Origin of the sequence: Massilia sp. LjRoot122, assembly GCF_964252725.1 — a bacterium.
Classification (GTDB): Bacteria; Pseudomonadota; Gammaproteobacteria; order Burkholderiales; family Burkholderiaceae_D; genus Telluria.
The window spans coordinates 1-55,279 of the sequence record NZ_CAXUPB020000001.1 but is presented as its reverse complement, the minus strand read 5'-3'; the positions used below and the strand labels follow the sequence as shown (position 1 = coordinate 55,279).

At 65.5% G+C, this 55,279-nt stretch carries 53 protein-coding genes (1 of these 53 cut by a window edge); 21 read left to right on the top strand and 32 right to left on the bottom strand.

Features of this window, described 5'->3' with window-relative positions; all coding sequences use genetic code 11:
- On the bottom strand, positions 1-797 hold the 5' portion of the coding sequence (gene rsmI / locus ACSQ25_RS00265) for a 16S rRNA (cytidine(1402)-2'-O)-methyltransferase (protein ID WP_436103728.1). Its footprint begins 109 nt before the window's first position; 797 of the gene's 906 nt are visible here — the first part of the coding sequence; its start codon is at positions 795-797; its stop codon lies beyond the left edge, outside the window.
- 11 nt (positions 798-808) lie between these two features.
- On the opposite strand from rsmI, the gene ACSQ25_RS00260 reads away from it, so the two are divergent.
- The 5 genes from ACSQ25_RS00260 (at position 809) to ACSQ25_RS00240 (ending at position 4,291) form a co-directional block, all read left to right on the top strand.
- Positions 809-2,068 (top strand): penicillin-binding protein activator, encoded by a 1,260-nt coding sequence (locus tag ACSQ25_RS00260; RefSeq protein ID WP_436103727.1) that lies wholly within the window; start codon positions 809-811, stop codon positions 2,066-2,068.
- Positions 2,069-2,070: 2 nt separating this feature from the next.
- A complete protein-coding gene (locus tag ACSQ25_RS00255; RefSeq protein WP_436103726.1) occupies positions 2,071-2,427 on the top strand; it encodes a YraN family protein in 357 nt (118 codons plus the stop codon).
- 72 nt (positions 2,428-2,499) lie between these two features.
- On the top strand, positions 2,500-3,093 hold the full coding sequence (locus ACSQ25_RS00250; protein WP_436103725.1) for a phosphoheptose isomerase: 594 nt from the start codon (positions 2,500-2,502) through the stop codon (positions 3,091-3,093).
- Positions 3,090-3,722: a BON domain-containing protein gene (locus tag ACSQ25_RS00245; protein ID WP_436103724.1), complete on the top strand. Its 633-nt coding sequence runs from the start codon at positions 3,090-3,092 to the stop codon at positions 3,720-3,722. The genes ACSQ25_RS00250 and ACSQ25_RS00245 overlap by 4 nt, the downstream gene beginning before the upstream one ends.
- Before the next feature lie 50 nt (positions 3,723-3,772).
- Positions 3,773-4,291 carry a peroxiredoxin family protein gene (locus ACSQ25_RS00240; RefSeq protein WP_436103723.1) on the top strand — a complete coding sequence of 173 codons (519 nt, stop codon included), beginning with the start codon at positions 3,773-3,775 and terminating at the stop codon, positions 4,289-4,291.
- Here the strand turns inward: ACSQ25_RS00240 and ACSQ25_RS00235 are convergent.
- The 9 genes from ACSQ25_RS00235 to ACSQ25_RS00195 form a co-directional block, all read right to left on the bottom strand.
- Complete coding sequence (locus tag ACSQ25_RS00235) at positions 4,288-4,710, bottom strand: PaaI family thioesterase (RefSeq protein WP_436103722.1); 423 nt, start codon at positions 4,708-4,710, stop codon at positions 4,288-4,290. The two genes, ACSQ25_RS00240 and ACSQ25_RS00235, sit on opposite strands and share 4 nt — an antisense overlap.
- Before the next feature lie 62 nt (positions 4,711-4,772).
- The gene (locus ACSQ25_RS00230; RefSeq protein ID WP_436103721.1) at positions 4,773-6,752 is read right to left on the bottom strand and encodes a helicase-related protein; all 1,980 of its coding nucleotides are present in this window, start codon (positions 6,750-6,752) and stop codon (positions 4,773-4,775) included.
- Between the two features lie 160 nt (positions 6,753-6,912).
- Positions 6,913-7,899, bottom strand: coding sequence for a lipoyl synthase (gene lipA / locus ACSQ25_RS00225; RefSeq protein ID WP_436103720.1), 987 nt, complete (start codon positions 7,897-7,899; stop codon positions 6,913-6,915).
- A 26-nt stretch (positions 7,900-7,925) separates the two neighbouring features.
- Entirely contained in the window at positions 7,926-8,618 is a 693-nt protein-coding gene (gene lipB / locus ACSQ25_RS00220; RefSeq protein ID WP_436103719.1) for a lipoyl(octanoyl) transferase LipB, read from the bottom strand.
- 91 nt (positions 8,619-8,709) lie between these two features.
- Positions 8,710-8,976, bottom strand: coding sequence for a DUF493 family protein (locus ACSQ25_RS00215; protein ID WP_436103718.1), 267 nt, complete (start codon positions 8,974-8,976; stop codon positions 8,710-8,712).
- Positions 8,977-9,287: 311 nt separating this feature from the next.
- Positions 9,288-11,303, bottom strand: a complete 2,016-nt coding sequence (locus ACSQ25_RS00210) for a DUF6600 domain-containing protein (RefSeq protein WP_436103717.1) — start codon at positions 11,301-11,303, stop codon at positions 9,288-9,290.
- 119 nt (positions 11,304-11,422) lie between these two features.
- Positions 11,423-12,073, bottom strand: coding sequence for a LysE family transporter (locus tag ACSQ25_RS00205; RefSeq protein ID WP_436103716.1), 651 nt, complete (start codon positions 12,071-12,073; stop codon positions 11,423-11,425).
- 97 nt (positions 12,074-12,170) lie between these two features.
- Complete coding sequence (locus tag ACSQ25_RS00200; protein ID WP_027864703.1) at positions 12,171-12,455, bottom strand: HU family DNA-binding protein; 285 nt, start codon at positions 12,453-12,455, stop codon at positions 12,171-12,173.
- An 87-nt stretch (positions 12,456-12,542) separates the two neighbouring features.
- Positions 12,543-12,764 carry a BrnA antitoxin family protein gene (locus ACSQ25_RS00195; RefSeq protein ID WP_436103715.1) on the bottom strand — a complete coding sequence of 74 codons (222 nt, stop codon included), beginning with the start codon at positions 12,762-12,764 and terminating at the stop codon, positions 12,543-12,545.
- Positions 12,765-12,960: 196 nt separating this feature from the next.
- Between ACSQ25_RS00195 and ACSQ25_RS00190 the strand changes: the two genes are divergently transcribed.
- Positions 12,961-13,899, top strand: coding sequence for a DUF808 domain-containing protein (locus ACSQ25_RS00190; protein ID WP_436103714.1), 939 nt, complete (start codon positions 12,961-12,963; stop codon positions 13,897-13,899).
- Between the two features lie 4 nt (positions 13,900-13,903).
- Here ACSQ25_RS00190 and ACSQ25_RS00185 read toward each other — a convergent pair whose 3' ends face one another.
- Positions 13,904-14,389 (bottom strand): hypothetical protein, encoded by a 486-nt coding sequence (locus ACSQ25_RS00185; RefSeq protein WP_436103713.1) that lies wholly within the window; start codon positions 14,387-14,389, stop codon positions 13,904-13,906.
- A 45-nt stretch (positions 14,390-14,434) separates the two neighbouring features.
- Complete coding sequence (locus tag ACSQ25_RS00180; RefSeq protein WP_436103712.1) at positions 14,435-14,905, bottom strand: hypothetical protein; 471 nt, start codon at positions 14,903-14,905, stop codon at positions 14,435-14,437.
- 42 nt (positions 14,906-14,947) lie between these two features.
- Between ACSQ25_RS00180 and ACSQ25_RS00175 the strand changes: the two genes are divergently transcribed.
- Genes ACSQ25_RS00175 through ACSQ25_RS00165 form a run of 3 tightly spaced genes read left to right on the top strand, consistent with a single transcriptional unit; the run spans position 14,948 to position 17,760 of the window.
- The gene (locus ACSQ25_RS00175) at positions 14,948-16,237 is read left to right on the top strand and encodes an SDR family oxidoreductase (RefSeq protein ID WP_436103711.1); all 1,290 of its coding nucleotides are present in this window, start codon (positions 14,948-14,950) and stop codon (positions 16,235-16,237) included.
- The gene (locus tag ACSQ25_RS00170; RefSeq protein ID WP_436103710.1) at positions 16,238-16,702 is read left to right on the top strand and encodes a DUF2269 family protein; all 465 of its coding nucleotides are present in this window, start codon (positions 16,238-16,240) and stop codon (positions 16,700-16,702) included. It begins immediately after the preceding gene.
- A 32-nt stretch (positions 16,703-16,734) separates the two neighbouring features.
- The gene (locus tag ACSQ25_RS00165) at positions 16,735-17,760 is read left to right on the top strand and encodes a zinc-dependent alcohol dehydrogenase family protein (RefSeq protein WP_436103709.1); all 1,026 of its coding nucleotides are present in this window, start codon (positions 16,735-16,737) and stop codon (positions 17,758-17,760) included.
- On the opposite strand, the gene ACSQ25_RS00160 is transcribed toward ACSQ25_RS00165, so the two are convergent.
- The 4 genes from ACSQ25_RS00160 to ACSQ25_RS00145 are packed head-to-tail and all read right to left on the bottom strand — an operon-like array spanning position 17,761 to position 20,095.
- On the bottom strand, positions 17,761-18,534 hold the full coding sequence (locus tag ACSQ25_RS00160; RefSeq protein WP_436103708.1) for a glutaminyl-peptide cyclotransferase: 774 nt from the start codon (positions 18,532-18,534) through the stop codon (positions 17,761-17,763). It abuts the gene before it with no gap.
- A gap of 23 nt (positions 18,535-18,557) precedes the next feature.
- Positions 18,558-19,241: an SOS response-associated peptidase gene (locus ACSQ25_RS00155; protein WP_436103707.1), complete on the bottom strand. Its 684-nt coding sequence runs from the start codon at positions 19,239-19,241 to the stop codon at positions 18,558-18,560.
- A gap of 24 nt (positions 19,242-19,265) precedes the next feature.
- Positions 19,266-19,745, bottom strand: coding sequence for a DUF6644 family protein (locus ACSQ25_RS00150; protein ID WP_436103706.1), 480 nt, complete (start codon positions 19,743-19,745; stop codon positions 19,266-19,268).
- Entirely contained in the window at positions 19,745-20,095 is a 351-nt protein-coding gene (locus ACSQ25_RS00145) for a DUF6152 family protein (RefSeq protein ID WP_436103705.1), read from the bottom strand. Before ACSQ25_RS00145 ends, ACSQ25_RS00150 begins: the two co-directional genes overlap by 1 nt.
- Positions 20,096-20,181: 86 nt before the next feature.
- Here ACSQ25_RS00145 and ACSQ25_RS00140 point away from each other — a divergent pair, with 86 nt between their 5' ends.
- The gene (locus tag ACSQ25_RS00140; RefSeq protein WP_436103704.1) at positions 20,182-20,652 is read left to right on the top strand and encodes a GNAT family N-acetyltransferase; all 471 of its coding nucleotides are present in this window, start codon (positions 20,182-20,184) and stop codon (positions 20,650-20,652) included.
- A gap of 12 nt (positions 20,653-20,664) precedes the next feature.
- Here ACSQ25_RS00140 and nfsB read toward each other — a convergent pair whose 3' ends face one another.
- Both nfsB and ACSQ25_RS00130 read right to left on the bottom strand, forming a co-directional pair.
- Entirely contained in the window at positions 20,665-21,318 is a 654-nt protein-coding gene (gene nfsB / locus ACSQ25_RS00135) for an oxygen-insensitive NAD(P)H nitroreductase (RefSeq protein ID WP_436103703.1), read from the bottom strand.
- A gap of 23 nt (positions 21,319-21,341) precedes the next feature.
- On the bottom strand, positions 21,342-22,349 hold the full coding sequence (locus ACSQ25_RS00130; RefSeq protein WP_436103702.1) for a zinc-binding alcohol dehydrogenase family protein: 1,008 nt from the start codon (positions 22,347-22,349) through the stop codon (positions 21,342-21,344).
- A gap of 100 nt (positions 22,350-22,449) precedes the next feature.
- Between ACSQ25_RS00130 and ACSQ25_RS00125 the strand changes: the two genes are divergently transcribed.
- A complete protein-coding gene (locus tag ACSQ25_RS00125) occupies positions 22,450-23,355 on the top strand; it encodes a LysR family transcriptional regulator (RefSeq protein WP_436103701.1) in 906 nt (301 codons plus the stop codon).
- On the opposite strand, the gene ACSQ25_RS00120 is transcribed toward ACSQ25_RS00125, so the two are convergent.
- Positions 23,352-24,413, bottom strand: coding sequence for an NAD(P)H-dependent flavin oxidoreductase (locus tag ACSQ25_RS00120; RefSeq protein WP_436103700.1), 1,062 nt, complete (start codon positions 24,411-24,413; stop codon positions 23,352-23,354). The two genes, ACSQ25_RS00125 and ACSQ25_RS00120, sit on opposite strands and share 4 nt — an antisense overlap.
- A gap of 53 nt (positions 24,414-24,466) precedes the next feature.
- Positions 24,467-25,084: a LysE/ArgO family amino acid transporter gene (locus ACSQ25_RS00115; RefSeq protein ID WP_436103699.1), complete on the bottom strand. Its 618-nt coding sequence runs from the start codon at positions 25,082-25,084 to the stop codon at positions 24,467-24,469.
- Between the two features lie 95 nt (positions 25,085-25,179).
- On the opposite strand from ACSQ25_RS00115, the gene ACSQ25_RS00110 reads away from it, so the two are divergent.
- Positions 25,180-26,076: a LysR family transcriptional regulator ArgP gene (locus tag ACSQ25_RS00110; protein ID WP_436103698.1), complete on the top strand. Its 897-nt coding sequence runs from the start codon at positions 25,180-25,182 to the stop codon at positions 26,074-26,076.
- Here ACSQ25_RS00110 and ACSQ25_RS00105 read toward each other — a convergent pair.
- Together ACSQ25_RS00105 and ACSQ25_RS00100 are read right to left on the bottom strand one after the other, a co-directional pair.
- On the bottom strand, positions 26,073-26,525 hold the full coding sequence (locus ACSQ25_RS00105) for a hypothetical protein (protein ID WP_436103697.1): 453 nt from the start codon (positions 26,523-26,525) through the stop codon (positions 26,073-26,075). The two genes, ACSQ25_RS00110 and ACSQ25_RS00105, sit on opposite strands and share 4 nt — an antisense overlap.
- A gap of 131 nt (positions 26,526-26,656) precedes the next feature.
- A complete protein-coding gene (locus tag ACSQ25_RS00100) occupies positions 26,657-28,867 on the bottom strand; it encodes a PhoX family protein (RefSeq protein ID WP_436103696.1) in 2,211 nt (736 codons plus the stop codon).
- A 156-nt stretch (positions 28,868-29,023) separates the two neighbouring features.
- Here ACSQ25_RS00100 and ACSQ25_RS00095 point away from each other — a divergent pair, with 156 nt between their 5' ends.
- A complete protein-coding gene (locus ACSQ25_RS00095) occupies positions 29,024-31,348 on the top strand; it encodes a PAS domain-containing protein (RefSeq protein WP_436103695.1) in 2,325 nt (774 codons plus the stop codon).
- A gap of 7 nt (positions 31,349-31,355) precedes the next feature.
- Here the strand turns inward: ACSQ25_RS00095 and ACSQ25_RS00090 are convergent, their stop codons facing one another.
- From ACSQ25_RS00090 to ACSQ25_RS00080, 3 genes are read right to left on the bottom strand one after another with little or no spacing between them, the layout of a single operon-like run.
- Positions 31,356-31,703 (bottom strand): YnfA family protein, encoded by a 348-nt coding sequence (locus tag ACSQ25_RS00090; protein ID WP_436103694.1) that lies wholly within the window; start codon positions 31,701-31,703, stop codon positions 31,356-31,358.
- 43 nt (positions 31,704-31,746) lie between these two features.
- Positions 31,747-32,589 carry a helix-turn-helix domain-containing protein gene (locus tag ACSQ25_RS00085; RefSeq protein ID WP_436103693.1) on the bottom strand — a complete coding sequence of 281 codons (843 nt, stop codon included), beginning with the start codon at positions 32,587-32,589 and terminating at the stop codon, positions 31,747-31,749.
- 51 nt (positions 32,590-32,640) lie between these two features.
- Positions 32,641-32,997, bottom strand: coding sequence for a nuclear transport factor 2 family protein (locus ACSQ25_RS00080; RefSeq protein WP_436103692.1), 357 nt, complete (start codon positions 32,995-32,997; stop codon positions 32,641-32,643).
- 156 nt (positions 32,998-33,153) lie between these two features.
- Between ACSQ25_RS00080 and ACSQ25_RS00075 the strand changes: the two genes are divergently transcribed.
- Positions 33,154-33,561 carry a DUF2750 domain-containing protein gene (locus ACSQ25_RS00075; RefSeq protein ID WP_436103691.1) on the top strand — a complete coding sequence of 136 codons (408 nt, stop codon included), beginning with the start codon at positions 33,154-33,156 and terminating at the stop codon, positions 33,559-33,561.
- 3 nt (positions 33,562-33,564) lie between these two features.
- Here ACSQ25_RS00075 and tssG read toward each other — a convergent pair whose 3' ends face one another.
- The 3 genes from tssG to tssE are packed head-to-tail and all read right to left on the bottom strand — an operon-like array spanning position 33,565 to position 36,940.
- Complete coding sequence (gene tssG / locus ACSQ25_RS00070; protein WP_436103690.1) at positions 33,565-34,653, bottom strand: type VI secretion system baseplate subunit TssG; 1,089 nt, start codon at positions 34,651-34,653, stop codon at positions 33,565-33,567.
- The gene (gene tssF, locus ACSQ25_RS00065; protein WP_436103689.1) at positions 34,617-36,458 is read right to left on the bottom strand and encodes a type VI secretion system baseplate subunit TssF; all 1,842 of its coding nucleotides are present in this window, start codon (positions 36,456-36,458) and stop codon (positions 34,617-34,619) included. The genes tssG and tssF overlap by 37 nt, the downstream gene beginning before the upstream one ends.
- Before the next feature lie 2 nt (positions 36,459-36,460).
- On the bottom strand, positions 36,461-36,940 hold the full coding sequence (gene tssE, locus ACSQ25_RS00060; RefSeq protein WP_436103688.1) for a type VI secretion system baseplate subunit TssE: 480 nt from the start codon (positions 36,938-36,940) through the stop codon (positions 36,461-36,463).
- Between the two features lie 137 nt (positions 36,941-37,077).
- Here tssE and tssK point away from each other — a divergent pair, with 137 nt between their 5' ends.
- From tssK to ACSQ25_RS00030, 6 genes are all read left to right on the top strand, one after another.
- Entirely contained in the window at positions 37,078-38,418 is a 1,341-nt protein-coding gene (tssK, locus tag ACSQ25_RS00055; RefSeq protein WP_436103687.1) for a type VI secretion system baseplate subunit TssK, read from the top strand.
- 8 nt (positions 38,419-38,426) lie between these two features.
- Entirely contained in the window at positions 38,427-41,225 is a 2,799-nt protein-coding gene (locus tag ACSQ25_RS00050; RefSeq protein WP_436103686.1) for a type VI secretion system Vgr family protein, read from the top strand.
- Between the two features lie 35 nt (positions 41,226-41,260).
- Positions 41,261-42,436: a hypothetical protein gene (locus ACSQ25_RS00045; RefSeq protein WP_436103685.1), complete on the top strand. Its 1,176-nt coding sequence runs from the start codon at positions 41,261-41,263 to the stop codon at positions 42,434-42,436.
- Between the two features lie 414 nt (positions 42,437-42,850).
- Complete coding sequence (locus tag ACSQ25_RS00040; protein WP_436103684.1) at positions 42,851-43,951, top strand: hypothetical protein; 1,101 nt, start codon at positions 42,851-42,853, stop codon at positions 43,949-43,951.
- Positions 43,952-43,999: 48 nt separating this feature from the next.
- Positions 44,000-44,263: a PAAR domain-containing protein gene (locus ACSQ25_RS00035; RefSeq protein WP_436103683.1), complete on the top strand. Its 264-nt coding sequence runs from the start codon at positions 44,000-44,002 to the stop codon at positions 44,261-44,263.
- Positions 44,264-44,299: 36 nt separating this feature from the next.
- Entirely contained in the window at positions 44,300-45,673 is a 1,374-nt protein-coding gene (locus ACSQ25_RS00030) for a hypothetical protein (RefSeq protein ID WP_436103682.1), read from the top strand.
- A gap of 22 nt (positions 45,674-45,695) precedes the next feature.
- Here ACSQ25_RS00030 and ACSQ25_RS00025 read toward each other — a convergent pair whose 3' ends face one another.
- Together ACSQ25_RS00025 and ACSQ25_RS00020 are read right to left on the bottom strand one after the other, a co-directional pair.
- Entirely contained in the window at positions 45,696-47,015 is a 1,320-nt protein-coding gene (locus tag ACSQ25_RS00025; RefSeq protein WP_436103681.1) for a hypothetical protein, read from the bottom strand.
- Positions 47,008-48,099 carry an NAD/NADP octopine/nopaline dehydrogenase family protein gene (locus ACSQ25_RS00020; protein WP_436103680.1) on the bottom strand — a complete coding sequence of 364 codons (1,092 nt, stop codon included), beginning with the start codon at positions 48,097-48,099 and terminating at the stop codon, positions 47,008-47,010. Before ACSQ25_RS00020 ends, ACSQ25_RS00025 begins: the two co-directional genes overlap by 8 nt.
- A gap of 594 nt (positions 48,100-48,693) precedes the next feature.
- Here ACSQ25_RS00020 and ACSQ25_RS00015 point away from each other — a divergent pair.
- Positions 48,694-52,308, top strand: a complete 3,615-nt coding sequence (locus ACSQ25_RS00015) for a WD40/YVTN/BNR-like repeat-containing protein (protein ID WP_436103679.1) — start codon at positions 48,694-48,696, stop codon at positions 52,306-52,308.
- Here the strand turns inward: ACSQ25_RS00015 and ACSQ25_RS00010 are convergent.
- Together ACSQ25_RS00010 and ACSQ25_RS00005 are read right to left on the bottom strand one after the other, a co-directional pair.
- A complete protein-coding gene (locus ACSQ25_RS00010) occupies positions 52,305-53,543 on the bottom strand; it encodes a sensor histidine kinase (protein ID WP_436103678.1) in 1,239 nt (412 codons plus the stop codon). The genes ACSQ25_RS00015 and ACSQ25_RS00010 overlap by 4 nt on opposite strands.
- On the bottom strand, positions 53,540-55,093 hold the full coding sequence (locus tag ACSQ25_RS00005) for an ATPase domain-containing protein (RefSeq protein WP_436103677.1): 1,554 nt from the start codon (positions 55,091-55,093) through the stop codon (positions 53,540-53,542). Before ACSQ25_RS00005 ends, ACSQ25_RS00010 begins: the two co-directional genes overlap by 4 nt.
- Positions 55,094-55,279: the final 186 nt, after the last annotated feature.

Below are 55,279 nucleotides of genomic sequence, written 5' to 3'. Positions count from 1 at the left end.
ATCTGCAAGATGCGCTCCGCTTCGGCATCCTGCGCATCGGTCTCCAGCACCGCCCCTTCCACCAGCACGACGAATTCGCCGCGCTCGCGGTGCTGGTCGGCCTTGACCCAGGCCAGTGCCTCGCCCAGCGGGCAACGGTGCACTTCCTCGAACATCTTGCTCAGCTCGCGCGCGAACACCACCTGGCGGGTCGGTTCGAAAGTGCTCATCAAGCCTTCGACGCACTCGACGATCCGGTGCGGCGCTTCGTACAGGACGATCGTCGAGGTCTCGCGCACCAGCTCGGCCAAGGCGGCTTCGCGCTGTTTCGGTTTTGCCGGCAGGAAGCCGACGAAGTGAAAACGGTCGTTCACCAGCCCGCTTGCCGACAAGGCGGCGATGGCCGCCGACGGTCCCGGCAGCGGCACCACGTTCAGCCCCGCCGCGCGTACCGCGTCGACGATGCGCGCGCCCGGGTCCGACACCGCCGGCGTGCCCGCATCCGACACCAGGGCCACGCGCTGGCCGGCGTGCAGGCGTTCGACGATCTTGTCCGCCACCTCGCGCTCGTTGTGCATGTGGGCGGCGATGGTCTGCTTGCTCAATCCAAAGCGCTGCAACAGCGCACCGGTCTTGCGCGTGTCCTCGCAGGCCACGACATCCGCCAGCGCCAGCAGGTGCAGTGCACGCAGCGTGATGTCGGTGACGTTGCCAATCGGTGTAGCCACGACATACAGCGTTGCGGTAGGATAGGACTGCTGGGCCGCTTCGCCCATGACGGGAAGCCGGGCGATGTCGATGGTCTGCTGTTCTGTCATAAGGGGTTCCGATGCTGAAGAAAAAAAATATCAAGGCGCTGCTGGCCACGGCAGCGCTCGGCCTGCTCGCTGCCTGCGGAAGCACACCTTTGCCGCCCGACACTGGTTGCGGCGTACCGGGCGGATTTTGCGCGCCCGCCGCGCCGATAGCAAGCCCGCCGCCTGCCGAGCCCACTTATACACCGCCCGCGCCGGCCGCCCCCGTACAAACCAGTCCGGTCGAGGTGCTGCCGTCCACCAATGGCCGCCCGCTCGCCGCCGACCTCAACCGTCCGGGTGTGCGCATCGCCCTCTTGCTGCCGCTGCAGTCCGGCGCGCTGGCGCAGCCGGCCGAAGCGGTGCGTGCCGGCTTCATGGCAGGTTACGAGCGCGACCGCAATGGCGTGAGCGTCAACGTGATTCCTACCGGCGATTCATCGCAAGCCACGCTCGACGCCTACGCACGTGCGGCCGAGCAGCACGACATCGTGGTCGGCCCCCTGGCCCGCCCCGCCGTGGCCGCACTGGCCGCCAGCGGCGCCGTCACCAAACCGACCATCGCCCTGAACCACCCGCAAACCAATGGCCCGCTGCCGCGCCAGATGCTGGTGGTCGGCCTGTCGCTCGAGGACGAGGCGCGCCAGGTCGCCGACTGGGCCGCGGCGGAACAGCCGGCCGCCCGCGCCCTGGTGCTGACCGGCCCGGCCGCCTGGCAGCAGCGCCTGTCGGGCGCCTTCACGGCGCGCTGGTCGCAGCTGGGCCTGAACAATGCGGTCGTCGAACTGCCCAGCAGCGACGGCTACGTCGACGGCAATGCGCTGGCCGAGCTGCGCGCACGCCTGCAGGTCGACCCGCCGCAAGTGGTGTTCGCCGCCCTCGACGCGGTCCAGCTGCGCCAGGTGCGCAGCGCCATCGGCACCTCGCTGCCGACCTATGGCACGGCCTCCGTCAACCCGGGCCGCGATCCGGCCACCGCGGGGCCGGAACTGGCCGGCGTGCGCATCCTCGACCTGCCCTGGACCGTGCAGCCCGAACATCCGCTGGTGGCGAGCTACCCGCGCTGGGGCGGCACCAGCGACGGCTTCGACATGCAGCGCCTGTACGCCCTCGGCATCGACGCCTTCCGCATCGCCCGCGAACTGGCCCTGCGCCCCAACACTTCCTTCGAGCTGGACGGCGTAACCGGCCGCCTGTCGGTGAACATGGGCGCCGGTGCCTCCGGATTCCGCCGTGTTGAAACCGGCACCGTCTACCGCGACGGCAGGTTCGAAGCGGTGGCCTTCGGGCGCTGAGCATGTGGCCGCTGCGCCTGTCACTGCGGCAGGCCCAGGGCCGCGACTGGGAGCGGGCCGCCCTGCTCCACCTGCGTCGCCACGGCTTGACGCCGGTCGAGGAGAATTTCCGCTGTAAAGGCGGGGAAATCGACTTGGTCATGCGCGATGGCGACACCCTGGTGTTCGTCGAGGTGCGCCAGCGCGCCAATGGCGAATACGGCGGCGCCGCCGCCAGCATCACTCCCGCCAAGATCCGCCGCCTGGTACGTGCGGCCCAGGTCTACCTGTTGCGTTTTGCCGTCACACCGCCCTGCCGCTTCGATGTGGTCGCCATCGATGGCGAACAGTTGACATGGTTGCAAGACGTGATCAACTAAGGCCATTGAAATGTAAGCAATTTTTACCGTGGTTGCCCGGTCTGGGTTGCCACTGCACTATAATCTCCGGCTATGAATACTCAACGCATCCTCGCTCACTTCCAGGAGAGCGCCGATCTCAAGATGAAGTCGGCGCCTGCCCTGGCCCAACCCATTTCGCAGGCCGTCGAACTCATGTTCGGCGCCCTGTCCAACGGCAACAAGATCCTGGCTTGCGGTAACGGCGGTTCCGCCGCCGACTGCCAGCATTTCGCTGCCGAGCTCGTCGGACGCTTCGAACGCGAGCGTTTCCCGCTCCCGGCCATCGCGCTGACCACCGACACCTCGATCATCACGGCCGTCGGCAATGACTATAGTTTCAAGGACATCTTCTCGAAGCAGGTGCAAGCCTTCGGCCAGGCCGGCGACATCCTGCTGGCGATCTCGACCTCGGGCAACTCGGCCAACGTGCTGGCTGCGGTGGAAGCCGCGCTGGAACGCGAGATGCGCATCGTCGCCTTCACCGGCAAGGACGGCGGCGCCCTCGGCAAGCTGCTGACCGATGCCGATGTCCATATCAACGTGCCTCACGCACGTACCGCGCGCATCCAGGAAGTCCACCTGTGCGCAATTCACTGCATCTGCGACGGCATCGACGTCGCATTGTTCGGAGGAGATGAAGAATGACCAATAAGCGCCCGCTGGCCGGCCTGCTGTCGAAAATCGTACTGGGAACCGCACTGGCTGCCTCGCTGTCGGGCTGCGTGGCCCTGGCGGTAGGCGGCGCCGCGGCGACCGCCCTGGCGTCCAACGACCGCCGCACCATCGGCATGCAGACGGAAGACAAGTCGATCAACGTCAAGGCCGAGATCAAGATGCAGCAGCTCACCGGCGAGAACGGCCACGTCAACGTCACCAGCTACAACCGCAAGGTGCTGCTGACCGGCGAAGTCCGCGACGAAGCCATGAAGCAGGCGGCCGAGCGTGAAGTGCGCGCGATCGACAACGTGGTCTCGGTCATCAACGAGCTGGAAATCGCCGGCCCGTCGAGCTACACCTCGCGTTCGAACGATGCGTTGATCACCACCAAGGTCAAGGCCAGCCTGGTCGACAAGAAGACCGTCTCGGCCACCGCCTTCAAGGTGACCACCGAGCGCGGCGTCGTCTACCTGATGGGCCTCGTCACTCCGCGTGAAGGCAATATCGCGGCCGATGTCGCCAAGGGCGTCGCCGGCGTGAACCGCGTCGTCAAGATCTTCGAGTACATTGCCGAAGAAGATCCGCGCGCCAACATGGCCGCCCCGGCCCAGGGTTGATGCCTCGACGGCAGGACTGCGGTCCTGCCGTTTCTTTATCCGCTAACGCCATGACCACCTCCCCTTCTTCCCGCTCCTGGTTCAAGCCCGCCGCCATCGGCGCGGTGGTGCTGGCGCTGGCCGGCATCGGCTACGCCTCGTTCAACAGCGCCACGCCCGCGCCGAACGTCACCTTCATCAGCATCGCCGGCGACAAGATCAGTACCGAGTCCCTGCGCGGCAAGGTGGTGATGGTGAACTTCTGGGCGACCTCCTGCGTCACTTGCGTCAAGGAGATGCCGCAGATGGTCGAGACCTACAACAAGTACAAGGCACAGGGCCTGGAGTTCGTGGCGGTGGCGATGCAGTACGACCCGCCCAACTACGTGCTGAACTTCAGCGAGACGCGCCGGCTGCCCTTCACCGTCGCGATCGATTCAGCCGGCGACATCGCGAAGCAGTTCGGCGACGTCAGCCTGACGCCGACCACCTTCGTGATCGACAAGAACGGCAAGATCATCAAGCAGTATGTGGGCGAGCCGGATTTCGCGGCCCTGCACAAGCTGCTCGAGAAAGAGCTGGCTTCTTAAGCTTTCGGATACAAGATCATCTGGGTGCAGCGGAACAGGGCAATGGTCTTGCCGCTGTCCTTGTCGGTCACGGTCGCATCCCATACCTGCGTCGTGCGTCCCAAGTGGACGGCGGTCGCCACGACGGCGATCGTGCCCTGGCGCGCGGTGCCGAGGTGGTTCGATTTCAGTTCGATGGTCGTGAAGCTGTGCGCGCCTTCCGGCAGGTGGGCGACGCAGGCATAGCCGGCCGCGGTGTCGGCCAGCGTGACCACGCTGCCGGCGTGCAGGTAGCCGTTCGGCGCCAGCAGGTGAGGCAGGACGGGGAGCTCGGCGCAGACGCGGCATTCGGCGACTTCGGTGATCTGGATACCGAGGTGGCCGGGCAGGAAGGACTTGCCGAATTCGTTGAAGGATTCTGGGGTGTGTTTCTGATTCACGGTGCTGTCGCTTCTTGGGTAAAAGCGGGATCGTACACCGTGCGCCTGAATCCTGCCGAAGGCTAACGCCTGCGTTTCCCTCCACCCGAAGAACCACCCCGCTGCCTTGCCGCCGTATTCTGCTGCTGCAGGATCGCATCCACCCGTTCCGACGCCTCCCTCGCCAGCTGCTGCGCCAGCTCGATACTCGGAAAATGCTCCGGCTCGCGGTAGCCCAGCCAGGCATAGGCCGAATACATGCGGCAGGTATCCTCGACCTCCTGCAGGTTCATGTAGAACAGCTCCTGCGCAGGCGGCGTCAGCTTGCAGATCTTCTTCTTGGCCAGCGACAGCGCCCAGTGCTCCCACGCGCTCTGCAGCACCGGGACCCTGCTCGAAATCGGCACCAGGGACAGCATGAACTTCTCTGCCACCGACAGGGGCAGGGTATCGAGCCACTCGGCGCGTTCGTTCTGTTCCTCGGTGATGCGCGGGTAGAAGAAGCCGTCCGGCACGTCGATGTTGTGCACGAAGCGCTTCAGGAGCTTGACCAGCGAGGTTTCACCGGTCACGGACGAGATGCGGTGCAGCTGCTCAAGCGAGGGCGCCACCGCGAAGCCGGTGGCCGGCACCGGCGGAATCTTTTCCTTCATCAGCGCGCGCATCACGGTGTGGGTCTCGTCGTCATAGCCGGCGACAAAGCCTTCTTCATGCACGCCGTAGCGCCCTGCCCGGCCGGCGATCTGCTTGGCCAGGGCCGCCGAGATTTCTTCTTCCTCGTAGCCGTTGTACTTGACCGTGGTGGTCATCACGATGCGCGCAATCGGCATGTTCAGGCCCATCGCCAGCGCGTCGGTGCCGACCACGATGTCGGCCTGCCCCTCGCGGAAGCGCTCGGCCTGCGCGCGCCGCACTTCCGGCGACAGGTTGCCGTACACGGTGGCGACCGATAAACCCTTCTCGGTGATCATGTCGCGCCACATCAGCACGTCGCGCCGCGAGAAGGCGATGACGGCGTCGCCGCGGCGCAGGTTGCCGAGCTTGCGCACCGGCGAGGGCTCCATCGCCAGCGGCGCCATGCGTTTCAATACGTGGACTTCGAGCGGCACCTCGAGTCGTTCGGCCAGCGCCTCGATGGCACGGCGCGCTTCCGGTGCGCCGACCAGGAACACGGTGGCTGCAGGTGCGCCGCACACGGCCGCGGTCCAGGCGGCGCCGCGGTCGCGGTCAGCCAGCATCTGGATCTCGTCGATCACTGCCACCTCGACCGGCGTCTTGGTGTCGAGCATTTCGACGGTGCTGGCGACGTGGGTCGCGCCTTCGGCGATGCGGCGCTCCTCGCCGGTGATCAGGCTGACCTTGATCTCTTTGCCGTGCGGGCGCGCATTCTGCAGGCGCTCGTAGTTTTCCAGCGCCAGCAGGCGCAGCGGCGCGAGGTAGACCCCGCTCTCGGCCTTGGCCAACGCTTCCATCGCGCGGTGGGTCTTGCCCGAATTGGTGGGCCCGAGCAGGGCGATGAACTTGCGCCCCATGCGGCTGGCCACCTCGAAGGATTCCGGGTACTCGGCCAGGTTGATGCTTTCCTTGGTGCGCGCGGCGTGGCGCTCTTCCTGCTCGCGCTCGATCGCGTGGGTCAGGCGCTGCGAGATGCGCTGGAACACGTATTCGGCCGGCTCCGAGGTCTCCAGCTCGTCGAGCACGTGCAGGAACAGCAGCGGGTCCCAGCCGAAGTCGTCGGCCTCTTCGGCGATGTCGCGCACGAAGGCTTCGACCTGGGTCTGCAGCTCCTCGATGGCGTCCGGGGTAGCCCGTTGTTCCAGCAGGTCGCGCCGCGCCAGTATGTCCATCTTGCGCCATTTGCTCGGCTTGGCCAGCACGCCGCGCGAGGGCACCAGGCGATAGGGCACGCGCAGGCCCTCGTAGCGCACCTCGCCCGAGAAGCGCAGGAAGACGCGGCCTTCCATCTTGACCAGTTCGATGCCGCGTTCGGCGAAGTCGAGTTCGCGTTCGAGGAAGGCGTCGTCGTGTTCGGTGTCGTCGGATGGGGGATGGGAATGAGTCATGGTTGCTTGCGTGATGTCTGGTTGATATCAACTATATCGCAGGGAGCGGCCATGCACGGCTCCGCTGCGCGGCGCCCATCGGCGATGATGCCTCAGGACAAAAACAAACCGGCCGGCGCCGCTTGTCGCGGGGCCGGCCGGCAGAGGGAATCGAGACAGCTTACGCTGCGACGCCCGCCTCGTGCGCCTGCTGGTCGGCGTGATACGACGACCGCACCATCGCGCCCACGGCGGCGTGCACGAAGCCCATCTCGTAGGCCTTTTCTTCGAACATCTTGAAGGTGTCCGGGTGCACGTAGCGGCGCACCGGCAGGTGCGAGTTCGACGGCGCCAGGTACTGGCCGATGGTCAGCATGTCGATGTCGTGCGCGCGCATGTCGCGCATGACTTCCAGGATCTCTTCGTCGGTCTCGCCCAGGCCCACCATCAGGCCCGACTTGGTGACCGCGCTCGGGTACATCTTCTTGAAGTCGCGCAGCAGCACCAGCGAGTGCTGGTAGTCTGCGCCCGGGCGCGCTTCCTTGTACAGGCGCGGCACGGTTTCCAGGTTGTGGTTCATGACGTCCGGCAGGCCGTCGGCGAAGATGTTCAGGGCCTTTTCGAGGCGGCCGCGGAAGTCCGGCACCAGCACTTCGATCTTGGTGTTCGGCGACAGGGCGCGGGTCTTGGTGATGCACTCGACGAAGTGGGCGGCGCCGCCGTCACGCAGGTCGTCGCGGTCGACCGAGGTGATCACGACGTAGGACAGGCGCAGGTCGGCGATGGTCTTGGCCAGGTTGCCCGGCTCGTTCACGTCGAGCGGGTCCGGACGGCCGTGGCCGACGTCGCAGAACGGGCAGCGGCGGGTGCACTTGTCGCCCATGATCATGAAGGTCGCGGTGCCCTTGCCGAAGCATTCGCCGATGTTCGGGCAGCTCGCCTCTTCGCACACGGTCACCAGGTTGTTGGCGCGCAGGATGTCCTTGATCTCGTAGAAGCGCGAGGAAGCGGTCGCGGCCTTCACGCGGATCCAGTCTGGCTTCTTCAGGCGCTCGGTGTCGGCGATCGGGACGATCTTGATCGGGATGCGCGAGGTCTTGCTGGCGCCCTTCTGCTTTTCGGTGGCGTCGTAGGCTTGGGCAGTACCGGTGTTGGTGTCGGTGGTCATTGGCTCGTGCCCTGGCGGGCTTCCATTCAGAGAGTTTGTTCGGTTTCTGGCGCAAGCGCTTCGCCTGCTGCCAGTTGGCGCACGAGTTCCTGCGCCAGCGCCTGCTGGACATCCGCCAGCGGGGCTTCCACACCCATGGTGCGCATGTCGACCGTGGCCAGGCCCGAATATCCACACGGGTTGATCCACGTGAACGGGGCCAAGTCCATCGCCACGTTCAGCGACACGCCATGGTAGGTGCAGCCGTTGCCGCGCACCTTGAGGCCGAGGGCGGCGATCTTCGCGCCCTTGCGTGGGCCTTCCGCGATATAGATGCCGGGCGCCCCGGCAACGCGTTCGCCCGCGAGATTATACGCCGCCAGCACCTCGATGACCGCCTGTTCGATTTTTTCCACAAACTGACGGGCGTAGAGCTTGCCGCCCGGTTTGTTGCGGCGCAGGTCCATCAGCAGGTAGATCACGACCTGGCCGGGACCGTGGTAGGTCACCTCGCCGCCGCGGTCGGTCTGGACCACGGGCACGCCGTGGGGCGCCAGCACGTGGGCGCGGTCGGCGCCCAGGCCCAGCGTGAATACGGGGGGATGTTCGACGATCCACAGCTCGTCCTGCGTCTCGGGCGTACGCGCGTCGGTAAAGGCGCGCATCGCGGCGAAGGTCGGTTCGTAGTCGGCGCGGCCGAGCGCGCGAATCAGCGGCAGGGCGGGACGGGTCGAGGACATGAAGGATATAGGGCGGAAGTATGGACAGCCCTGCCATTATAAGCCAGCGCGATGCGTTGCGCCTGCCGGCTGTCCCTTTTCCGCCAAGCCCTTACAGGACCATTTTCACCATTTCGTGGGACGACAGGGCGCGGTAGACGTCGTCCAGCATCTCGCGGCTGGTGGCGCGCACGGTCACGGTCAGGCCGGTGTAGTTACCCTTGGCCGAAGGACGGCTCTGCATCTTGCCAGCATGGAAAGTCGGATCCAGCTTCATGATGACCTCGACGATCGTCGGCGCGAAGTCGACGTGCGTAGCGCCCATCACCTTGATCGGGAAGTCGCTCGGGTATTCGATGAGGGATTCTTTGGGGTCCATGGTATTTGTCCTGTGCAAAGCGGCATTGTAGCCAATCCCATATGGAGCTGCACTGCCGGAAAAAAAGAGGCCGGCGCTGTGGCCGGCCTGAACTATTTCTTTGAATGGGAGAAATAGCGGGACATTCGGGTCGCTCGGAGCAGCGCTGCTGCCTGCGAGCGAGTGATGCCACTGTATCGGGATGCCGTCCAGGTCGCGAGCGAAATGTGACGAACGGTAGTTTGGGGCGACAGACGACGCAAACGGCGGAGTAATCGGTGTCGCACGCTCCATGTAAAAAGAGCCGGATGGATCATCCGGCTCTTCTCATGTCAGCGTTCGCGCTCGTTGGGACGGTTGCTGTCCAGGGTTTCGGACCGGCGCTCGAGGCGGGCGCGCGGCGCTTCCGGCGCGGGCGCCGGCGCCATCGCACGCGGCGGCGGCGGTGGCGGCGCAATCGCCTGGGGCGGCGGCATGCTCGGGGCGGCCGGCTGCGGCGCCGCCATCACCTGCTGCGGACGTTCGCGGCGGCCTTCGAAACGCTCGCCACGGTCGCCGCGGTCGGCGCGCTCCCAGCGGTCGGCACGCTCGGGACGCTCGTTGTCGCGTCCGGCGCGTGCCCAGGGCTGCGGACGGGCCGGTTCCTGCACCACCACGGGCGCCGGTGCCGGCGGCGGCGGCGCCGTGATCACCCCCGGCTGGATGGCCGCCACCGGCGGACGCGGCGCCGGGTTGGTCGTCAGCACCGGCGGACGCTGGCCGGCGTTGAAGCGTTCGCGGCCCCGGTTGTCGTTGTCGATCCGGTTCGGGATGCCATCGCCGTCACGATCGCGGTCGAAGCGGTTACGGATACCGTCGTTGTCACGGTCGGCGCGGTCGCGCAGGCCGTCGTTGTTGCGGTCACTGTCGGCGCGGTTGCGGATGCCGTCGCCGTCGCGGTCACGGTCGACCCGGTTCGGCACGCCGTCGCCATCGCGGTCGCGGTCGACGCGGTCCGGGATGCCGTCGCGGTCGCTGTCGCGGCGTGCATTCGCCCGGTCGCGCCATCCTTGCGGCGCCGGCGGTGCGGCGCCCGGGATGGTCGGCAGGGCCTGGGTCGGGTTCGCCCGCGGCACGTTCGACACCACGACCGGGCCGCGCTGGCCGAAGTTCGCATGCGGCACCACGGTCAGGCCGCGCTGGCGGTAGTCGGGCACGCCGTCGTTGTTGCGGTCGCGGTCGCGGTCGCGGCGGCCATCGCCGTCGCGGTCACGCGCGCTCCAGCTGTTCAGGCGGCGCAGGCGCTCGTCCGACAGGCGGTAGTGGGGCACGTAGTGGTCGCGCGGGCCGAGCGGGTACCAGCCGGTGGCCGGACGCGAACCGTGCGAGTGGAAGTTCACGCTCCAGTTGCCGCCGCCGACCCAGCCGACCAGCGCAGGCGCCCAGATCGGACGGCGGCCGTGGTGTTGCCTGTGGCCCGGCGCCCAGGCCCAGCGGTTGCGCACCTGCACCCAGCGGCCGTAGTGGAAGGGCGCATAGCCCCAGGACGCGTTGTCGACCCAGGTCCAGCCCCAGGGGGCGATCCAGGTCCAGCGGCCGTCGCGGTAGGGCACCCAGCTCGAGGCCACCGACGGGATCCACAGCGGGCCGTACTCGATGTCTTCCTGCCAGGTGCCGTGGCGGTCCAGTTCCTCGTAGCCGGTCATTTCAGTGGTGACGTATTGCGCCGAGCGCGATCCGTCGAGCGTCCGGTCGCGCGCCAGGGCCCAGTCGTCGAAGGCGTCGCGCTGCGCCTGCAGGGTGCGCACGTCGTCGTCGCGCAGCTCGGCGCTGCGGCCGGCGCGGACGGTCAGGCTGGCGCCGCCGCCGTCGACGCGGGCTTCGCCGTCGAACACGCTCACTACGCTGGTGTCGCGTACGCGCTCGGCGTCCACGCGCAGGCGGCCCGGGCGGGTCATGCGCACGCGGCCTTGCGGCGTCGTCAATTCGAATTCGGGCAGCACCTCCTCGCTCAGGATGCGGATGCTGGCGCTGCCGTAGTGCAGGCGCAGGCGCAGGCTGTCGTCATCCAGTTCGGTCACCTCGAGCGAGCTGTCGTCGTCGATACGGACCGCGGTCGAACCGATGCGCAGCTCGGTGCGTCCGTTCGGCTGGGTGGTGATCAGGTTGCGCGTGGTGATCGGCCAGTTGACCAGGGCATCGGTCGTGGTGTCGCCCACCTCGCCGCTGATGCTGACCTTGCCCTGGGCGAGCGAGACGCGGCCCACGCGGCCCGGCGGCTCCGTGTCCAGGGTGTTCTGCGCCATGGCGACAGTGGATAGGGCCGCGAGCGCGAGCATCACGGCGGTCTTGGCGAATTGCTTGGGCATGGCGGGCTCCGGAGGGAACGTGGACGATGGGCTGCTAGCAGATTAAACGCGCGAGCGGCGCTCGGGACTACGCAACTTACAGAAAGTTTCAAAGCCGAGTGACAGATACAGGAGCCGCCTCAGGCGCGGCGGCCGGGTTCGACCAGGAATAACAAGGAGCCCATGAGGACCAGCACCGCGCCGAAGATGCGGTTCTGGAGCTTCACCGCGCGCGCATCGCGGAAGAAGCGCTGCATCGACGAGGCCAGTGCGGCATAGCCGTGCATGACGATCGAGTCGATGGTCACCATGGTCACGCCCAGGATCGCCAGCTGCGGCAGCAGCGGCGCTTCCTTGGTGATGAACTGCGGCAGCACCGCGACCATGAAGATGATGCCCTTGGGGTTGGTGGCGTTGGTGAGGAAGCCGGTCATCACGCGCTTGCCGAAGCTCGGGTGCGCGGGCAGGCCGGCGGGGTTCAGGGCGCCGGCGTCGGCCGCCGGCTTGACCGGTGCGCGCCACTGCGCGATGCCGAGATAGATCAGGTACAGCGCGCCGACGATCTTCACCACGGTGAAGGCCAGCGAGGACGCCAGCAGCAGCGAACCGACGCCGGCGCCGGCGATGACCAGCACCAGGATCAGGCCGAACTGCAGGCCCAGCACGGTGGCGCTGGCTTTCTTGAGCCCGTAGGCGAGGCCGTGCGACATTGACAGCACCGCGCCGGAGCCGGGCGAAATGGCGATCAGCGAACCGGCGATGACGAAGGCGATCCAGGTGGCGAAGCTCATGCTGCTGCGGGAAGTGGGGAAATAGGGGAGGAGGATACAACGCGGCCAGCGCGCGCGTCCGGATATACCGGAGCGCGGCGCGGGGCCTGGGTAGTGCTTACTTCTTCTTCGGGTTGACGGCTGCTTTCAGCGTCGCGCCGGCAGCGAAGCGCGGGGTCTTCGATGCTGCGATCTTGATGACATCGCCGGTTGCCGGGTTACGGCCCTTGCGCGCAGCGCGCTTGGTGACCGAGAAGGTGCCGAAGCCGGTGATACCGACCGTGTCGCCCTTTTTCAGGCGCTCGGTGATGATCTCGATGATCGTATTGACGGCGGTATTGGCAGCCGCGCCGGACATCTCGGTGCGCTTCGCGAATTCCGCGATCAGTTCGCCTTTTTTCATGGTTCCTCCGGGGTTAAAAGAGCGGGAAGATTAGCATAATTATTGCTCTATGTAATCTCGCCTCCGGAGGCGAACGCAAGGAAAGCCTTATGCCAGGCTGTTTTCGACGCCCGGGACCGCCAAACGGTGGCGCAGCGCGGCGTTGATCAGGGTCTGGTAACCGGTGCCGCAGCGCTCCGACAGGTTGCGGAATTCGTTCAGGACTTCGTCGTCGAGGTAGATCGTGATGCGGGTCTTGCGTTTCGGCGGGCGGGCACGGCGTGCAGCTGGGGCAGCGTGGACGGCTTGCAGGGTCGATTCGGTATTCATGGCATCTCCTTCGGTGGCGAGGCTGCAGTACCGCAGCCAACAGCCTTGCACTATACGTATGTGCATTTTGGAATGCCCGCCAAAAGCGACGAGATGCAGATTTACGGGACTGGAATGCAAAAAGCCGCGCTGAACCGTGTGACTGCAAATCCGCCGTCGGGTAAGATGATGCGAACTTGACATGATGGGAGCAACGATGGCTGGCAGTCTGCTGTTATTACTGGACGATATCGCAAGCGTCCTCGACGACGTGGCGGTGATGAGCAAGGTGGCGGCGAAGAAGACCGCCGGCGTGCTGGGCGACGACCTGGCGCTCAACGCCCAGCAGGTAACCGGCGTCAATGCCGAGCGTGAAATCCCCGTGGTCTGGTCAGTGGCGAAGGGCTCCTTCAAGAACAAGGCAATCCTGGTGCCGGCCGCGCTGGCCATTTCCGCTTTCGTTCCCTGGCTGATCACGCCGCTGCTGGTGATCGGCGGCGCCTTCCTGTGCTTCGAAGGGGCCGAGAAGCTCGCGCACAAATTCTTGCACGGCAAGGAAGACGCCGAGCACAAGGCCAAGCTGGCCGAAGCGGTCGCCAATCCCGCGATCGACATGCAGGCGCTCGAGCAGGAGAAGGTCAAGGGTGCCATCCGCACCGACTTCATCCTTTCGGCAGAGATCATCGTGATCGCCCTCGGCACCGTCGAGAATGCGCCCTTCAGCCAGCAGGTCATGGTGCTGGTGACCATCGCGCTGGCAATGACGGTCGGCGTGTACGGCCTGGTGGCCGCCATCGTCAAGATGGACGACGCCGGCGTCTACCTGAGCCGGAAGGCCGGCGGCCTGGCGCGCAACACCGGCAAGCTGCTGCTGGCCACGGCGCCGCGCCTGATGAAAGTCCTGTCGGTGGTCGGCACCGCGGCCATGTTCATGGTCGGCGGCGGCATCATCGGCCATGCCTGGGCCCCGCTGCACCACTTCTCGGAAGAAGCGGCCCACATGACGGCGGGCGTGCCGGGCGTCGGCGGCGTGCTGGCGGCCATCACCCCGACGGTGGTGGATGCGCTCGCCGGCGTCATCGTCGGCGCCATCGTGCTGGCGGTCGTGACGGTCGTGCAGCGCATGCGCGGCAAGAAGGCCGCCGCCGCGCACTGATCCTTCACACCACGGCTGCCTTGCGCCCCAGGCGCAGGGCAGCCAGCCCGTCCCGCAGCGCCCATCCCAGCGCCCCCAGCGCCATCGCCGTCAACACCCAGCTCGCCCATCCATGGTTCACCGGCGCCAGTCCGGCCGGCAGCGCATGCCATCCCGGCAGCGCCTGCCCGGTGAGCGTGTACATGATTCCCAGGTTCATGAACAGGAACAGGTGCAGGAAGCGTTCGCTGGCCGGCAGCTGGCGGACATCGCCTTCCACCACCACGTCGCGCGCCGACACCAGCAGTTCGCCGGCGAACAACGCCACGATCCACCACACGAACGCGCCATGCCACTCGAACCAGGCGAGCGAAGCGAACAGCGCCGCGAACAGGAATTCGCGCGCGCTGTGCAGCCGCTCTTCGGCAACACACTCGCGCCGCGACGGCAGCCTGGCCAGCCATTCGTGGTTGATGAACACGTCGAGGGCCCCGATGACCCCGTGTGCCATTAACGCGTAGACATAGGGCGGCACGTTTTTTGCGCCTGCTCTAGACTACTTGCGACGGATTAGCGCGGCGCCCGCGGCCAGGCCCAGCGCGAAGCCGGCGTAGACGATCGCCAGCGAGGGCTTGGACAGGTGCTTCTCGTAACCCGGCTGGAAACGCTTGGGCGTGAGCTTGTAGTCGGCGAAGCAGGCGAAGGCCGAGGTGGCCGCAGCCGCGGTCAGCATGCCGACCGGCGTCTTGCGGTCGAGATACTTGCCGGCGAAGCGCTCAAACAGGATCGACCAGAAGGTGGCGCTGGCATGGTGGATGATGTAGCCCGGCACCGTGTAGCGCATCGACGGGCTGCTGTGGCGCGCCGCCTTGTCGCCGTAGATCCAGTGGCTGACCGCATTGGTGGGAGCGAAGGCGCTGCCGGTTTCCTTCTTGCCGAGTACCGCCAGCGCGACCGTCGACAGGATGCTGGAGGTGGCGCCGGACACGAGCCCGCGCTGTAGTGCCGAGGAGTTCCAGGTTTGCATAAGGTCCTCTTGATTGAACTGGATACGTGAAAGGAAGCATGGATGCGGATCTTGCTGACGGGCGCCAGCGGTTTCATCGGACAGCACCTGCTGCAGGCATTGCTGGCCGAAGGCCACCACGTCGTCTGCGCGGTGCGCCGGGTCAAGACCAGTACTGAACCGCGCCTCACGACCATCCATGCAGACTTCGCCAACGATACCGATAAATCGGTCTGGCTGGCGCGCATCAAGGGCATCGACGCGGTGATCAACACGGTCGGCATCTTCCGCGAATCCGGCAGCCAGACCTTCGAGCGCCTGCATGTCGAAGCGCCGCGCGCCCTGTTCGCGGCCTGCGCCGAATCGCACGAGGTGCAGATGGTGATCCAGCTGTCGGCGCTGGGCGCGGACAGCGAGGCCGATACCCCCTACCACCTGTCCAAGAAGGCCGCCGACGACTACCTGGCCGCGCTCCCGGTGCGCGCCTACATCGTGCAGCCCTCGCTCGTGTATGGCGGCGAGGGCGCCAGCGCCAAAGTTTTTCGCACCCTGGCCAGCATGCCGCTCACCCTGCGTTTCGGCAGCGCCCCGCAACTGGTGCAGCCGATCCACATCGACGACCTGGCGGCGGCCATTGCCGGGCTGCTCAGGCAGCGCCTGCCCCTGAGCCCGGGTTCCGGCACCGCGCTGCGGGTGCCCCTGGTGGGGCCGCAGGCCATGCCCTTCACCGACTACCTGCAGGCGCTGCGCACGGCCATGGGCATGGGACGTCAAGCGGTGCTGCCGCTGCCGGGCGCGCTGGCGCGGCTGGTGGCGAAGGCCGGCAGCCTGCTGCCGGGCGGGCTGCTGGACGAGGACGCGCTGCGCATGCTGAACCGCGGCAACGCGGGCGACGTGTCGATGACGACCCAGCTGCTCGGCCACCCGCCGCGTCCGGTGCGGGACTTCATCCGCGATCCCGGCGCCGAACGCAGCCAGGCCAAGCTGGGCTGGCTGCTGCCCGTCCTGCGCCTGAGCATCGCGGCGGTGTGGATCATCACCGCCATCGTCTCCTACGGCCTGTACCCGGTGCAAGCCAGCTATGAGCTGCTGGCGCGCACCGGCATCCCCGCGGCACTGCAGCCGCTGATGCTGTACGGCGCCGCCAGCTTCGACCTGGCGCTGGGCCTGGGCATCCTGTTCCTGGCGCGGCGGCGCTGGCTGTGGCTGGCGCAGCTCGGCCTGATCGGCTTCTATACCGTCGTCATCGCCATCAGGCTGCCGGAATTCCTGCTGCACCCCTACGGCCCGCTCACCAAGAACCTGCCCATGCTGGCAGCCATCTGGCTGCTCTACGAACTGGAGGAACAATAGATGGACTACGTCGTCATCAAGTGGCTGCACATCCTGTCCTCGACCTTCCTGTTCGGGACCGGCATCGGCTCGGCGTGGTACATGCTGTTCGCGAACCTCAGCCGCGACGTGCGGGCCATCGCCGTGGTGGCGAAATACGTGGTGGTCGCCGACTGGCTGTTCACGGCCAGCACCGCCATCCTGCAGCCGCTCACCGGCTTCTACATGATCCACCTGGCGGGCTATCCGCTGCACAGCAAGTGGATCATGTGGTCGATTCTGCTGTACGTGCTGGCCGGCGCCTGCTGGCTGCCGGTGGTGTGGCTGCAGATCCGCATGCGCGACATCGCCCAGGAGGCGGCGCGCAACAATACCGGATTGACGCCGCAGTACTGGCGTTACTTCCGCATCTGGATCGCGCTCGGCGTGCCGGCCTTCATCGCCTTCGTCGTGATCTTCTGGCTGATGGTGGCCAAGCCGATGTGACCAATCTACAACCGATCAAAGGAGAACCACCCATGCGGGCTTACCAGATCCTTCCCGGCGCCAACATCGACGGGCTGCAATGCATCGATTACCCGGACCGCAACCTGGGCCACGGCGAAGTGCGCATCCGCGTGCATGCCGTGTCGCTGAACTACCGCGACCTGATGGTCGCCAGCGGCAACTACCTGGTCACCGTCGACGATCCCATCATCCCCTGCTCGGACGGCGCCGGCGAAGTGCTGGAACTCGGTCCGGGTGTCACCCGGGTGCAGGTCGGCGACCGGGTGGCCGGCTCCTTCTTCCCCTACTGGCAGGACGGGCCGACCGCGCCGGACAAGATCCGCCACGCGCTGGGCGGCGACATCGATGGCATGCTGGCCGAGGAAGTGGTGCTGCACGAGGATGCGCTGGCGAAGATCCCGGCCTCGCTGAGCTTCGTCGAGGCCTCCACCATGCCCTGCGCGGGCGTCACCGCCTGGAATGCGATCTTCGTGTCGAGCAACGGGATCAAGCCGGGCGACACCGCGCTGCTGCTGGGGACCGGCGGGGTCTCGGTACTGGGCATGCAGCTGGCGAAAGCGGCCGGCCTGCGCACCATCATCACCTCCTCGAGCGACGAGAAACTGGCGCGTGCCCGCGAACTCGGCGCCCACCACACCATCAACTACGGCACGATCCCGGAATGGCACGAGGAAGTGCTGGCCGTGACGCAGGGCAGGGGCGCGAACGTGGTGCTGGAAGTCGGCGGCAAGGGCACCGTGAACCGCTCGGTGTCGGCGGCGGCGATGGGCGGCACGGTGGCGATCATCGGCGGCGTCAGCGGCTTCGGCGGCGAAGTCAACCCGGCCTCGCTGCTGGCCACGGCCAAGCGCATGGTCGGTATTTTCGTGGGCAGCCGCAGCATGCTGGACGACGTGATGCGCTTTGCCGACACCACAAGCCTGAAGCCGGTGATCGACCGCGTGTTCCCCTTCGGGCAGGCCCAGGACGCCTACCGCTACATGGAATCGGGTTCGCACTTCGGCAAGGTGGTCATCGACGTGACCGCCCGAGGATAACTAGCGCTTCTGCGGCACCAGCTCGATCTCGTACAGCCTGGGCCACAGCTTGCCGGTGACGAACAGGCGCTTGCCCTTGCTGTCCCAGGCGATGCCGTTCAGGACGGCGTCGGGATCGAGGGTGCCGCGCTGCGCCGGCGGCAGCAGCCCGTCGAGGTTGATCACGCCCTTCACCGCGCCGCTGGCGGGATCGATGCGCAGGATCAGCTCGGTGCCCCAGACGTTCGAGAACAGCTCACCATCGACCATCTCGAGCTCGTTCAGCTGGGGAATCGCTTTTCCTCCATGGCTCACCTGGATGCGGCGCAGCTCCTTCATGGTCTTCGGTTCCAGGATGCGGATGAAGGAACTGCCGTCGCTCATGTAGACCTGCTTCGCATCGCTGGCCAGGCCCCAGCCTTCGCCGACGTACTTGAAGGTCTGCTTCAGCTTGAAGGTCTTCTTGTCGAACACATAGCCGACCTGCGAGGTCCAGGTCAGGGCGAGAATGTCGTTCCCGACCGGGGTCGAGCCTTCGCCGAACACGTCGGCCGGCATGTCGGCCTTCTGCAGCACCTTGCCGCTCGTGAGCTCCACCTTGCGCAGCGAGGAAGTCCCGTTGCGGCCGGTGGTTTCGTACAGGTGGCCGTCACGGAAGAACAGGCCCTGGGTGAAGGCCTTAGGATCGTGCGGGTAGCTGTTCTTGACGACGAAGCCGTAAATGGGGACGGCTGCCTGGGCTGCGCTGGCAAGCGTCGTGGCGAGGACGAAGGTGGCAAGTGGTTTCAGCATCATGCTGAGAACTGTAGCACGATCGCCTAAAACAGCGACAGGTTCGGCGACGGCTCCGCGCTCTTCTTCACGGTCTGCGGCGCCGCCCAGGTCTTCATGCCCGCTGCCGGATAGTGGCGCAGGAAGCTGCGCGCCGTCTCGACGTCGCGGCAGGCCAGCCAGTCTTCGAGTTCGTCGGGCGCGATCACGACCAGCGAGCGCTTTTCGTCGTCTGGCTTGTGCATGCGCGACATCAGGGGGTGCTCGTCGGCGTTAATGGTGATCTGGGTGAACGAGGACTCGACCCGGCCATCGGCTTCGGTCCACTCGCGCCACAGGCCGGCGACGAAGAACAGGCTGTCGTCCTGCATGCCGATCGCATGCCGCACCGCGCGGCCGCTTTCGTAGCAGGGTTCGTAGAACCAGACCATCGGCACCGCGCACAGCTGCAGCCGGCGCCAGCTTGGGGAAAACGAGCGCCGCTCGCCCAGCGATTCGGCGCGCGCGTTCATGGTGTCGAAGGGTTTGACGCCGGGCGGGATGTGACGGCGCGGCACCATGCCGTAGCTGGCCAGGCAGGCCGAGGGGCTGCCGTCGCTGCCGCGGCGGATGATCGGCGCGCTGTAATCCTTCCAGACTTCGTCGGGCCAGCGCCAGTCGGCCGGCAGCTCGCTGAAGGCGCCCAGGGTGCCGAACTGTTCACGGGTGGGGGAATGGTAGTTGACGCACATGATCCGCCCAGCATAGTGCAACTGCTAGAAATAGGCCAGCAGGCGCCCGCACGCGATCACGGCGATCCACAGGCCGAGCGAGAGCAGGGCGTGCAGGAGGGCGCGACCCGGCGCCCGTTGGGGCCAGGCCTCGGCACGGCGGTAAGGACCGGCATGGAAGGCGAGCGCATTCAGGCCGGCCACGGCGATCAGGGCGAGCTTGAGCAGGAATACGCGGTTGGCCAGCAGCGCCAGCGGATCGGCCACGAACAGCAGCAGCCCGGTGGGCAGCACCAGCAGCATGCTGCCGGCCGACCAGGGCAGCAGGTGGCGCGCCAGCGCCTTCACCGGCAGCTGGCGGCCGAAACCGAGCACGCGCAGGTCGAACATCGCCACCGCGCCCACCAGCACGGCGAAACCGATGATGTGGAGGGTCTCGACGATCGGGTACAGCCATGCGTGCTCGCGCATGGCCTGGGCCAGCGGCAAGGACGCGGCGATGTTCGCCGCGTCGCTTACCGGCATCAGCGCAGCTCCGTGGTCTTGTCCTTGATGGTGATGCGTTCGGCGCGCAGTTCGGTCGCGTTGCTGCGGTGTGGATAACCCTGGACCGTGGCCTGGCCGCCCACTGCCAGGTTTTCCTTCGGCAGGCCGCGGTTCTCCATGCGTCCCGGCGGCGCCAGCACCACCAGCCAGGTCTTGTCGGCGGTCTTGAGGCGGACGAAGCCGTGGGGCTGCATATAGCCCGACTCCTCGATGGTGCCGCTCAGCGTCAAGGGCTTGTCGGCGTTGTATTCGCTCCAGCCGTGATGGGCGGAAGCGGTGGTGGCCACCAGTGCGGCCAGCAAGGGTGCAAGTAAACGCGAGCGTTTCATGGAGACACTCCTGTCAAGGAAGGGCAAACCATTCTACGCCCATTTTTTATGCACGCAGCCGCCCGCTAGCGGCTATGCTTGGACACATGCCGATCCAACGCCAGGCCCTCGTGGCCGACATCGCCGCACTATGGGAGCTGCGCACCCGCGCAGTCAGGGTCAGCTGCGCCTCGCATTATGCGCCGCAGGTGATCGAGGCCTGGTGCGCCGCCGCGCCGCCCGACAGGCTGCCGCGGCTTCTGGAAGCGGGAGGCGGGCTGGTGATGGAAGAAGGGGGCCGGATGCTGGGCTACGCCATCCTCGACCTGGAAACGGGCGAACTCGATGCCGCCTTCGTCGACCCGGCAGAGCAGGGGCGCGGCATCGCACGGCAACTGCTGGCGGCGCTCGACGCGATGGCACGGGAACGCGGCCTGCACCGGCTCTTTCTATCCGCCTCGCTCAACGCGCTGCCCTTCTACGAGCGTGCCGGCTACGTGGCCGTGCGCCGCGAGACCTACCCGCACCGCAGCGGCCTCGGGCTGGAATCGGTGTTCATGGAAAAAACGCTGCCATGAACACCGGCAGGCTCAGACGAAAGTAAACGTCAGCTCTTGCGCCAGGCGCGATTTCGGCAGCCCGGCATTGAAGTCCGCTTCCGAGCTGTAGCCGAAGCTCGCCAGCACCACGCTGGCCAGGCCCTGTGCGTGCAGGCCGAATTCCTCGTCCAGGATCTTCTGGTCGAAGCCTTCCATCGGGGTGGCGTCGATGCCCAGCGAAGCGGCGCCCAGCAGGGCGGTGCCCAGCGCCAGGTAGACCTGCTTTTCCAGCCACTGCGGCATGTCGCGCGTGGTGTAGCGGTGGGTGCGCACATAGCCGCGCCGGCCCGCATCCTGCCCGGCGCGGGCGGCATCGTCGCGGAAGCGGCCGTCGCGCGCTTCCTGCGCCAGCAGGCGCTCCAGGTGGGCGTCGTCCATGTCGATGCGCGAGCAGAACACGATCACGTGCGAGGCGTCGAGGATCTTGGCGGCGTTGTAGCCGTAGCCGCCCTGGGCCGCCTTCGCCACGCGCGCCTTGCCTTCCGGCGTATTGGCGACGATGAAGTGCCAGGGCTGCGAGTTCACCGAGGACGGGCTGTGGCGCAGCAGGCTGTACACCTGCTGCATCAGTTCTTCGGGGACGCGGCGTGCGCTGTCGTAGGCCTTGGCGGTATGGCGCTTGCGGGCTGCTGCGAGAATATCCATCTTGTTTCCTTTTACTGTCAGTCTTAAAAATCTTCGAGCACGATCTTGCCGACCGCGCGGCCGCTCTCGATCAACGCGTGCGCGCGGCGCAGGTTCTCCGCCGAGATGCGGCCGAAGTGCTGGCCCAGCGTGGTGCGCAGCAGGCCGGCGTCGACCATCTGCGCGACGCGGTTCAGGAGTTCGTGCTGCTTGACCATGTCCGCGGTGGCGAACATGGAGCGGGTGAACATCAGTTCCCAGTGCAGCGAGATCGACTTGCGCTTGAGCGGTACGGCATCGAGCGTGGCCGGATCGTCGATCAGCGCGAACTGGCCCTGCGGCGCGAGCACCTCGACGATGGCGGGATAGTGCTGGTCGGTGTGGGTCAGGCTGATGACGATGTCCACCTCCGGGATGGTAATCGCTTCCAGCTGTTCCTGCAGGGGCCGGCCATGGTCGATGACGTGGTGGGCGCCGAGTTCGCGCACCCAGTTGCGGGTTTCTTCGCGGGAGGCGGTGCCGATAATCGTCAGCTTCGTGAGCGTGCGCGCCAGCTGGACCAGGATCGAGCCGACGCCGCCGGCCGCGCCGATCACCAGCAACGATTTGCCGGCGCCGCCGCCCTCGGCCACCTTGAGGCGGTCGAACAGCAGTTCCCAGGCCGTGATCGCGGTCAGGGGCAGGGCGGCCGACTGGGCGAAGTCCAGGCTGGCCGGCTTGCGGCCGACGATGCGCTCGTCCACCGTCTGGAACTGGCTGTTCGAACCGGGGCGCAGCAGCGAGCCGGCATAGAACACTTCGTCGCCTTCTTTGAACAGCGTCACCGCGGCACCCACGCCACGCACGATGCCGCTCGCGTCCCAGCCCAGCACCCGCGGTTCGGTGACGGGAGCGCCCAGGCGAATCTTGGTATCGACCGGGTTGACCGACACGGCGCGCACTTCGACAAGCAGCTCGTGCGGGCCGGCCAGGGGCATCGGCAGCTCGGTGTCCTGCAGGGACCGGGGGTCGCCGATGGGCAGGCCATGCTGGGTATACACTACTGCTTTCATGTTGAATCTCCGGTAAGTTTGCCTTGCCGGACATTCTAGTAAGGGCTCAGGCGCGGAAAAACCGGCCTGGAGCGATTTCACTTTCACAGCTAGAGAGAAAATGATCCGGCTCGACGACCTGGCGCTGTTCGTCCGCACCGCGGCCCTGGGCAGCTTTTCGAAGGCCGCGCGCGAGGTCAACCTGCTGCCCGGGCAGGCCAGCGCGGCGATCGGGCGCCTCGAGCGCGAACTCGACATCCGCCTGTTCGCGCGCTCGACGCGCAGCCTGCGCCTGACGGAAGAGGGCAGGCGCTACCTGCCCTTCGCCCAGGACGCGCTGCAGGCCCTGCGCGACGGCTTCGAGGGCATGCGCGGCGATGCCGGCGTTCTTACCGGTACGCTGCAGATCGCCGCGCCCTCGGACTTCGGGCGCAACCTGCTGTTGCCCTGGATTTCGGAATTCCGCCGCGACCATCCCGGCCTCGACATCCAGCTGCTGGTCTCGGACCAGGTGGCGGACGTGTTCCGCGATCCGGTCGACATCGCCCTGCGCTACGGGCAGATCGACGATGCCAGCTATGTCGCGCTGCCAGTCGCACCCGGCAACCGCCGCGTGCTGGTGGCCTCATCCGATTACATCGCGCGCCACGGACGGCCTGCCAGCCTGGATGAGCTGTCTGCCCACAACTGCCTGCAATACCGGCTGCGCGGCCGCGCCTACGACCGCTGGTCCTTCCCTGCTGCGGAAGGCGCGCGGCTGGTGCAGGTGGCGGGACGGCTGGTGAGCGACGATGCGGAAGTGGTGCGGCGCTGGGCGCTGGCCGGCGAGGGGATCGCCTATAAATCCTGGCTCGACGTCAGCGAGGACGTCGCGCAGGGGCGGCTGGAAGTACTGCTGCCGGAAGTGCAGGGCGAGCCCACGCCCCTGAACCTGGTCTGCCCGCACCGCAGGCAGTTCTCGCCGGCGGTGAAGCTGCTGCATGCGCTGGTCGAGGAGCGCTGCCGCCGGCTGGCACGCGGCATCTAGGCGGTTTCGTTCATCTCCGCTGCCAGCAAGGCGACCAGTTCGGCCGCCGGCATGGCGCGCGCCTGGGCGAAGTTGGTCCCGCCCCAGTTCACGGAATAGTCCTGGCTGCCCTTGGCCGATGCCGCGGCATGCAGGGCCTTGGCGGCGTCGTAGGTGATGGGGTAGTCCGGCAGCGGCGGGTGGCCGGCGGCGCCGACTTCGGTGAACAGGGCGTTGGCGATGCCGCGCGCCGGCCGTCCCGAGATAACCGCCGTCATCTCGGTCCGCAGGCCGCTGCCCGCCGCGATCAGGGCGCGGTGGTGCGGCGGCGCCATCGATTCCGGACAGGCGATGAAGGCGCTGCCCATCTGGACCGCGCTGGCGCCGTGGTAGAGCGCGGTGCGGATGTGTTTTCCGTCCATGATGCCGCCGGCGGCGACCAGCGGCAGCGAGACCTTGCCGTGCAACTGCTCCAGCAGTTCGACCGTGGGCAGGGCCGGATCGGGCGCGGAGGGATCGAAGATGCCGCGGTGGCCACCGGCCTCGATGCCCTGGGCGACGATCACGTCGATGCCGGCCGCCTCGATCCGCCGCGCTTCGTCGAGCGAGGTCGCGGTGGTGAACAGGACGATGCCGGCAGCCTTCAGCGCGTCGATTTTTTCCTGCGGCGGCAGGCCGAAATGGAAGCTGACCACGGCAGGGCGCTGTTCCAGCAGCAGCGCGAACATCGCTTCGTCCGCCAGGAAGCTGCGGTAGATTTCGCTGAGCCTGGCCGGCGGCTCGGCGCCGAAGCGTGCGAAGTGCGGCCGCAGCCATGCCAGCCAGGCGGCTTCGCGCGCCGGGTCGGCCTGCGCGGGCGCATGGGTGAACACGTTGACGTTGAAGGGACGGTCGGTCTTCTCGCGCACCGCCGCGATGGCCGCGCGCGCCTGCTCGGGCGTCGAGGTGCCGACGGCGATCGAGCCCAGCCCGCCCGCCTGCGAGACGGCGGCGGCCAGCGCCGGGGTCGAGATGCCCGCCATCGGGGCCTGGATGATGGGGTAGCGGATGTCCAGCTTTGACAGCAGGTCGTGGCTCATGGTGCGGCTCCGGCAGGTCTGGTCAGGCCATCAGTATAGCCAGACCCGCAGGATCACGCGCCGCGCACCAGCAGGAAGGCCAGCACCAGCATCAGCGAGCCGGTACAGGCTTCGATCGCACGCCATACCGCCGGACGGCCAAGCACGGATGCGAAGCGCTGCGCACCGAGGCCAAGCGCGGAGAACCACAGCACCGAAGCCGTCATCGCGCCGAGGGCGAAGGAGGGACGGGCGTCGCCGGCCAGGCTGCTGCCGACCGCGCCGAGCAGCACCACGGTGTCGAGGTAGACGTGGGGATTGAGCAGGGACAGCGCCAGCACGGTGGCCAGGGCCCGGCCCAGGGTCTGGCTGTTCGCATCCGCCGACGCTGCGAGCGCGGCGCCGCCGCGCAGGCTGCTCTTCCAGCAGCGCCAGCCGTACCAGACGAGGAAGACGGCCCCGCCGTAGCGCGCCACCGCCATCAGGCTGGCCGAGGCCTGCACCAGCGCGCCCAGGCCGGCGATACCGAGCGCGATCAGCGTCACGTCGACCACGATGCAGGTGGCAACCGTGGCCAGCACGTGCTCGCCGCGCACGCCGGTGCGGATCACGTGGGCGTTCTGCGCGCCGATCGCCATGATCAGGCTCGCCCCCAGGCCCAGCCCCTGCAAAAAAACCTGTTGCGAAAACATGATGCTCCTTCACGAAAGTCACCATGCTCATCCACCCGCGTCTTTAATTCAAATATATTCATGATTTCTAAACTTAGTTAAGAAAAACTGAATATATGCAGATCGATCCCCGCCGCAGCGCCGCCTTCATCGCCGCCGTCGACACCGGCAGCCTGGAAGCAGCGGCCGCCCAGCTGGCCCTCAGCCCCTCGGCCGTCTCGCAGCGCATCTCGGCGCTGGAACAGGACTTCGGCACCCCGCTGCTGGTGCGCAGCCGGCCCTGCCGCCCGACCGGGCCGGGCACGCGCCTGCTGCAGTACCTGCGCCGTTCCAGCCTGCTGGAATCCGAGTTTCTGGCGGAGATGGGGACGGACGAGGGCCTGGGACGGGTCGCGCTGGCGGTCAACAACGACACCCTCGCCACCTGGCTGCTGCCGGCGCTGGCGCCGATCCTGGCGCGGGAAGGCTTGCTGGTGGAATTCGTGCTCGACAACCAGGGCCACACCTTCGCCCTGCTGGAGCAAGGCCGCGCGGTGGCCTGCGTGGCGGGCGAAGCGACGCCGATGCACGGCTGCAGCGTGAGCCCGCTGGGTCTGATGCGCTACCGGATGGTGGCCTCCAGGGCCTTCGCCCAGCAGTATTTCGCCGACGGTTTCAATCGCGAGAACGCGCGCCGGGCGCCGGTGGTGGTGTTCGACCGCAAGGACTCGCTGCAGTCGGCCTTCCTGCTAAGGCACTTCGGCCTGCCGGAAGGGGCCTACCCCTTCCACTACGTGCCGGCCAGCGACCCCTACGTGGCGGCGATCCGGATCGGCATGGGCTACGGCATGCTGCCGATGGAGCAGTGCGGCGCCATGCTCGAGGATGGCAGCCTGGTGGACCTGGCGCCCGAGCTGACCGTGGACGTGCCGCTGTACTGGCATGCCTGGCGCATCCAGCCGCCGCGGCTGGAGCGCATGGGTGCGGCCCTGGTGGCGGCTGCGCGCGAGGTGCTGCTGCCGCTGCCGGTCTAGGAAGCGCGTACCAAAGTCAGGCTGGCGCGCTGGCGGCGCTCCGGCACCTGGGCCGGCGTCACCGGCAGCCACTGCGCCACGCCCCACAACAGCTCGGGGACCAGGAATAGCCAGACCAGCGGCAATCCGCCCTGCAGCAGGGCCCAGGCCATCCAGGCCGAGAACATGAAGCGTCCGATGCCGTCGTAGTGGCCAAGCACCAGGCTCGGTTCGCCCAGGCGCATGAAGGACCACAGCATCACCAGGCTGCCCATCAGGCAGGTGATCAGGACGTGGACCAGCCCGAAGGCCGGCAGCGGCGCCCCGCCGAGCCAGACATTCGTCTCCGACAGCTGCGGATAAACCAGGGCGAAGGTCCAGGGCGTGGCGAAGGGCGCGGTGACGAAGATGTCGTACAGGGCGCTGGCACGGGTGATGCGGTGGTAGGTGGGAAGCGATACGGTCAGCATGATGTGCTCCTGCGGCAGGAATGGTGCATCCCCGATGCTGGCATGCCTTGAAGGACCGAGCCTTGCGATGGACGAAAAAAAGGGCTGGACGCCTGCACGCCAGCCCCAAAGATGGGAGAAGTGAAGTCCGGTCAGGTACCGATGCGGCCACCGTCGTTCTTGGTGATCACGATGGTCGCCGAGCGCGGGCGCTTGCCGGCGCCGTAACCGGCGTTCGACGGCCACTGGCTGGTGTACTTGGCCGGGTCGGCGAGGTTGCCTGATGCGGTGTTCTCGCCCGGGTGCTGGATGTTCACGAACAGCGCCTTGCCGTCCGGGGTCTCGGCGATTCCGGTGATCTCCGAACCGACCGGGCCGACCAGGAAGCGCTTGAGCGTGTCCGCGGTGGCGGCCTTGCCGACGTAGCTGTCCACCGCCAGGGTGCTGCCGTCGGCGCGCGGGTAGCTCAGCGTGAGCTTCTTGCCATCGCCCACCTGGCCCGGCACGCCGGCCAGCATCATGCAGTTGGTGACGTCGGTATAGGCGCCGTCATCGGTCTGGATCCAGCAGATGCCGGTGGAGGTACTGAAAGCCAGGCCGTCCGGGCTCGAAAAGTCCTGGTCGGCGGTGAGACCCGACAGGTTGACTTTCGAGGCATCCGCACCGGCTTCGGCGCCGAACAGGTAAACGTCCCAGGTGAAGCCGGTGGCCGTGGAGCCGGCGGCGCCTTCCTTGACGCGCACCACATGGCCGTTCGGGTTGCCCTGCTGCGCGCTGCTTCCCTTCATGTCGGTGTAGACACGCGGGTTGGCGCCGTCCGGTGCGGCCTGGCTCGAGCCGCTTGGTTCGACGCGACGATTGCTGTTGTTGGTCAGCGTGAAGTAGATCTCGCCCGTGCCGGGATGTACCGAGCACCATTCAGGGCGGTCCATCCTGGTCGCGCCGACTGCATCGCCGGCCAGGCGAGCATTCACCAGCACGTCGGCCTGGTCGGCGAACTTGTAGCCGGCGTAGGAAGCGATTGCCTGATTGCTGATCGACAGCTCGATCCATTGACCGCTGCCGTCGGCGGCGAACTTCGCGACGTACAGCTTGCCGCTGTCGAGGTACTTGTCGCCGGTGGCGATGCGGTCGGCGGCGGTCGCGTCGGCGGCGGACCAGACCGCGCTCGACACGAACTTGAAGATGTACTCATTGCGCGAATCATCGCCCATGTACACGGCCAGCGGCTGGCCCGCGACCGGTTTGCCGAAGACGGCGCTCTCGTGGGCAAAACGGCCCAGCGCGGTGCGCTTCTTGATGGATTTACTCTTGTCGTAGGCGTCCATCTCGACGATGTAACCCATGCCGTTCATCTCGTTGCGGTAGTCGTCGCTGCCGTCGACGGAAGCGCCTTTCTTGCTGATGTCCCAGCGTGCGTACTTGTCCTCGGTACCGCCGGTCTCCCAGCCGTGGCGCGAGGCCGCGCCCTGGCTGCGGCCATAACGGTTCAGCGAGGTGACGCTCTTGTCGTTGCCGCGCGCGGCGTTATCCTGGGCGCCGCGGATGAAGTAGTTCGACCAGTTCTCTTCGCCCGACAGGTAAGTGTTCCACGGGGTCCTTCCGGTGCCGCAGTTGTTCAGGGTGCCGCGGATCTTCGTGCCATTGGTCGAATATTTGGTCACTACCAGCGCATTGCCGCGCACCGGGCCGGAGAGTTCGACATCGGTCTGCTGGTGCACGCGGCGGTTGAAGCTGGACTCCTTCAGGTATTCCCACTTGCCTGCGTTGCGGCGCACTTCGACCACCGACAGGCCGTGCAGCGCCATTTCCTTGTCCACTTCCGCGGCCGGGCGCGGCAGGCTCTGGGTACCGCCGTTCGGGTGCACGAAGTGGGACGACAGCTTTTCGTCGGTGGTGGCTTCATGGTTCATCGCCAGCAGGCCGCGATCGTTGGCACTGGTGGATGCGGTACCGGTGGCGGACAGCGGGAAGAATTCCATGCCGTCGTGATGGTCGCCGGCGCGGTTTTCCATGTCGGTGTCGGTGCCGTCGTTCTTGAACGCGGCGGTATTGGCGGTCAGCGGATCGCCCAGCGCGTACAGCACGCTGGCGGTGTAGCCGGCCGGGACGACGACGGCATCGGCCAGGCTCTTGGAGACGGCGCTGAAACCGAGCAGCTTCTCCGGCGGGTTGGTGGCCACCGGCGGGGCGGTGACGGGTTCGTTGTCCGAGCCGCCGCAGCCGCTCAAGCCGATGGCGCCCAGCAGCGCGGAGGCAGCGGTCGCTGCGCCGCCGCGCAGCAGGCTGCGGCGGCTCAGGCGGGCTTCGAGGACGGTGCTGAAGTGTTCGTTCGACGAAACGAGGTCGGTCGGCTTGTTCACGGGTAATCCTGTTGGTTGTTAGGAAAAGTCCGTGCATGGTAGGCAGCGAACATGACGGCTTTGTGACCATTCGATAACAGTTGTGTGACATTCGCTAAGCCGGCGCCGGGCGAAAATGTATGCAGATATACTTCCCGCACCCAACAAGGACCTCCGATGCAGGACAGCAGCAGCACCGTCATGGCGCTCGACCCGGCCACCCTCGGCTACCAGCTCTTCGAAGCCAGCCCCGACTGCGTCAAGCTGCTCGACGCGGAGGGTCATATCGTCGCGATCAACCAGAATGGCGTGTGCGCCATGGAACTCGACGGTAAGGATGCCGTCCGCGGACGGCCCTGGCTGGCATTCTGGCCGGAAGCAAAGCAACCCGAGATCCAGGCCGCCATGGCCGCGGCACGCGCGACCGGCATCGCGCGCCTGCGCGCGCCCTGCCCGACCGCGCGCGGCACCCTCAAATGGTGGGACGTCACCATCAGCCGGGTCGGGCAGGACGGCCTGCTGGCGACCTCGCGCGAGGTCACCGACCAGGTGCGCGCCGATGCCGAGCGCGAAGGCCTGATGGCCCAGCTGCGCAGCGCCAAGCAGCGCATGGACGACGTGTTCCGGCAGGCGCCGGCCTTCATGTGCGTGTTCACAGGGCCGGACCACGTGTTCGAGATGGTGAATGCGCGCTACCTGCAGCTGGTCGGTGGGCGCGAATCGATCGGCGTACCGCTGCTGAAGGCGCTGCCGGAGCTCGCCGGGCAGGGTTTCATCGAACTGCTGGACGGGGTGTACCGCAGCGGCGAACCGGTATTCGGCACCGACGTGCCGGTGATGCTGCAGCGCTCCCCGGGCGCGCCGCTGGAGCGGCGCTTCGTCGACCAGGTCTACATGCCGCTGCGCGAACCCGACGGCCGGGTGACGGGCATCCTGGTGCACGGCATCGACGTGACCGACCGCACGCTGGCGGCCGAGAAGCTACGCGCCAGCGAGGAACGCTACCGCACCCTGTTCGAATCGGTCGACCAGGGCTTCTGCATCTTCGAGATGATCTTCGACGAGCAGGAGCGGCCGGTGGACTACCGCTTCCTCGAGATGAACAAGATGTTCGAATCCCACACCGGCCTGCGCGACGCCGTGGGCCGGACGGCGAAGGAGCTGGTCCCGGACCTCGACGGCGTCTGGTTCGAGACCTACGGGCGGGTCGCGCAGACCGGCGAGCCGGTGCGCTTCGAGAGCGAGGCGCCGGCCATGGAACGCTGGTTCGACGTGTATGCCACCCGCCTCGGCGGAGCGGGCAGCAAACGGGTGGCGCTGCTGTTCAGCGACATCACGGACCGCAAGCGCTCCGAGGATACCCTGGTCAAGCTGGCCAGCGACCTGGCGGAAGCGGACCAGCGCAAGACCGAATTCCTGGCCACGCTGGCGCATGAACTGCGCAACCCGCTGGCGCCGATCCGCAGCGGCCTGTCGGTGATGCGCCTGCACGGCGACAACGCCGCCTCGGTGGCGCGGGTGCGCGAGATGATGGAACGCCAGGTCAGCCACATGGTGCACCTGATCGACGACCTGCTCGACATCGCCCGCATCAGCGGCGGCAAGCTGGAACTCAAGAAGGAGCACGCCGACCTGCGCACGGTGCTGTCGAGCGCCGTCGAAACCAGCCTGCCGCTGATCGAAGCGGCACGCCACGAGCTCTCGATCGAGGTGCCGGATGCGGCGGTGCCGGCCGAGGTCGACGTCACCCGCATCGCCCAGGTGGTGGCCAACCTGCTCAACAATGCAGCCAAGTACACGCCGGCCGGCGGCCGCATCGGCCTCTCGATGCGGGTGGAAGGCGAGGAAGCGCTGATCGCGGTCTCGGACAACGGCATCGGCATTCCGCAGGAGGCGCTGTCCGCGGTATTCGAGATGTTCAGCCAGGTCGGGCACCACCTCGCGCGCGCCCAGGGCGGCCTCGGGATCGGCCTGTCGCTCGTGCGCCGGCTGGTGGACATGCATGGCGGGACGGTGTCGGCATCCAGCGCGGGACCGGGAAGCGGCAGCGTGTTCACCGTGCGCCTGCCGCTGGTGCACGCAAGGCCGGCGCCGGCTCCCGACGTCCGTCCGGATGACAGTGACGGCAGTGCCGTGGAAGGCACGAAGATCCTGGTGGTGGACGACAACGTCGATGCGGCGCTGACCCTGTCGATGATCCTCGAGGCCTGCGGCTACGCTACCCGGGTGGCCCACGGCGGCGCGGAGGCGCTGGAGGCCGCGAAGGCCTTCCGGCCGCAGCTCGCCTTCCTCGACATCGGCATGCCCGGCATGGACGGCTACGACACCGCCCGCGCGATGCGCCAGATCGCCGGGCTGGAAAACATGACGCTGATCGCCCTGACCGGATGGGGCGCCGACAGCGACCGCCAGAAGTCGCGCGAGGCCGGCTTCGACCAGCACCTGACCAAGCCGGTGCAGCTGGACGTGGTGCAGGATCTGTTAGCGAAGCTGACCGCTTGATACCGCGTCAGGCCTGGCGGTGGCCCAGCGCGATGCAGGCCGCCCCGGCCAGCGCCAGCGCCACGCCGGCATAGTCGCTCCACACCGGCTTGATGCCGTCCACCACCCATAGCCAGGCCAGCGCGGTGGCGATGTAGACCGCCCCGTAACTGGCGTAGACGCGGCCGCTGGCGGCCGGGTGCAGGGTCAGCAGCCACACGAAGGCCACCAGGCTGAGGGCCGCCGGCAGCAGCAGCCATGCGGAACCCTTCCCGGTCAGCCACAACAGCGGCAGGTAGCAGCCGAGCAGCTCGGCGATGGCGGTGACGAAGAACAGGCCGGCCATGCGGCCGAAAGGCAGGAAATCGAAGGACATCGGTGGGTGCGCTTGTGGAAAACGCCAATCTTATCCCCAATCCTCAGCCCAGCGCCTGCGCCTCGAACCACTGGCGGCTCGCCGCATCCGCCGGGAAGAAGGATTCCAGCCGCAGTTCGTGCACGGTGACGTCGTGCGGCGTACCCAGGGTGGTGATGGTGGTGAACAGGTTCAGCGTGACGGCGTCCTTGCGCAGCTGGACCGGCAGGAAGGGCAGGGCGCGGCGGTCGAGGTTAGGCTGGCTGGCCGCCTGCGCGATGCCGGGCAGCGCCATCAGCTCGTCCAGCAGCCGGGTCGCTTCGCTGCCTGGGCCGTCGCCCATGGCTTCGCGCTGCACCCACTGCAGCAGGTCGGTGCAGACGTCTTCCCAGTTCACCAGGTGGCGCCGCAGCCCGTTCGGGTCGAGGGTCAGCTTGATGACGTTGACCGAGCCGTCGCGCGGGATCGGCGCGTGGGCCGGCATGCCGAGGAACCAGCGCATCATGCGCGCCGCCGGCTCGTTTGCCATCACCAGGTTCCACAGCCGGTCGACGACGAGGGCCGGATAGGGCGCCTGCTGGGCCAGCATGAAGTCGAGCGCCTGCATCACGGCGGCCAGTTCCGGATCCTGCAGGCAGCGTTCACGGTAGGCCGGCGCGAAGCCGGCCGCCAGCAGCATGGCGTTACGCTGGCGCAGCGGAATGTCGAGCACCAGGCCCAGCTTGAGGATCAGGTCGCGGCTGGGAGCCGCCCTGCCCGTCTCCAGGAAGCTCAGGTGGCGCTGCGAGATGCCGGCGTCGACCGACAGTTTCAGCTGGCTGAGCCCGCGCTTGCCGCGCCAGTAGCGCAGCGCGGCGGCGAAATCGCTGAAGTACCGGTGTTCCACCCCGCCTGCGACGGTGTCCATGCAGCCTCCCTGTCAGATTGCGGCCGATTGTGGCCCAAGGCTTCCGCGAACTCAAGCCTTGTCGAGGAAGCCGGTGACGCTGGCCAGGCGTCCGTCGCCGGCGATCACAGCGACGTCGGTGCCGTGGGCCACGCTGTCGCCATCCGGCGCACGCAAGGTCCACGAGAAGCGCACTACGTTGTTGTGCCCGTCCGGGACGCCGGCCAGCTCGAAACGGTGCCCCGGAAAGTGCAGCTGGGCGCCGGCGATCAGGGTCTCGATGCCTTCGTGGCCGCTGCCCTGCATCATCGGATCGACGTAGCGGGCGTTGGCGGTGAACAGCTGGCGGACGTGGGCGCGGCGGGCGGCGCCGTCGGCTTCGTTCCAGGCTGCCAGGTACTGTTGGGCAATCGTGCTTGCGTTGTTCATGATTATCTCCTGTGGTGGTTGGCGTTTCGACAGGAGCCATTCTGCGCATCCGCGTGTGCCGTGGCGATTACCTCCCAGGTAATCATCCGTGCCTGCGCCACCGATTCGCGATCCGGCGTATCCTCACAAAGAGAGCAATTTTCGGCGGTGGATATCTTGAGCGAGCAGACACTTTCAGCAATCAAGCTCGGCGCGCAGCAGCTGGCGGACGTGGTCACCCTGCCCGCGCAGCAGCGCTATGCACACTTCGTGCAGCAGGTGGCGCAAACGGGAGAAGTGTGGGGGCTGTACCGCGACGGCTGGGCGCTGGCCAAGACCGACGACGGCACCCTGGTGTTCGCCATGTGGCCGGCCAGCGAATTCGCCGACCTGTGCGCGGAATACGAGTGGGACGGCTACGAACCGCAAGCCTTTCCGCTGGACGACCTGATGAGCGACCTGCTGCCGCAGCTCGAAGAAGACGGCGTGCTGCCGGGCATTTTTTATACGCCGGGCGACCGCGGGCTGACGCCGACCGCCTACATGCTGCGGGTGGACCTGGAGCGCGAGATGGACAAGCGCTGATCCCTAGACATTCAATTCGTAGCGCACGTCGCGCCGGTCTTCCGTCTGCAGGCCCTCGACCAGGTAGGCATCCCAGCCCAGGCGGCCTTCATCGCCCTCCAGCCGCACGTTGCGCACGTCCGCGGCCAGCAGCACCAGCTCCACTTCGTATTCGAGCGACAGGCCGGTAAACATCGCCAGCATGCTGCGCAGCGCCCGTGCAGCCAGGCCGCCCGGCAGGAAGTCGTTGAAGCCGGGCCGGTCCAGCGGTCCCACCACCAGCCGCAGCCGCAGGTCGCGCTGCCAGACGCGCGCGCCGGCGATCGTGCTGGCGCCGAGCAGCGCATGGTCGCTGCCCAGCATGGTCTGCTGCTCGGGGGGCACGGCATACCAGCAGCCGACGAACTGCTCGGCGACGACCTGCTGTCCGAAGTACTCCGACAGCACCCGCGCCAGCTGCACGCTCGAGGCCGGACGCTGGCGCATCGAGCCGGCAAAATAGGCGATCGACTCGTCCAGCACCGCGCCCTCCACGCTGCCGGACAGGCGGCCGCGCAGCGCGCCATTGCCCAGTCCGGCGAGGCTCAGGAGCAGGGGCAGGAAGGCGTCGTGGCCGTCCAGCTGGTATTGCAAGGCCAGCCGGTACTTGCGCCAGGCTTCGTAGAACAGGGCCAGCGAGCGGTTCGAGAAGGTGTCGAGGAAGGCGCGGGCGCCTTCCGCTTCGTCTTCTCCCTTGGCCTGCGACTGGTGCTCGGCAATGCGCTCGGTGTAGTGCAGGGGCAGCACGCCGTGGCTGCCGAGCAGGCCCATGAAGGAAGGCGTCAGGCACACATGCTTGAGCGCCCCCGCGTGCAGCGCGGCGGCAAGCGCCGCCGGCTGGGTAGCGATGTCGCGCGGTTCGGCCTGGATGGCTTCGAGCTGGCTGGGCGGAAAACCGAGCGACACCGAATTCTGGAAGCGCAGGAAGCGCGCCACCAGGTCGCGCGAAGGCTCGCCGCGGCGGCGCAGCCACAGCTCGAGCAAGCGCACCGCCTGCACATAGTCGAAGCGGTAGGGCTCGCGGAACAGGCGGTCGATTACAGCAGGCTCATATCGCCGCTGCGTGGCTGGCATGTCAATAAGTCTTCTCCGGTTTTGCTCGATACGATCACCAGCTGGGTGAAGCTGTTGGCATGCACGTACAGGGCCAGGAAACGCTCGACGATCTGGGCGAAAGCGTGGATGCCGCTGCCGACGAAGGCCTCTTCGTCGATGCTGAGGCGCACCTCGACGCCGCGTACCAGGCAGGTAAACGGGTTACCGGACAGCCAGGCGGTGGTGGCACGCTGGACGATCGCCTTGACGCCGCCGATCTGGCGCTGCGAGGACGGAGAACGCGGCAGGTCGTACAGCGCCAGAATCTCGCGGAAGGCATCGACGCCGCCGTCGGCCAGCGACAGGTGGTTCAGCGCCAGGTGCGAGATCAGGCGCCAGTGCGCCCCGCGCCCGCTGGCAAAGCGGTAGGAGGCGCTCGGCTTGCGCAGGAATGCGATCGCGCGCACGCTCGATCCGCCTTCGAGGAACAGGTCGCCGCCCTGCTGGCCATAGGGAAGCAGCGCCGGCAGGTCGCGGTTGGTGCAGGTCAGTTCGATGTTCAGGGTGTCGGTTTCCACTTCGGCCGGATCGAAATCGATGTCGACGATCGATACCTGGGTTTCGAAGCCGGGGCTCCGGTCGGCCAAGGCCTCGTCGCGCCGCACCGCGTAGTAGTGGCCGGCGTCTTCCGGCGTCTGCGCATGCTTGAGTGCATAGAAGGGGCGGAACTGCACCAGGGTTTCACCCTGCGGCGTCTGGCGGATGAGGCTCAGCGATTCGATCGCATAGACCTCGTAGGCGTAGGCGCGGCGCGCGTCGGCCAGCACCGGATAGCTGGCCGTGGTGTGGGTCACGCGGATCGGTTCGCCGCGCTGGCGGAACAGGTTGATCACCGGGGTGCAGCCGAGCAGCACGTTGTTGGTCGACAGGGTGCCGAGCATACGCGCGAGGTTCGAGTCGGAGCGCAGTCCGGACAGGGCCAGGTGCAGGGTCAGGGTGCGCGCACCGGGCGGCGCGTGGGCGGCCAGCGCCTGCAGATCGATGTCGACAAAATTGAACTTCTCGGGGAAGCTGAAGTATTCGGTCAGCAGGCGGTAGGCCGCATGTGAGCGCGCCGGGAAGTCGATCAGGGATTCCTCGTCGTCGAAGCCGGCCGGCCGCACCGGGACCGCGGGCAGCGCGCGCCAAACGCCGCTATCGTCGGCTTCCACCCAGGCCGCGACGCTGCGCATGAACAGCGCATCGCGCAGGGCGGCGCAGAACGAGGGTTCGCCGTCGAGGAAGACGCGCAGCAGCGGCAGCCCGAGCTGGGCGATCGAGCCCTGTTCGGCGGTGCAGGCGATCGTCAGGCTGATGCTGGAGGACGCGGTGCCCGGCAGCCGCACGGCCTCGGGGGCATCGATGATGGCCGAGAAGGCCGCCCTGGTGAGCGCCAGCGGCGCCACAGTGACCGGATACACGGTGCGGAAGGTGCAGGCCGCGCCGCGCACCGGGCGCGTGTTCAGTTGGGTGCCGCGCGCGATCACGCTGGTCCCGGCCTGCTTGGTCGTGCCGCCGAAGTCCATGCGCGCGATCGAGCAGGAAGGGAAGGGACGCAGGTAGTGCGGGTACAGCACCTCGAACAGCGCTTCGGTGAATTCCGGGTAGTCGTCGTCGAGGCGCTTGGCGATGCGCGCATTGAGCAGCGCGAAGGATTCGATCATGCGCTCGGTGTGCGGGTCTTCGCAGACTTCGCCGCTGATCAGGAGGCGCCCGGCGATGCGCGGGTAGCGCTCGGCGAATTCGCGCAGGTTGCGGCGCAGGTAAGCGAGTTCGCTTTCGTAATAGGGGAGCATCTGTTCCATGCTCACCCTCTACCTGCCTTGCCGGCCTTGCTGATGCTGTACTGCAGGGTCGACGGGGTCAGGACGGCGTCGAAGTTGACCGGCTCCTGCGACACGCTCGCCACCAGCACGGCCGTGATCGAAAAATTCAGGCGGTTCACCGAATCGCCCTGCAGATCCAGGCTGGCGCGCACCTTGCGCAGGCGCGGCTCGTGGCAGCCGATGGTTTTCTCGATGCTGGCGCAGATGGCGGCGCGGTCGGTGGGGCTCGAGAGGCACAGGTCGGCGAAATCGCCCAGGCCATAGGTGACCATCGAGCGGCTGCACTCGGGATAGGCCTTGAGCATGCCTTCCGGGATGCTGGCGCGCGTGTTGAGCAGGGCCTCGAGGTCGCGCGCCACCGTGTCTTTCAGCTCTTCGATCGTCATGCGCTGCGCTGCGGACCTTCCGCGTTCCTGCACACCCAGCAGGCGGTCGAACAAGCCTGGCGTGTATCCCTTCATGGGCATCCCCTGAATAACGACATCCGATGTTGCCATGGCGGGCAGTGCCAACGTTTGATCAACTTCACATTGGTAACCCTTTCCAGTTGTTATGGTTTCCGCTGCGTCGTTCCACCAAATCTTGAGGGAAGGCAAAGATGACCAGCAAAGTCTTATGGGGTGAGGGCCTGTTATTGCGCCCACAACACTTCCAGCGGCAAGACCACTACCACGAGCAATGCCTCCACAAGAGCATCAAGGCCGTGCATCCCTATGCCTGGGGCGTCGAGGCCTTGCAGGTCGACCGCGAGGCGCTGGCCAACAGCGTGCTGCGGCTGCTGGCGCTCTCGGTGCGCTTCCAGGATGGGGAGCTGGTCGACGCGCCCGACATCGACGCATTGCCCGAGGCGGTGGACCTGAGCCTGCTGCCGCCATCGACGCAGACCATCACCTATTACGTCGCCCTGCCCGGCCTGAAACCCTTCAGCGGCAACTTCACGCCACACGGGCAGACCAACAGCACGGCGCGCTTCGTGCAGGCGAACCAGGACACGCCCGACCTGTACACCCAGGCCGCGCCGGTGCAGCTGGCCTACCTGAAAAAGGCGGTGCGGCTGGTGTCGGAAGCGGAGCCGCGCGACTCCTACATCCACTTCCCGCTGCTGCGCCTGCGGCGCGCCTCCACCGGCGGCTTCGAGATGGACGAGAGCTTCGTGCCGCCGACGCTGTCGGTGGGCGCGGCCCCGCTCCTGTTCCAGCAGCTGCGCCGCCTGCTCGACGCGCTGCAGGCCAAGACCGCCGCGCTGTACGGGCACCAGCGCGAGCCGAGCCGCAACGTGGTGGAGTTCCGCTCGGGCGACATGTCCTCGTTCTGGCTGCTGCACACGGCCAGTTCCGCCTATGCGACCCTGACCCACCACTTCAACCACCCGGCGCTGCACCCGGAGCGCCTGTACGAGCAGCTGCTCGACGTGGCGGGCGGCCTGATGACTTTCTCCAAGAGCTGGACCTTGGGCGACCTGCCGCCCTACCAGCACAATGACCCGGGACCGTCGTTCACCAAGCTGCACGCCATCATCCGCGAGCTGCTCGACACGGTGATCTCCTCGAAATACTTCGCGATCGCGCTCAGCGAAGTGCGGCCCTCCTACCACATCGGCGCGCTCGACTCGGGCAAGATCGACGAGCGGACCACCTTCTACATCGCGGTGTCGGCGGCCATTCCGGCGGTGGAGCTGGTGGATGTGGTGCCGCTGCGCTTCAAGGTGGGCGCGCCGGACGACGTCGAGAAGTTCGTGCTGTCGGCGCTGCCGGGCGTGCGTCTGCAGTACGCGCCGCAACTGCCGGCGGCGGTGCCGGTGCGTCCCGAGACCTGCTACTTCGTCCTCGAAGCGAAGGGGCCGATGTACGAGCGCATGCTCAAGGCACAATCGATCTCGATCTACGTCCCGGCCGGCATGAAGGAATTGCGGCTGGAGCTGCTGGCCGTTGCCGCATGAAGGGGCCCTTGAGCATCTTCGACACGGGCTTGAGCCAGCACGCGCGGCTCATCACCCTTGCCAGCGCCCAGGACAGCTCCCTGCCGGAATCGCTGGTGGCGGAAGGCTTCAGCGGCCGCGAAGCCGTCAACGAACTGTTCGCCTTCGACGTCGATGCGCTCAGCACCTCGACGGATCTCGACCTGGCGCTGTTCATCGGCGAAGAACTCACCATCGGCCTGCTGCAGCCGGACGGTTCGCGGCGCATGTGGCACGGGCTGTGCACTGCAGCCTCGTGGCTGGGGGCGGATGGCGGGGTGGCGCGCTACCGGCTGCGGCTGGAACCCGCCCTGGCCATGCTGGCGCTGCGCCGTGACAGCTACCTCTTCCAGGACAAGAACGTTCGCGAGATCGTCTGTGAATTACTCGCGGATTATCCACAGCTGCGTTTTGATTTCGACATCACGCAGGGGCTGTCGCCGCGTGCGGTCTGCACCCAATACCGCGAGAGCGACCTGGATTTCTTCACGCGGCTGCTGGCGTCGGAAGGCTTGAACTGGCGCTTCGAGCATGAGCAGGGGGAGCATGCGGAAGACGGCGCGCATGGGCAGGCGAAGCATAGTCTGCTCGTGTTCGACAGCAGGGCAATGGCCCCCCCGATGCCGGGCGGAGACGTGATCCGCTTTCATGGGGTGCGTGCGACCGAGGTAGATGATGCGATCGACGGCTTCCGGGCGCGCCGGCGCGTGCAGGCCAATGCGGTGACGATCAGCAGCTGGGATCCTGCGCAACTGCTGGCGCCGGGTTACGAGCACGAGTCCATGCTCGATGCGGGAGACCTGCCCCTGCTGCCGCTGTACGACGGCAGCGGGGAACGCATCGTTGCCGAGCGTGGCGCAGCGGATGCGCACAGCGAGTTGATGCTGCAGGCGCTCGAGCTGGAGAACAAGGTTTTCGAAGGGACCGGGGCAGTGCGCAGGCTGGCGGCCGGCCATGCCTTCCAGCTGACCCAGCATGACCGGTATCCCGAGGGTGCGAATGCCTTCAAGCTGCTGTGGGTGCGGCACGAGGCGCGTAACAACTTCGAGACCGGCATTGCAAGCGCTTCTTCGTCGGGCGTCGAAAACGGGACCTATCGCAATGTGTTTGGCTGCGTGCGCGAGCTGGTGCCGCTCGTGCCTCGCTTGAGCGCGGCGCCGCATCGGATCACGGCGGCCGGGCCGCAGTGCGCCCTGGTTGTCGGGCTGGCGGATGCCGTGTCGACCACCAACCGCGATCACCAGGTGCGTGTGCAGTTCGCGTGGCAGCGCGGTGCGCGGCCGAATGCCGGGGGCATGGTGCACAACACGGACGAGAAAGGCTGCGCACCGGGTAACGAGATCTCGGGCACGTGGGTGCGGGTGGCCGAGGCGCTGGCCGGTCCCAACTGGGGAACGGTGTTCACGCCGCGTATCGGGACGGAAGTGCTGGTCGATTTCATCGAAGGCGATATCGACCGGCCCGTGGTCGTGGCGCAGCTGTACAACGGGGCGGACCTGCCGCCGTTTTCCGCAGGCGTCGATTCAGGCGTCAATCACGCGGGAGTCCTGTCCGGGATCCACACCCGGAATGTCGATGGCAGCGGCTACAACCAGTGGCAGATCGACGACACGACCGGGCAGCTGCGCATGCGGCTGGCGACCAGTGTCGGGGCGACGCAGCTCAATCTGGGGTACCTGATTCACCAGGAGCCGGGTACGGCGCAGCGGGGCGCTTATCGCGGCAGCGGTTTTGAATTGCGCACCGATGCCTGGGCGGTGATTCGCGGTGGGGAAGGTGTGCTGCTGTCGACCCGTGCGCGGCCTGCGCTGGGGAGCAGCGTGTCGTCGACGCAGATGGATGTGGCGGAAGCGGTGGCGCAGTTCAAGAGTGCTCACGAGTTGTCCACCACGCTGGGGGATGCGGCGGCAGCGCAGCAGGCGCTGTTCAGCAAGGATGCCTTGAAGGCGCAGGCCGAGTTCATCGAGCAGATCGATCCGCAGGCCAAGGGCAAGTACGAGGGGCCGGTGAATGGGCAGGCGGCATTCAAGGCCAGGCCGGGGTCACGCGAGCTGGATTCGTCACAGCCTGTGGAGAAGTTTGCTTCGCCGATCGTGCTGATGGATTCGGCGGCGAGTATCAACTGGGCGACGCCGGCGTCGACGGTGCTGTACGCGGGGAGGCATTTGCACTGGACTACGCAGTCGGACATGCACATGACGGCGGGGCATACGTTTTCGTCGGTGTCCGGTGGGGCGACCAGTTTGTTTACGCATTCGGGCGGGATCCAGGCGATCGCGGCGAATGGGCCGGTGTCGCTGCAGGCGCATACGGATGGGCTGGAGATCTTGGCGGACAAGGAGATCACGGTGATCTCGGTGAATGACTGCATCGAGATCAAGGCGAAGGAAAAGATCGTGCTGCAGGCGGGGGAGTCGTCGATCACGCTGGAGGGCGGGGATATTACGTTTGCTTGTCCGGGGACGTTTTCGGTGAAGGGTGGGCAGCATGTGTTCGACAAGGGTGGGCGACAGACAGCCAAGCTTCAGAACCTGCCCGGCGAGTTAAGCGAAGAAGCTCGCAACTGGATCTCTCTGAACTATCTAGACGCCGAGATTGGAGAAGGCATTCCTGACGTGGAATACGAGATCCATTTCGATAAAGGTCCGGTCCTGACGGGGACGCTGGACAGTAACGGAAAGGCACGCCATGAGAACGTCGACAACAAGCCAGTGAAAAAGGTGATCTACAAACCGCGTAAGCCAAAAGATGAAAAGCCGCATGACCCACTACAGAAGCTGCTTGGCTGAGCGCGACGCCTGACCACTGTCCATTGGAATAATCCATGCCCGACATTAATGCGACACAGATGCGCGATGCGCTTGCCTGGACCACGAACGAGCAAGGTCCGGAGGAAGAGGTAAGTTCCAATCCATGGGAGTGGTTTTGGCAAGCCGTTCAGGGTGACTTCAACGAAAACCGATCGACAAGTCAAATCGTCGTTGACGCGGCAATATCGATGATTCCTTTGGTCGACCAAGTGTGCGATGTACGCGACTTGATCGCGAACTGTAAGAAGCTCAGGGAAGACACATCCGATACATGGGCTTGGGTCGCGCTTGCTTTGACACTTATCGGCCTTGTTCCTTTCCTTGGCTCGTTTGTGAAAGGCGTCTTGAAGATCTTCTTTGCCTTTGTTCGACGCGCTGGCGGAAACGCAATTATCGCAGCCGTGGACAAAGCTATTACATGGGTTGTAGCGCTGCTACGCCGGCGAGCCTTTCAAACGTATCTGCGAGAGCACAACATCGATGACGTCTTTACCTGGCTTGCTAACGAGATCAAGAAAGTTAAAACGAAAACCGGCGCTGCAGAACTGATCAAAGCGTTCGATTCTGCCATCGCAACACTGCGACAACTTACTGACAAGGTTTCTCATGTCCCAGTAGTCGGCCCTAGAGCCTCTCAAGCATTAGAACAAGTAATGTGGGTACGCTCCAGGGCCACTGAAGGGATAGCAAAGGTCAATCTCACCATTGACGCCATATTTGACGCCATCATTATGCGCTTGCTGGGAGAGACAGCACTGAGCAGGAAAGCGATTGTCAATCTGAACAATGTGCATTATCGCGGCGCGTTACCTGAAGCGACTGCGGTTACATTAATGCGCCGGCCACGGCCGTGTCCAAAGTGGCTCAATGAAGGCAACAATCTTCCTTGGTCCGAAGCAAAACTTGATCGCTATGCTAAAAAGATAGAAAAAAAGGTCAAGGGCGGCTGGCCCAATCTATCAGAACAAAATATCAAATCTTTTCACAAATTGAGTTCCGATGAAATAAAAGGCCCAGCACCGCTTATTCGTGTTCTGTCGCCAAACAGTCGAGCTATGAGCGATTGCTGGATCAGTGAAAAGGTTTTCAACGAGATTCAAAATTCTCCCGATCCACGCGCTGCTTGGCGGAAATATTTAGCCGTTTGGCCCGACTGGAATGTGAACGGTCAATTGTTGTCTATGACGTAAAGCCCGGCGAAACATTAAAGGTGTGGCGAGGCCCGGCATCTAGTCAGAAAAAAGATTCGCTACCGGACAGGCATTTGGAAGGTGGATGGGAACAGATAGCATTCAACGTCGAAAGGAACGATCGACGCAATGACATAATGAGATATTACAAGAAGTATGATAAAAATTCTCTGCACGAGTCCATTAGTCAGGACGATTTTTACAAACTACCAAAATCTGAGCAAGAAGAATATTTGGGAATTCGACAGAAGATCACGCATCCAAATATAAGTGGGCCTTTTGAAACCGGATGGGGTTACACGGATTTTGACGGCACCGGATTGCCAGACAAGATCGGTTTGCCCGCCCTACCCGGGCAAGTGACCTCTTTTAGACCATAAACCCATTTTCTTGATATCGAGAGTTAGATACCAAATGACATCAAATAAAACCCTGACAACTTGGCAAAAGAAGCAAGCCGCTTTGCTTTATTTTTTTGCTTCTGATGAATACTTAAAAGGGCTTCATGAGCGCGTTCGTGAACTTCAGAGGTTTGTTGACGGGATACTGGACAAGAGCCGTGAAGAAGGCCGAGACCGTTTTTTGAAAGATCCCCGATGGGGAGATCGTGACACAAGCGAAAATTGGTCCAACCATGCTTGGTCCTTTCTAGCGGATTTTGGATTGTCAGTGGCAAGACATATAGCAGATCGCTCTTCAGAAATTTATCACGTAACAGGAGCTTATCAATGTGGCCGGGGAATGGCAGAATTTTCAATGCAATGGACTCTGCCTGTAGAGGAAGAGAAATTTGATGAAATGTTTGCGTCTATTTCGAAATATGCTAGATACATTGATGACACGATGGAAAAAGGCCAGGTTGATAGCAGGTGGGACGATTTCGGTTTTGCTTTAGCATGGCAAGAACACGCATCGACGTTTCCCCGGTTGCCCAAATTTAGAATTCGCGAAGATATCAATTGTGAACATGGGAAGATTCCTCCGAAGACTGGTGTATATATTTCCTCTGAATATCCGGATGGTGCCCTGCAGTTTGCATGGAACGGTAACGAGTATGGCGAGCTTCTAGAGTGTTCTATCTTTAACGATCTAGGTCAAAAAGCCCTTGCCACCGTCGGCAGATCTAAACTATGGCTGGACGACGAAGCAATGCTTGAATTTGTCCAGAAGAATCCAAACGCAACAGAGTTAACAGACGATCCTTTTTATGCTGAGGACTTTACACCGGATCTTGCCCCGAGTCTGGTTGCACGAAATGCGTTCACATCGGCGCCTTCAAAGTGGTATTACGTAGAGATTTTAGAAGCCGAATCCGAGGAAATTGGTACTGAGATCGATCAATCGGCACATGAAGAACGTCGCGTTGAAGCAGGAAAGCGCTGTGAAATAAGCGGCTTTTATTTCAGTCCAGCGTCTTCAGGACCACGCCGCTTTTTTACCCAAGGTGAAGTCTTCCCAAAACTGGACTCCGCTTACGGAAATACCATTTGGCAGTGGGACGAGAAACAGAACTAGCTGCCATTAGCCATATTTTGGATCGTTAAAGCGTCGTAAGGGGGAACTATGGCAGGTCCACTGATCAAACTCGGCGATAAAACATCTCATGGGGGAGTCGTCGTCGAAGCTTCCCCGCATAGCGATACCGGTGGGGCCGGCATTGCGCGAATGGGCGACAAGACAGTCTGCCCAAAGCACGGTTCGAATCCGATCGTCAGCGGCGACTCGACACTCATCATCGACGGCAAGCCGGCAGCGCGGCATGGAGACAAAACGGCTTGCGGCGCCACCCTCATTGCAGGACAACAGGCAAGCATCGACAACCTCTAAGCGACTATGACAACCACTACAACAGCACCCACACGCGTGACTGCCGAATGGCTCAAGCTCGGCGCAATCGTTGTGATTACCTTTTTCGTCTGCTGGACGCTCGCAGTTGGCTACTGGCATGTCACCGACCATAACCCTGGGACGGGCGACCTGGCACTGGGGTTGCTCCTTATGCCCGTGGGTGTGCTGTTTGCCTTCTGGGGAGGACAGAAAGCGATCATGGCCCGTGCCGCGTTCATTCCTGCTAGTACCTCAAAGCCAGCGTCCTCTTCATCAAGGGTAGATGCGGTAACGACCACACCAGTACTGGCCATCGTGGCAACCGCACTGCGTTCCCCGCACGGCGCCTCGGCGGAAGAGCTCGCCAGCGCCATCGCCGAAAACGAAGCCCGTGCCGACCTCGACAAGGAATTGGTCGACGACAACGGCTTCCCGGCCATGGCTGCGCGCAGTGAGGATGCGCTGGATGAAGCGCTGCAGGATGAGATAGCGGAATGGCTGTCCAGCCAGGGAATACAAACCCTCTTCAGCGCAGAACAATGGCGTGCGCTGACGCTGGCCACCGGCGTCGCGAGCGAACTGGCCAGCCTCGCTGCGGGCGAGTTGATGCCCATCGAAGGACAGCCGCCTACACTTCAGCTCAGGCTGATGCTCCCCCATGACTGGGCGTCCGACGTCCAGCGTGCGGCAACGATGTGGCTCAAGCACACCGTCTGCCAGTACGGCTGGCCGGAAGCCAGCATCGCCGCACTGGACTCAGTGGAGCAAAACCCTGCAATCACGCCCACCGCCGCACTCGCAAAGCTATTGCCAACACCATCGAATGACAGGCCCTTGGTGGCGATGGTCATCGCCTGCGCCTCCCTGATCGGACAGGAAAGCGTCGACCGCCTCGCAGCAAGCTCCCAGCTGTTCACCTCATCATCACAAGCGCGGGGCCAGATTCCCGGCGAGGGCGCTGCCGGCCTGCTGTTGACCGATCTGCGGCAGGCGCAGGCCTGCGGCGCAGAGTTCGCCTTGCTGGGTCCCATCGACGAGCAGCGCCGGGACAGCTCCGCCGACGATGCGCGTCGGGTCGATTCGACACTGTTGCTGGATATGGCGACGCAGATCGGCAAGGCCGGCGCCATCGAGCTGTCGCAGATCGCGATGATCGTGGCCGACACCGCCCACCGCTCCAACCGCGTGCTCGAACTGATGGGTTTGAGCGCGCCCGCGCTAGAGCAAGTCGATGCGGCTGACGACATCGTCCGCATCGGCCTCGGCAGTGGGAGCTGCGGGGCCGTGCCCTTCGTGACGGTGCTTGTGCTGGCGCGCTACCATGCGCTCGAGCGCAATGCGCCGGTCCTCTGCATCGGCAACGAGGACCCGATTCTGCGCAGCGCGGCACTGGTGCGTCCCCCGGCATAAGCCGCCGGGGAGGCGCAGCCGCTCAGACGTTCAGCGAATTCACCACCAGCTTGCGCTTGCCGTTCGACGCCAGCGGGATGTCGTTCTCTTCCTGCAGCGAGATGTCGAAGAAACCGCCCCAGCGGCGCTGCTGGGCATCCAGCACGAAGGCGCGCTGTTCGTCGTTCAGGCTGCCATGGCGCGGCACTACCGCCAGCGTGATCTCGCCCGCCTTCTTCTGCCGCACCTGATACAGGCGCACGAAGTCCCAGGTCACCTCGTCGATGACGATCGACAGACCCGGTATGCGCTTGCCGCTGCGGTCGACCAGGAATTCATGACCGCGGCCGTCGATGCCCGGGCAGCGGCCATCCGCATCGATCAAGCCATAATCGTTGGTCCGGTAACGGATCAGCGGCATCACGTCGTTCCATAAGGAGGTGCCGACGATTTCGGGACGATCGCCGTCCATGCGGTTTTCGTTCCAGCCGTAGAGCGGCTGGAACTGGTAATCCGAGGTGCCGCGATCGTCGACCTTGAGGAAGGCGAGGTTGGTGCGCTCCGACAGGCCGTAATTCAGGGACACGGGCGATCCGAACAGCCGGCGAATCGCCGCGAGCTGCGCCGGCGTGGCCGGTTCGGAGGCCAGCAACACCGCCTTGACCTGCACGTCGAGCTCGCGCGACTCGACCAGCTCGGCCAGCGCCGTCACCGAACTCGGGTAGCCGTGCACGTACTCGGGGCGGAAGCGCCTGATCGCCTCGACAATGGCCGCCTTGTGCTGCCCGTGGATGTGATAGGGCGACAGCATCAGGCGGTTGCCCACCACGCGGGCCGGTTCTTCGTGCGCCAGGCGGCGTGCGTCGGCGCCGATACGGAGGATGCGCGACTTGTCGAAGGAAAAACCGAGCTTGCCCCACTCGTGCGTGAAAAAGGCTTTCTCGATGTCGGCGAGGCGCTTGGTGCGCCACAGGCCGATGCCCTGCCCGGACGAGCCGCCACTGGTCGCGTACATCAGCTTTTCCGGATCGAGCCGGCAGTCGAGAAAATCGCGCTGCTGCGACATCACTTCTTCCTTGGAAAGGAAGGGGAAGGCAGCCAGCACCTCGTGCACGGGTTCGTTCTGCGCCTCGTCGACGCTCAGCTTGACGCTGCGCTGGTAGTAGGGCACATGTTGCAGCGCATGGACGAGGATCTTGCGCAAGCGTGCCTGGGCCTGCTCGGCGACGGTGGTCTTGTCCTGCGCCAGCATGTCGAGCACGCTGAAGAAGTCGGGATGATAAAGGACGCGGCTCGGGATGTAACGGCGCCAGGCGTAATAAGGTTTGGCCAGCAGGTCGTGGATGGTCACGGCGTCACCCATTCAGTACGCGGTTGAACTCCGCCGCCGACTTGTCGCCCAGCCCCAGCCTTTCCAGCGTACGCGCCTCGGCCGCGAAGTCGCGGTCGAGCAGGCCGCTGGCGATCACGATCAGCGCGTCGGCCGTCGGGGTCGGCACGCCCATCAGGCGGCCGATCGAGGACAGCAGCGCCAGGCCCATCGGTACGTCTTCGGTGATGAAGCGGGTCTGCAGCGTTGCCGGTCCCTTCGGCCCGCCTTCGCGCGCGTAGCGGCGGAACACGGAGATCGAGGGCTGCGACAGGTCTTCCTCGTTACGGAATTTGCATTCGTCGAAATAAGGCGAAGGCTTGCCCCCGGTGGCCGCGATGACGGCGTTCTTTTCCGCGTCGAGCTTGTACAGCAGGTTGAGGACGGACGGGGTGAAGGCTTCGCGGTACATCCAGAATTCGCCTTCCGAGTGTTCGATGCGGCTGGCGGACAGCAGGGTGCCGATGGTGTGCACGATCAGGTTCGGGTTGTGCATCGCCGACTCGACCACATTGCTGCGCGTCGCGACATAGGTCGGGAACAGGCGGGCCGCGCGCTCCAGTCCTTCGGCGGCGCGCTCGCGCGGCAGGAAGGCCAGCGCGTTGCGCGTATTGCGGAACAGGACGTTGACCACGCCCGGCTCGACGATGCGGGCGTCGTAGGGAAGGCTTTCGCCTTCCGCCAGCAGGAAATTCTCCTTCTGCTGGTAGGGCAGGAAATAGCAGGAGCCCATGTAGCCGGGCGCCAGCAGCACCAATTGGTGTGCCTTCAGGTAGGGGCCGATCAGCTCGGCGATCTCGGCATGGCACTGGGTCTGGGTCGTGATGAAGATCGCGTCCGGCGTCTCGGCGAAGGCTTCGCCGACGTCGCGGGTGGCCAGGGCGATGGACGCCGTGCTGGTCTCGCCGCCTTTGGGATTGCTGATGAGCTTGATCGTGCGAGTGTCGCGCACGGTATCGAAGTTCTGGTCGTGCAGCGAGTGCGAGGTTTTCAGCAAGGCGACCCGGTGCCCGTCCTGTGCGAGGATGGCGCCGAGCGCACATCCCGCATTGCCTGCACCTACCATTAACACATTCATGCGTCCTCCATTGGACCGGCCACGGACACGACGCGGCGAGCGTCAGTGCCAGGTTCCACCAGAAGGCGGCGGCCCAGTCAGTAGGTTCATCAAAGGCGGCAACAGGGTGTTATTGAACGTCGCGCAAACGCTTCCCGGGAGGAGCAACAGTGCCCCTCCACGTCACCGCACGAATTGAAAATTATCAAAGAAGCAGCACTTTAAGCTGATCATCGATGAAATTAAGATAAGTTTGTTCAATTGGGAAGTCAACCGAATTCCGCCCGCTGCTGGGCGGTGAAAGCTGTCTAGACGAGCGCATAAACCACGCTTTTGCTTGCTGATGCCAGCACGTTGTACGAAGCAGGAAGAAGCCCAATCGCGCCATGACGATCGCTCTGGAAAACCAGCCTGGCGCCTTCAGCCGATATACATATTGTTACAACTATAACAATTTGTCATTGTTGGCCTGAGCAAGATCAAACCCTTGATCGAAGCCAAGGGCCTCGATGCAAGAGGATTGCATCAGTACCCCGACGCCAGCCCCACACTAATCTGGTTGGTGGCACTTCCAGACACCAACCAGCATAAGGGCAGGCAAACATGGATACCTACATGCAAGACAACAGGGAGAGGGTCGACTTTGGCCGTCGCAAGCGCGAACTGGAATACCGGCGCGACTGGTTCCACCATTTCCGCACCACCGACGTGCGTGCCCTTGACCAGCTGTGGCGCGACGGGTTTGCCTACAAGGCGCGCCTGATCGAGCAGTTTCGGGGCCAGATTCCCCACCTGGCCGCCTATGGCAGCGGACCGTCGGCGGCCGGCAGGCCCTGGTTCAGCATCGGCCCGCGCAACGTCAATGGCCGCGTGAAGGCGCTGGCCGTGCATCCGACCGACCCCAGGATCGTGTATGCCGGCGCGGCCAGCGGCGGCGTCTGGAAGAGCGTGGACAGCTGCGAAACCTGGCGGCCATTGTGGGACACCACCCTCACGATGGCGGCGGTCGCGATTGCGATCGCGCCATCCAATCCCAACGTCGTCTACGTCGGCACCGGCGAGTGGACGCCGGGCTGGGGGCCGGGCTATCCGGGCGCCGGCCTGTATGTGTCGAACGACGCCGGCGCCACCTGGACGCTGCGCACCGGCGTGACGGCCCGTCGCGTGGCCCAGGTACTGGTGTCGCCGACCAATGCCCAGGTCGTCTACATCGCGGGCGATTCCGGCTTCGAACGCTCGCTCGACGGCGGCATCACCTGGTCGACGCTGCGCACGGGTGAGATTTCCGATGCCGTGATCGACCCGAACAATGCCAGCATCCTGTACATCGCGGTGCGCTCCGACCGCATCTACAAGACGATCAACGGCGGCACCACCTGGACCGGGCTGGCGGCCGGCCCGACCGGCGCCGACGCCAGCTGGCTGCGCCTGGCGATCGGCCGCAGCGGCGCATCCGGTTCGAACCACATCCTCGCCAAGCGCGACGGCACCATCTACCGCAGCACCAACGGCGGCAGCACCTGGACCACGCTGGCCGGCGCGCATGGCGGCGCGGCCTACCACGAATGGACCAACATGCTGGCGGTGGCCCCGGATGACGACAACACCATCTTCGCGGGCGGAGTCGGCGCCGAGCGCACGACCAATGCCGGCGCCAGCTGGACCGGGTTCTCGGGCAGCCTGCTGCACGCCGATTACCACCGCGCGGTATTCGCGCCGTCCGACCCGAACATCGTGTACCACTGCAGCGACGGCGGCGTGTACCGCTCGACCACCAAGGGCGCGGTCTGGGAAAAGACCAGTGACGGCCTGATCGTGACCCAGTTCTACGACGTCAACGCATGGCAGCGGTTTTCCACCGTGATCGGCGGCGGCACCCAGGACAACGGCACCAACGTCAGCACTGGCGGCCTGACCTGGCGCGGGATCCTGGGCGGCGACGGCGGCTACCTGGTAATCCATCCGACCGATCCGCACATCATGTATGCGGAGACCCAGAACACCGGCCTGCGCAAGACCTTCAATGGCGGCGTCACCTGGACCAGCATCACCGCCGGCCTGACCGGCACCAGCAGCTGGGTGGGCGTGCTGACGATGGACCCGGCCGCGCCGAACACGCTGTACATCGGCACGACCATCGTCCACAAGACCACGGACGGCACCGCCACGCCCTGGGTGCCGGTCAGCCAGAATTTTGGTGACCAGATCAGTTCGATCGCCGTGGCCCCGACCGATTCGAACCGGGTGTACGCGACAGCCGGCGCGCAGGTATTCCGCACCGACGACGGCGGCGCCACGACGACCTGGGCCAACAAGACCACGGCGACCCTGCCCGGCCGGGCCATCACCGACGTGGTCGTGGACCGCGCCGACCGCGAGCGGGTGTTCGTGTCCGCCGGCGGGCCGGCGGCCGGTCCCGGCGCCCAGGCCGTGTACCGCAGCACCAATGGCGGCAACAGCTGGACCGACATCAGCGGCAACCTGCCGAACGTCGGCGTGAATGCCATCGAACTCGATCCGTCCAACCCGCTGATCGTGTATGCCGGCACCGACGTCGGCGCGTTCCGCACCACGAGCGGCGGCACCAGCTGGCACGCCTTCGACGCCGGCCTGCCCAATGTGCCCATCACCGACCTGCACATCGATCCGGAGGACCGGGCGCTGTATGCGGCAACGATGGGGCGCGGCATGTACAAGGTGTCGATCTCGACGGTGGTCGAGCCGGTGGTCGACCTGTACCTGCGCGACAGCGAGCTCGACACCGGCGAACGCTTCCCCTCGCCCTCGGGCGAGCCGGATCCGCTCGACATCACCAGCGACGAATACTGGTGGATGAGCCCCGACATCAAGGTGCAGTCGTCCGGGCTGTACACGCCGGACGCGGTATTCGACGGCGTCGAGTTCGATAACGAAGTGCTGCACCAGGACGCCGTGCGCGGCACCAGCAACCGTTTCTACCTGCAGGTGCACAACCGCGGCTGGCAGAACGCCACCAATGTCCGGGTGCGCGCCTTCTTTGCCGACGCCTCGGCCGGCCTGCCGGCGCTGCCTGGCGACTTCTGGAGCGCGTTCCCGGGCAGCGACCCGTCCGGTACCGTGTGGCGGCCGATCGGCCCGGCACGCAGTATCGCCCTGCTCGAGCCGAACCGTCCGGTGATCGTGAGCTGGGACTGGACCGTGCCGGCGGGCGCGGCCACGCACAGCTGCGTGCTGGCCGTCTCGACCTGTACCGAAGACCCGATCACCACCACCCAGCTCGATCCCGGCCTGCTGGTGCCCAACGAAAAACGGGTCTGCCTGAAGAACCTGAATGTCGTGAGCGCCGGACCGTCCTCGGGCCAGAAAATCATGGGCATCGATTTCCATAACGCCTCGGCAACGGAGGCGCTGATCGACATCCTGGTCGATGCCACCCGCTTCGATGGCGCCAACCTCGGGCTGCTGCTGGGCCGGCACCGCTTCGCCAATCCCGAGACCGCGCTGCGCAACGCGACCGTCTATCCGCTGCGCCCGGGGGAATATCTCGGGGACTGGGGCGCGCGCGGCGGCGAAGGCGGCCGCCACCTGCAGGAGCTGCTGGCCCGGCTCGACACCACCCACCTGTACGAACTCGACCCGGCCAAACTGGCCGAGCTGCGCGGCATTCCGCTCGGGCCGGGCGAAGTGCTGCACGGCGCGCTCACCGCCTTCCCCTCGCGGCGTTCGTCGTACACCGACCTGAACCGGCTGGCGGTGTTCCAGCGCAGGGATGGCCTGCTGATCGGCGGCAGCACCTTCGAATTCCGGCTGACGCGCGCCCGCGGACTGGCTGCGGTATCGCGCATCCGCATCGTGCTCGAAAAAGTGCGGATCACGGACAAGCATGCGCATTTGTTTGCACGTGACGAGTACCGCTTCAAGGTCGCGGTCGGCTTCAACGAAAGCCGCTGCCGCCAGCATGAGGTGACCCTGCCGCACAAGGGCTACCTCAAGCCGAAGCACAAGGAAATCACGCTCGATGCCTGCGTGTTCGAAGGCTATGTGGCGGAAAGCGACCGCTTGCGGCTGGCAATCCTGCCTTCCGACCATTCCCTGTTCCACGACCACCCGCTGGTGCTGTTCAGCCGTGCCTTCGATGGCCCGCCGGAGACCTGGGTCGGGCAGTACCGGCCGGACGACGAAACGCCGGACCCGGAGCGCCTGAAGGACTGGGAGCTGTGGTACCGGATCGAGTCGCTGCCTTTGACTTAAGTTGAACGGGCCGCGACAGGGAGCCGGATCGCGAAGGTGGCTCCCTGGCCGCGCCCAAGGCTGCTGGCGCTGAGCGTGCCGCCGTGCAGTTCGACGATGCGGCGCGCGATGTACAGCCCCAGCCCCAGGCCGGTGGCGTTGTCGTGCTGCTGCAGCTTGAAGGCGCTGAATACGTGGGGCAAGTCGTCCGCCTCGATACCCTGGCCGGAGTCGGTGATGTCGATCTCCACCATGCCGTCCAGGCGCCGGATCCGGATCCGGATGATGCCGTCGGCCGGGGTGAATTTCACGGCATTGAACAGCAGGTTCCAGACCACCTGCTGCAGGCGCCGTCCGTCGGCCTCGAAGTGGATGTGGTCGCCATAATCGCTCGGGGTGACCTGCATCCGGATACGCTTGGCGTGGGCGTGGGTTTCCACCGTCGAGATGGCGTCGCGCAGGATCTGGCCCAGCATCACCGGGGCACGCGTGATCGACATGTGCCCGGTCAGGGTGCGTGCCGCATCGATCAGGTCGTCGACCATGCCGGCTTCCTGGCGCACGTGCACGCGCATCGCTTCGAGTCCGCTCACCGCTGCCGGGGGCAAGTCGGGAATCGTGCGCAGCATCAGTTCGATGCGCATCGACAAGGCCGACAGCGGGGTACGCATTTCGTGCGAGACCGTGGCCAGGAACAACTCGCGCGTCCGGTTGACGCGGGTCAGGTCATCGATGGTTTCGCGCTGGCGGTCGAGCGTGCTCGACAGCGTGCCGAGCAAGGCCGCATAGGTGCCCATGCGCTGTTCCGATACCGGCGCATCAAGCCGCGCCTCATTCCACAGCAGGTGGCCGGCCAGGCCGATCTGCTTGGCGATGCGCTCGCAGGCCAGCGGCGAACTGAAGTCGGCAAAGCGCCAGCCGAATACCAGCACCCCGTAGACCTGGCCACGCAGCAGCAGGGGCTGGGAACAGACGCGAAAGCCTTCGAACTGGGCCGACGCCGAGCTGCCCTGCGCGCAGGCGCGCTGCACCAGGCTGCGCTCGAGCTCGGTGCCTGGTCCGTCCTCGGCCCACAGGCGCGAGCGCTCCGCCAGCAGCTTGGCCAGGCGCGAGCCAGCGATGGGACCGATGCGGCGCACGCCCGCGGTGTCGTAGGCCGAGGTGACGAGGCCGGTCGCCTCGGTGAACTGCCGTAGGGGCTTGTGCCAGTCGTCCCAGTCGACTGGTGGCTTGTCCGGCAATTCGATCTTGATCACTGCTTGGGTTCAGCCGGAAGGCGCGTCGAGTCGGGCAGCGGCTGGCCATTGGCCAGGGCTTCCTCGACTGCCGGGCTCTGGCGCGACGGTGAGCGCGACAGCAAGCCGTAATAGGACGAGAACGGCAGCTGCGGCACGGCCGGGGTATCGCTGGCGCTTTCGTCCAGCAGGAGCAGCCCGCCCACGCCGATCGTGTATTCGCGCGTGACCTGCTGGTTGCGGCTGCCCCTGACCTTCGGCACCGCCAGCGCCCGGCGCAGCACGGTGGAAACCTCGACGTAGTTGAGCAGGATGATGTTGTCGACCAGGTGCGAACCCTTGAGTTCCTCGCTGATCTGCGACACGCCCAGCAGTTCCGGGCTCTCGTAGTTGAACAGGGTCGTGGCCAGGCGGTTCTTGAAGAAGCTCGCCAGCGCGTACAGGTAGTCGGCGACCTCGTCGCGGCTGGTCATTTCGTAGACGGCAATCGAATCGAACACGACGCAATCGATCTGCTGCTCTTCGACCAGCTTGACGATGCGGTCGAAGTGCACGTCCAGTTCGAGTTCCAGCGGCGACTCGTAATGGATGTACAGCTTGCCCGCGTCGACCAGGGGCTGCAGGTCGAAACCGAGCGACCTGGCGTTGCGGATCAGCTGGGCAGGGTGCTCGTCCAGGCTTACCAGCAGTCCCTTGCGGCCCTCGGCGATGACATTGGTCAGGAACTGGACGCTCAATACCGTCTTGCCGGTACCGGAAATGCCGCTCACCAGCGTCACCGAGCCTTTATAGATGCCGCCGTCCATCATCTTGTCGATGGAAGCAGAACCGGTCGACAGGCGCTCTTCCGAGGTGGGCTGGTCGGCCGAAGCAACCGGGCGCGACTGGGCGCGGCGGTACACGTGCACGCCCACCTCCGGTTCGATGCGCATGGTGTGGCTGCCGGCGATGTAGTCCTGGCCGCGCGACTTGGTCACGGTCAGGCGGCGGCTGACGCGGCGCCGCGATTCCTCGCGCGTGAGCGAGATGATGGTGTCGAAGACGAAGCGCTCGTGCGCCAGCACGCCGGTCATCGTTTCGTCGCGCTCGGCCGTCACCATGGTGGTCACGCCCAGGCGGGTCAGGCCCTCGATCAGCAGGTGCACGTCTTCGCGGAAGGGAATGTCGTTGACTTCCGCATACAGGCGCAGCGGCGTCAGGCCGTCGATCAGCAGGCGCTTGGCGCCCATGTCGACCAGCGCGGCGGCGAAGGCGCCGTCCTCGCTGCGGAACTCGCTCAGCAATACAGCGGGGCTGGTCTGGATGATCTTGATCTTGCCTTGGTCGATCATGCCCTGCAGGTCCCAGCTAAAGCCGGCGGCGTCGCGCAGCAGCTTGGCGGGATCCAGTTCGAAGGACACGATGGCGCCCGGCTCGTCGCATTCCAGGGCACCGTGGTAGATGAAGCCCAGCCCGAAGGTGGTCTTGCCCGAGCCGGGCGGCCCTTCCACGATCAGGTTGTTATTGCGGGGAATCCCGCCGTGCAGTACCTCGTCGAGTCCGGCGATGCCGGTCTTTACTAACGCGTTCATGGGCCTGCCTTTGTCTAGGTTGTACAGCTTAACATGGGGGAGCGCAGCCACGATGGCACGCCCGGAACGATATGTTGTCGTTGTTGAAATATTTTATGAGGGGAATTGTCCAGGTATCTGTGCGATGGAAAACATGCCATAAAACAAAAACGACCCGAGTGGGTCGTTTTTGAAGACTTCGCGAGG

Excerpts from the sequence above, each read along its gene's own strand:
- ACSQ25_RS00260 (WP_436103727.1), top strand. The coding sequence starts at position 809 with ATGCTGAAGAAAAAAAATATCAAGGCGCTGCTGGCCACGGCAGCGCTC.
- ACSQ25_RS00255 (WP_436103726.1), top strand. The coding sequence starts at position 2,071 with ATGTGGCCGCTGCGCCTGTCACTGCGGCAGGCCCAGGGCCGCGACTGG.
- ACSQ25_RS00250 (WP_436103725.1), top strand. The coding sequence starts at position 2,500 with ATGAATACTCAACGCATCCTCGCTCACTTCCAGGAGAGCGCCGATCTC.
- ACSQ25_RS00245 (WP_436103724.1), top strand. The coding sequence starts at position 3,090 with ATGACCAATAAGCGCCCGCTGGCCGGCCTGCTGTCGAAAATCGTACTG.
- ACSQ25_RS00240 (WP_436103723.1), top strand. The coding sequence starts at position 3,773 with ATGACCACCTCCCCTTCTTCCCGCTCCTGGTTCAAGCCCGCCGCCATC.
- ACSQ25_RS00230 (WP_436103721.1), bottom strand. The coding sequence starts at position 6,752 with ATGACTCATTCCCATCCCCCATCCGACGACACCGAACACGACGACGCC.
- lipA (WP_436103720.1), bottom strand. The coding sequence starts at position 7,899 with ATGACCACCGACACCAACACCGGTACTGCCCAAGCCTACGACGCCACC.
- lipB (WP_436103719.1), bottom strand. The coding sequence starts at position 8,618 with ATGTCCTCGACCCGTCCCGCCCTGCCGCTGATTCGCGCGCTCGGCCGC.
- ACSQ25_RS00215 (WP_436103718.1), bottom strand. The coding sequence starts at position 8,976 with ATGGACCCCAAAGAATCCCTCATCGAATACCCGAGCGACTTCCCGATC.
- ACSQ25_RS00210 (WP_436103717.1), bottom strand. The coding sequence starts at position 11,303 with ATGCCCAAGCAATTCGCCAAGACCGCCGTGATGCTCGCGCTCGCGGCC.
- ACSQ25_RS00205 (WP_436103716.1), bottom strand. The coding sequence starts at position 12,073 with ATGAGCTTCGCCACCTGGATCGCCTTCGTCATCGCCGGTTCGCTGATC.
- ACSQ25_RS00200 (WP_027864703.1), bottom strand. The coding sequence starts at position 12,455 with ATGAAAAAAGGCGAACTGATCGCGGAATTCGCGAAGCGCACCGAGATG.
- ACSQ25_RS00195 (WP_436103715.1), bottom strand. The coding sequence starts at position 12,764 with ATGAATACCGAATCGACCCTGCAAGCCGTCCACGCTGCCCCAGCTGCA.
- ACSQ25_RS00190 (WP_436103714.1), top strand. The coding sequence starts at position 12,961 with ATGGCTGGCAGTCTGCTGTTATTACTGGACGATATCGCAAGCGTCCTC.
- ACSQ25_RS00185 (WP_436103713.1), bottom strand. The coding sequence starts at position 14,389 with ATGGCACACGGGGTCATCGGGGCCCTCGACGTGTTCATCAACCACGAA.
- ACSQ25_RS00180 (WP_436103712.1), bottom strand. The coding sequence starts at position 14,905 with ATGCAAACCTGGAACTCCTCGGCACTACAGCGCGGGCTCGTGTCCGGC.
- ACSQ25_RS00175 (WP_436103711.1), top strand. The coding sequence starts at position 14,948 with ATGCGGATCTTGCTGACGGGCGCCAGCGGTTTCATCGGACAGCACCTG.
- ACSQ25_RS00170 (WP_436103710.1), top strand. The coding sequence starts at position 16,238 with ATGGACTACGTCGTCATCAAGTGGCTGCACATCCTGTCCTCGACCTTC.
- ACSQ25_RS00165 (WP_436103709.1), top strand. The coding sequence starts at position 16,735 with ATGCGGGCTTACCAGATCCTTCCCGGCGCCAACATCGACGGGCTGCAA.
- ACSQ25_RS00160 (WP_436103708.1), bottom strand. The coding sequence starts at position 18,534 with ATGATGCTGAAACCACTTGCCACCTTCGTCCTCGCCACGACGCTTGCC.
- ACSQ25_RS00155 (WP_436103707.1), bottom strand. The coding sequence starts at position 19,241 with ATGTGCGTCAACTACCATTCCCCCACCCGTGAACAGTTCGGCACCCTG.
- ACSQ25_RS00150 (WP_436103706.1), bottom strand. The coding sequence starts at position 19,745 with ATGCCGGTAAGCGACGCGGCGAACATCGCCGCGTCCTTGCCGCTGGCC.
- ACSQ25_RS00145 (WP_436103705.1), bottom strand. The coding sequence starts at position 20,095 with ATGAAACGCTCGCGTTTACTTGCACCCTTGCTGGCCGCACTGGTGGCC.
- ACSQ25_RS00140 (WP_436103704.1), top strand. The coding sequence starts at position 20,182 with ATGCCGATCCAACGCCAGGCCCTCGTGGCCGACATCGCCGCACTATGG.
- nfsB (WP_436103703.1), bottom strand. The coding sequence starts at position 21,318 with ATGGATATTCTCGCAGCAGCCCGCAAGCGCCATACCGCCAAGGCCTAC.
- ACSQ25_RS00130 (WP_436103702.1), bottom strand. The coding sequence starts at position 22,349 with ATGAAAGCAGTAGTGTATACCCAGCATGGCCTGCCCATCGGCGACCCC.
- ACSQ25_RS00125 (WP_436103701.1), top strand. The coding sequence starts at position 22,450 with ATGATCCGGCTCGACGACCTGGCGCTGTTCGTCCGCACCGCGGCCCTG.
- ACSQ25_RS00120 (WP_436103700.1), bottom strand. The coding sequence starts at position 24,413 with ATGAGCCACGACCTGCTGTCAAAGCTGGACATCCGCTACCCCATCATC.
- ACSQ25_RS00115 (WP_436103699.1), bottom strand. The coding sequence starts at position 25,084 with ATGTTTTCGCAACAGGTTTTTTTGCAGGGGCTGGGCCTGGGGGCGAGC.
- ACSQ25_RS00110 (WP_436103698.1), top strand. The coding sequence starts at position 25,180 with ATGCAGATCGATCCCCGCCGCAGCGCCGCCTTCATCGCCGCCGTCGAC.
- ACSQ25_RS00105 (WP_436103697.1), bottom strand. The coding sequence starts at position 26,525 with ATGCTGACCGTATCGCTTCCCACCTACCACCGCATCACCCGTGCCAGC.
- ACSQ25_RS00095 (WP_436103695.1), top strand. The coding sequence starts at position 29,024 with ATGCAGGACAGCAGCAGCACCGTCATGGCGCTCGACCCGGCCACCCTC.
- ACSQ25_RS00090 (WP_436103694.1), bottom strand. The coding sequence starts at position 31,703 with ATGTCCTTCGATTTCCTGCCTTTCGGCCGCATGGCCGGCCTGTTCTTC.
- ACSQ25_RS00085 (WP_436103693.1), bottom strand. The coding sequence starts at position 32,589 with ATGGACACCGTCGCAGGCGGGGTGGAACACCGGTACTTCAGCGATTTC.
- ACSQ25_RS00080 (WP_436103692.1), bottom strand. The coding sequence starts at position 32,997 with ATGAACAACGCAAGCACGATTGCCCAACAGTACCTGGCAGCCTGGAAC.
- tssG (WP_436103690.1), bottom strand. The coding sequence starts at position 34,653 with ATGCCAGCCACGCAGCGGCGATATGAGCCTGCTGTAATCGACCGCCTG.
- tssF (WP_436103689.1), bottom strand. The coding sequence starts at position 36,458 with ATGGAACAGATGCTCCCCTATTACGAAAGCGAACTCGCTTACCTGCGC.
- tssE (WP_436103688.1), bottom strand. The coding sequence starts at position 36,940 with ATGAAGGGATACACGCCAGGCTTGTTCGACCGCCTGCTGGGTGTGCAG.
- tssK (WP_436103687.1), top strand. The coding sequence starts at position 37,078 with ATGACCAGCAAAGTCTTATGGGGTGAGGGCCTGTTATTGCGCCCACAA.
- ACSQ25_RS00045 (WP_436103685.1), top strand. The coding sequence starts at position 41,261 with ATGCCCGACATTAATGCGACACAGATGCGCGATGCGCTTGCCTGGACC.
- ACSQ25_RS00040 (WP_436103684.1), top strand. The coding sequence starts at position 42,851 with ATGACATCAAATAAAACCCTGACAACTTGGCAAAAGAAGCAAGCCGCT.
- ACSQ25_RS00035 (WP_436103683.1), top strand. The coding sequence starts at position 44,000 with ATGGCAGGTCCACTGATCAAACTCGGCGATAAAACATCTCATGGGGGA.
- ACSQ25_RS00025 (WP_436103681.1), bottom strand. The coding sequence starts at position 47,015 with ATGGGTGACGCCGTGACCATCCACGACCTGCTGGCCAAACCTTATTAC.
- ACSQ25_RS00020 (WP_436103680.1), bottom strand. The coding sequence starts at position 48,099 with ATGAATGTGTTAATGGTAGGTGCAGGCAATGCGGGATGTGCGCTCGGC.
- ACSQ25_RS00015 (WP_436103679.1), top strand. The coding sequence starts at position 48,694 with ATGCAAGACAACAGGGAGAGGGTCGACTTTGGCCGTCGCAAGCGCGAA.
- ACSQ25_RS00005 (WP_436103677.1), bottom strand. The coding sequence starts at position 55,093 with ATGAACGCGTTAGTAAAGACCGGCATCGCCGGACTCGACGAGGTACTG.